The sequence below is a fragment of the Glutamicibacter sp. genome, from assembly GCF_032154645.1.
Taxonomy (GTDB): domain Bacteria; phylum Actinomycetota; class Actinomycetes; order Actinomycetales; family Micrococcaceae; genus Glutamicibacter.
The window spans coordinates 57672-109539 of record NZ_JALDXV010000011.1 but is presented as its reverse complement, the minus strand read 5'-3'; the positions used below and the strand labels follow the sequence as shown (position 1 = coordinate 109539).

General features: G+C 61.6%; 40 protein-coding genes (1 of these 40 running past the window's edge). 15 read left to right on the top strand and 25 right to left on the bottom strand.

From position 1 onward, the window contains the following. Positions 1-110: 110 nt before the first annotated feature. Positions 111-662: a maltokinase N-terminal cap-like domain-containing protein gene (locus tag RUH64_RS10955; protein ID WP_313813346.1), complete on the bottom strand. Its 552-nt coding sequence runs from the start codon at positions 660-662 to the stop codon at positions 111-113. A gap of 68 nt (positions 663-730) precedes the next feature. Here RUH64_RS10955 and RUH64_RS10950 point away from each other — a divergent pair, with 68 nt between their 5' ends. Next, complete coding sequence (locus RUH64_RS10950) at positions 731-1348, top strand: GNAT family protein (RefSeq protein ID WP_313813345.1); 618 nt, start codon at positions 731-733, stop codon at positions 1346-1348. Between the two features lie 100 nt (positions 1349-1448). On the opposite strand, the gene RUH64_RS10945 is transcribed toward RUH64_RS10950, so the two are convergent. Together RUH64_RS10945 and RUH64_RS10940 are read right to left on the bottom strand one after the other, a co-directional pair. Then, positions 1449-3359, bottom strand: a complete 1911-nt coding sequence (locus tag RUH64_RS10945; RefSeq protein WP_313813344.1) for a penicillin-binding transpeptidase domain-containing protein — start codon at positions 3357-3359, stop codon at positions 1449-1451. 56 nt (positions 3360-3415) lie between these two features. After that, complete coding sequence (locus tag RUH64_RS10940) at positions 3416-3946, bottom strand: GNAT family N-acetyltransferase (RefSeq protein WP_313813342.1); 531 nt, start codon at positions 3944-3946, stop codon at positions 3416-3418. Positions 3947-4199: 253 nt separating this feature from the next. On the opposite strand from RUH64_RS10940, the gene RUH64_RS10935 reads away from it, so the two are divergent. From RUH64_RS10935 to RUH64_RS10900, 8 genes are all read left to right on the top strand, one after another. Then, entirely contained in the window at positions 4200-5351 is a 1152-nt protein-coding gene (locus RUH64_RS10935) for an ROK family transcriptional regulator (RefSeq protein ID WP_313813340.1), read from the top strand. A gap of 77 nt (positions 5352-5428) precedes the next feature. Then, the gene (locus tag RUH64_RS10930) at positions 5429-6799 is read left to right on the top strand and encodes an extracellular solute-binding protein (RefSeq protein WP_313813339.1); all 1371 of its coding nucleotides are present in this window, start codon (positions 5429-5431) and stop codon (positions 6797-6799) included. A gap of 105 nt (positions 6800-6904) precedes the next feature. Further along, positions 6905-7855 carry a sugar ABC transporter permease gene (locus RUH64_RS10925; protein ID WP_313813338.1) on the top strand — a complete coding sequence of 317 codons (951 nt, stop codon included), beginning with the start codon at positions 6905-6907 and terminating at the stop codon, positions 7853-7855. Continuing rightward, complete coding sequence (locus tag RUH64_RS10920) at positions 7855-8691, top strand: carbohydrate ABC transporter permease (RefSeq protein WP_313813337.1); 837 nt, start codon at positions 7855-7857, stop codon at positions 8689-8691. The genes RUH64_RS10925 and RUH64_RS10920 overlap by 1 nt, the downstream gene beginning before the upstream one ends. Before the next feature lie 3 nt (positions 8692-8694). Beyond that, the gene (locus tag RUH64_RS10915) at positions 8695-10110 is read left to right on the top strand and encodes a glycoside hydrolase family 3 N-terminal domain-containing protein (protein ID WP_313813336.1); all 1416 of its coding nucleotides are present in this window, start codon (positions 8695-8697) and stop codon (positions 10108-10110) included. A 115-nt stretch (positions 10111-10225) separates the two neighbouring features. After that, positions 10226-11032 (top strand): glucosamine-6-phosphate deaminase, encoded by an 807-nt coding sequence (locus RUH64_RS10910; protein WP_313813335.1) that lies wholly within the window; start codon positions 10226-10228, stop codon positions 11030-11032. Between the two features lie 9 nt (positions 11033-11041). Next, complete coding sequence (locus tag RUH64_RS10905; protein ID WP_313813334.1) at positions 11042-11491, top strand: SRPBCC family protein; 450 nt, start codon at positions 11042-11044, stop codon at positions 11489-11491. Between the two features lie 110 nt (positions 11492-11601). Next, positions 11602-12213: a hypothetical protein gene (locus tag RUH64_RS10900; protein WP_313813333.1), complete on the top strand. Its 612-nt coding sequence runs from the start codon at positions 11602-11604 to the stop codon at positions 12211-12213. Here the strand turns inward: RUH64_RS10900 and RUH64_RS10895 are convergent. From RUH64_RS10895 to RUH64_RS10865, 7 genes are all read right to left on the bottom strand, one after another. Beyond that, entirely contained in the window at positions 12210-13016 is an 807-nt protein-coding gene (locus RUH64_RS10895; RefSeq protein ID WP_313813332.1) for an inositol monophosphatase family protein, read from the bottom strand. The two genes, RUH64_RS10900 and RUH64_RS10895, sit on opposite strands and share 4 nt — an antisense overlap. Positions 13017-13018: 2 nt before the next feature. Continuing rightward, the gene (gene ligA / locus RUH64_RS10890; RefSeq protein WP_313813331.1) at positions 13019-15292 is read right to left on the bottom strand and encodes an NAD-dependent DNA ligase LigA; all 2274 of its coding nucleotides are present in this window, start codon (positions 15290-15292) and stop codon (positions 13019-13021) included. A gap of 40 nt (positions 15293-15332) precedes the next feature. Then, positions 15333-16265: a protein phosphatase 2C domain-containing protein gene (locus tag RUH64_RS10885; RefSeq protein ID WP_313813329.1), complete on the bottom strand. Its 933-nt coding sequence runs from the start codon at positions 16263-16265 to the stop codon at positions 15333-15335. Further along, positions 16265-17476, bottom strand: a complete 1212-nt coding sequence (locus RUH64_RS10880; RefSeq protein ID WP_313813328.1) for an adenylate/guanylate cyclase domain-containing protein — start codon at positions 17474-17476, stop codon at positions 16265-16267. The genes RUH64_RS10885 and RUH64_RS10880 overlap by 1 nt, the downstream gene beginning before the upstream one ends. Beyond that, the gene (locus RUH64_RS10875) at positions 17473-18021 is read right to left on the bottom strand and encodes a hypothetical protein (protein WP_313813327.1); all 549 of its coding nucleotides are present in this window, start codon (positions 18019-18021) and stop codon (positions 17473-17475) included. Before RUH64_RS10875 ends, RUH64_RS10880 begins: the two co-directional genes overlap by 4 nt. Positions 18022-18109: 88 nt before the next feature. Then, complete coding sequence (locus RUH64_RS10870; protein ID WP_313813326.1) at positions 18110-18976, bottom strand: biotin--[acetyl-CoA-carboxylase] ligase; 867 nt, start codon at positions 18974-18976, stop codon at positions 18110-18112. Between the two features lie 40 nt (positions 18977-19016). Next, positions 19017-19874, bottom strand: coding sequence for an NAD(P)-dependent oxidoreductase (locus RUH64_RS10865; protein ID WP_313813323.1), 858 nt, complete (start codon positions 19872-19874; stop codon positions 19017-19019). Positions 19875-20069: 195 nt separating this feature from the next. On the opposite strand from RUH64_RS10865, the gene RUH64_RS10860 reads away from it, so the two are divergent. Both RUH64_RS10860 and RUH64_RS10855 read left to right on the top strand, forming a co-directional pair. Next, positions 20070-21680 carry an acyl-CoA carboxylase subunit beta gene (locus RUH64_RS10860; protein WP_313813321.1) on the top strand — a complete coding sequence of 537 codons (1611 nt, stop codon included), beginning with the start codon at positions 20070-20072 and terminating at the stop codon, positions 21678-21680. 44 nt (positions 21681-21724) lie between these two features. Further along, positions 21725-21946, top strand: coding sequence for an acyl-CoA carboxylase subunit epsilon (locus RUH64_RS10855; protein WP_313813319.1), 222 nt, complete (start codon positions 21725-21727; stop codon positions 21944-21946). A 213-nt stretch (positions 21947-22159) separates the two neighbouring features. On the opposite strand, the gene RUH64_RS10850 is transcribed toward RUH64_RS10855, so the two are convergent. The 14 genes from RUH64_RS10850 to RUH64_RS10785 all read right to left on the bottom strand — a co-directional run bounded on the left by RUH64_RS10850 (position 22160) and on the right by RUH64_RS10785 (position 45731). Continuing rightward, positions 22160-23947, bottom strand: coding sequence for an ABC transporter permease subunit (locus tag RUH64_RS10850; RefSeq protein ID WP_313813317.1), 1788 nt, complete (start codon positions 23945-23947; stop codon positions 22160-22162). A 17-nt stretch (positions 23948-23964) separates the two neighbouring features. Next, entirely contained in the window at positions 23965-25488 is a 1524-nt protein-coding gene (locus RUH64_RS10845; protein ID WP_313813315.1) for an ABC transporter substrate-binding protein, read from the bottom strand. A 2-nt stretch (positions 25489-25490) separates the two neighbouring features. Beyond that, entirely contained in the window at positions 25491-26204 is a 714-nt protein-coding gene (locus RUH64_RS10840) for an ATP-binding cassette domain-containing protein (protein WP_313813313.1), read from the bottom strand. A 26-nt stretch (positions 26205-26230) separates the two neighbouring features. Then, positions 26231-26896: an ATP-binding cassette domain-containing protein gene (locus tag RUH64_RS10835; protein WP_313813311.1), complete on the bottom strand. Its 666-nt coding sequence runs from the start codon at positions 26894-26896 to the stop codon at positions 26231-26233. Positions 26897-27642: 746 nt separating this feature from the next. Then, positions 27643-28344 (bottom strand): hypothetical protein, encoded by a 702-nt coding sequence (locus RUH64_RS10830; protein WP_313813349.1) that lies wholly within the window; start codon positions 28342-28344, stop codon positions 27643-27645. Positions 28345-28381: 37 nt separating this feature from the next. Continuing rightward, positions 28382-29926 carry a serine/threonine-protein kinase gene (locus RUH64_RS10825; protein WP_313813309.1) on the bottom strand — a complete coding sequence of 515 codons (1545 nt, stop codon included), beginning with the start codon at positions 29924-29926 and terminating at the stop codon, positions 28382-28384. Next, positions 29923-31608: an FHA domain-containing protein gene (locus RUH64_RS10820; protein WP_313813307.1), complete on the bottom strand. Its 1686-nt coding sequence runs from the start codon at positions 31606-31608 to the stop codon at positions 29923-29925. The genes RUH64_RS10825 and RUH64_RS10820 overlap by 4 nt, the downstream gene beginning before the upstream one ends. Further along, on the bottom strand, positions 31605-32420 hold the full coding sequence (locus tag RUH64_RS10815) for a protein phosphatase 2C domain-containing protein (protein WP_313813305.1): 816 nt from the start codon (positions 32418-32420) through the stop codon (positions 31605-31607). Before RUH64_RS10815 ends, RUH64_RS10820 begins: the two co-directional genes overlap by 4 nt. Then, positions 32417-34045: an RDD family protein gene (locus tag RUH64_RS10810; RefSeq protein ID WP_313813304.1), complete on the bottom strand. Its 1629-nt coding sequence runs from the start codon at positions 34043-34045 to the stop codon at positions 32417-32419. The genes RUH64_RS10815 and RUH64_RS10810 overlap by 4 nt, the downstream gene beginning before the upstream one ends. A 2-nt stretch (positions 34046-34047) precedes the next feature. Further along, entirely contained in the window at positions 34048-36414 is a 2367-nt protein-coding gene (locus tag RUH64_RS10805) for a transglutaminaseTgpA domain-containing protein (protein ID WP_313813303.1), read from the bottom strand. After that, positions 36411-37745, bottom strand: coding sequence for a DUF58 domain-containing protein (locus RUH64_RS10800; RefSeq protein WP_313813301.1), 1335 nt, complete (start codon positions 37743-37745; stop codon positions 36411-36413). The genes RUH64_RS10805 and RUH64_RS10800 overlap by 4 nt, the downstream gene beginning before the upstream one ends. Beyond that, the gene (locus tag RUH64_RS10795; RefSeq protein ID WP_313813299.1) at positions 37742-38731 is read right to left on the bottom strand and encodes a MoxR family ATPase; all 990 of its coding nucleotides are present in this window, start codon (positions 38729-38731) and stop codon (positions 37742-37744) included. Before RUH64_RS10795 ends, RUH64_RS10800 begins: the two co-directional genes overlap by 4 nt. Positions 38732-38767: 36 nt before the next feature. Continuing rightward, a complete protein-coding gene (locus RUH64_RS10790; protein ID WP_313813297.1) occupies positions 38768-45109 on the bottom strand; it encodes an Ig-like domain-containing protein in 6342 nt (2113 codons plus the stop codon). A gap of 172 nt (positions 45110-45281) precedes the next feature. Next, the gene (locus tag RUH64_RS10785; protein WP_313813296.1) at positions 45282-45731 is read right to left on the bottom strand and encodes a Rid family hydrolase; all 450 of its coding nucleotides are present in this window, start codon (positions 45729-45731) and stop codon (positions 45282-45284) included. A 179-nt stretch (positions 45732-45910) separates the two neighbouring features. Here RUH64_RS10785 and RUH64_RS10780 point away from each other — a divergent pair, with 179 nt between their 5' ends. Further along, complete coding sequence (locus RUH64_RS10780) at positions 45911-47578, top strand: DUF885 domain-containing protein (RefSeq protein ID WP_313813294.1); 1668 nt, start codon at positions 45911-45913, stop codon at positions 47576-47578. Between the two features lie 78 nt (positions 47579-47656). On the opposite strand, the gene RUH64_RS10775 is transcribed toward RUH64_RS10780, so the two are convergent. Continuing rightward, positions 47657-48046 (bottom strand): VOC family protein, encoded by a 390-nt coding sequence (locus RUH64_RS10775; protein WP_313813293.1) that lies wholly within the window; start codon positions 48044-48046, stop codon positions 47657-47659. A 583-nt stretch (positions 48047-48629) separates the two neighbouring features. On the opposite strand from RUH64_RS10775, the gene RUH64_RS10770 reads away from it, so the two are divergent. The 3 genes from RUH64_RS10770 to RUH64_RS10760 form a co-directional block, all read left to right on the top strand. Then, the gene (locus RUH64_RS10770) at positions 48630-50003 is read left to right on the top strand and encodes a dicarboxylate/amino acid:cation symporter (RefSeq protein ID WP_313813292.1); all 1374 of its coding nucleotides are present in this window, start codon (positions 48630-48632) and stop codon (positions 50001-50003) included. Positions 50004-50162: 159 nt separating this feature from the next. Beyond that, complete coding sequence (locus tag RUH64_RS10765; RefSeq protein ID WP_313813291.1) at positions 50163-50834, top strand: TetR family transcriptional regulator; 672 nt, start codon at positions 50163-50165, stop codon at positions 50832-50834. A 2-nt stretch (positions 50835-50836) separates the two neighbouring features. Continuing rightward, on the top strand, positions 50837-51868 hold the start of the coding sequence (locus tag RUH64_RS10760) for an MMPL family transporter (protein WP_313813290.1). It continues 2475 nt past the right edge of the window; the window shows 1032 of its 3507 coding nt (coding positions 1-1032); it begins with the start codon at positions 50837-50839; its stop codon lies off the right edge, out of view.

The following is a 51868-nucleotide window of genomic DNA, read 5'->3' as shown; positions in this document are numbered from 1 at the left end:
GGTCCTCACGGCTGATGGCAGACATATATCTCCCTAGAATGGGCGGTTGGGTTTCATAGACAAGTCTATCCCGTACCGGCGCCGAATCAGGTCCTTATGTGGCCGATCAGCTACGCTGTGCGCAATACCAGTCCGCGCAGTTCCTGCCCCAGTGCGTTCTCCCAGAATCCGATGACGCCTTCCGAGCCGCGGGCGCCCACTACCGGTTTACGCACCACGTCGAGCTTCTTGCCCGTCAGGTTTCCTTTTCGGCGTACCCGCGGCTCCTCGGTGAATGACTCATGGCGGTGCTGGGCGTTCACGGTTCCCGCTGCCAGCGCCGCTAGCTGTTGGTTGAACACCGGGTCGCCGACGGCATCGTAAATATAGCGGGTTCCGAGGATGCCGTGTTCGCTGGTCCCCATCAGGTATTTCTGCGCTCCCGGCAGAGGAGCGTCGCGATAGGTCAGCGGGACATGGTAGATCACGTCGGTGAGGTCTGTGTTGTCGGCGTAGAAGCGGAACTCTATCCCCACCTTGCCCGCCGGATCTTCCAGGCGGAAGCCGCCGACGTGTTGCAGGTTGGGCTCGCGCTTGCTGGTGAAGAAGGCCTGTTTGATCAACCAGGCTGAGACCAGTTCGTCTTTGCCCGGCTTCATCGAGGTGTTGTAGATGATTCCCATGCGCGTCGCTTTCGGATGAGGCGAGTTCTTGCAGTGACTGAAACAAATAATCGGTTAGGAGACAGACTATGACTATCGTAGTTGGCATGGAGACTAACCGCGAGTGGAAGAGTATCAACGAGGCGCAGGGTTATGGTTCATCGCTGCTTGAAGATGATGCAATCGTGCTTCGAGAATCGGAGGCCGAGGACTTCGCCAAGCTTTCGGAATGGTGGAACGACCCGCAGTGGGCCGTATTGCAGCAACGCGTCATCAAGCCGCGGCCCGGCACATCCCTGGCGCAGATGTTCAGCTCATGGAGCGAGAATCAGCCCAACTCCGGTGACGCTGGCTTCAGCATCTTTGAGAAGGCCACTGGTTCCTTCATTGGACACATCACCCTTTACGGAGGAGTACTCCCCCACCGTTCCTCGACCATGGCGGTGATCATCGGCCCGACTTCTGTCGGCCAGGGGTTGGGCACCCGGGCGGTCAAGCTGATGACGGGCTATGGGTTCAGGGAACTGGGACTGCATCGTATTTCACTGCGGGTGGCGTCATTCAATACTCGTGCGCTCAAAGCCTATGAAAAAGCGGGTTTCACGCTTGAGGGAAGAGAAAGGGATTCGTACTTCCACGACGGCGCATTCCACGATGAGTTGATCCTTGGACTGTTGGATCGCGAGTACTTCGCCAACGGACGGTAGAGCGGCAACCACCCCAGTTCAACTGGCAATGGGTAACTGAAAAGGTCGGTTTCAGATGAGCATCTGAAACCGACCTTTAGTGTCTAAACCCAGCTTGGATCTAGTTCGCTGCCTTCAGCATCGACTTGACCAGCGGACCTGCGGTCTGTGCACCGCCATTGCCGTCTTCGACGAAGGCAGCAATCGCGATGTCGTCCTGAGCCGCGATGGCCCATGCGTGGGCATTGCGTTCGCTGTCGTATTCAGCGGTTCCGCTCTTGCCGATGATCGCACCGTCACCGGTACCCTTCAGATCCTTCAGGGTGCCGTGATCGATGACCTGAGACATCATCTTGGCCAGCTCATCGGCTTCGTCCTGCGTCAGCTTCGAGGCCGGAGCGGCAGCCGCCTTGGGCTCCGGGCTCACCACAAGTTTCGGGGATACCGTCTGCTTTGCCTGCACCGATGCAACGACTGTGGCCATACCCAGCGGGGACGCCTCGACGACGCCCTGGCCGATCATGTTTGCCGCCTGCTCCGTACCTGTGGAGTCGGTGGGCACCGAGCCGAGAACCGCACCCACGCCGGTGCCGTCTTCACCGGTCAACCCCAGCGCGGCGGCTGCTTCTGCCAGCTTCTTGCCGCCAATGTCGGCTCCTTCATTCAGGAAGACGGTATTGCAGGATTGTGCAATGGCCTCGGACAGCGGAATGGTTCCCAGGGCACTGGACGGATACCCGTCATAGTTGCTGAAGGTTCGACCATCGATGGTGGCGGTCGGCGTGCACTGCACCTTCGTATTTGCATCATCGCCGTCGCGGATCATTGCCAAGGCGCTGATGACCTTGAAGGAAGAACCAGGTGCGTACTTTCCCTGCAGCGAGGTATTCAGCCCCGAGGTCACCGGTCCCGAAGACGCAGCCAACACCGCGCCGTCCGACGGTCTAATCACGACAATCGCAGAGTTGGATTTGGAGTCTTCAAGAAGCTCATCGGCCTTCTCCTGCAGCTTCTGGTCCAAGGTGAGCTGTACATCCTTGCCCGCGACAGGCTTATTGGCAAAGAGCTCTTCTTGAGCTTCCTTCGCAGCGTTGTATCGGGAAATGCTCACCCCGTCGGTTCCAGAAAGCGTGTCGTTGTAGGTGGCCTGCAGCCCGGAGAGACCTACCTGGTCCCCCGAGCGGATCTTGCCGTCCGATTTTTCAATGACTTCTGCCGTGGCCTCGCCGACCGAACCAAGCAGGGGGCGGGCGAAAATGCGGCTTGGAGCCAGCGGGATCTTGTCTTCCTGCGCCACAGCTCCCGGAATCTTCGCAATCTGCGCGTCCGTGACGGTGCGCGTCGAGTCATCACGCAACACAATTGCCTCAACCCACGCCTTATCGCTGGCTGCTTCGACCTTTGCCGCATAGGCGTCCGGATCGATCTCCACGAGTTTGGCAAGTGCCTTAGCAGACGAAGTCCATTCGTCCTTGGACGCCTGGGTCTTGTCGATTCCTACGTTGATGACCGGGCGGTCGGTAACGATATTCTTTCCATCCCCGTCGGTGATGTTGCCGCGCTGCGCGGGCACGAAGCTGGCGGCGAGGTAGTCGCCCTCCGCCAGCTCTGGGGCCAGCACCGATGGGGTGAAGCGCAGCTGCCAGGTTTTGCCGTCTTCGTCGTATTCCCACACCGCCTTGGTTTGATACGAGAAGTCGTTGTCCGATGCGTCGACGTCCCACACCGTATTGATTGTTGCCGTGGCGGTTTTAACGCCATCCTGCTCGGCCTCGTCAATGGCCACTTCACTCAGCGTGCTCTTGTGGTCCATGTCCCCGAGCTTGCCGAAAGCTGTTTTCATTTCTTCTGCCGCTACCGATGCATCGGTGTCGGTGAAGCTGACGGCCGAAAAGTCACCCGAATTCAGGGCCGAGACCAAGGCGTCGGCAGAACCGGAGGGGTCCACTGGTGCGGCGCTGCAGGCACTGAGGCCGCCTGCGACGAGGCTCGCAATGGAGACAGCTACAACTTTTCGGTGAAATGCACTCATATACGCCATTCTATGGGCCAGTTCTAAGAACCAGCCATGACGCGACAAGGTGTTTATTAAAGCTTCAGCGTGTAGACGATGAGCAGGATGTCGGTGTCTGGCACATACCAATCCCGCTCTTCGGCACGAACAAATCCCAGTGATTCATACAGCGCACGCGCCGCCTTCCAGTCCTGGCCGGTGGTGAGGGATACCGTGTGCACCCCGGGTTCGAGCCGTGCCCGTTCTATCGCCGCAAGAACCATCGCACGGCCGGCACCTGAGCGTTGCACGCTCGGGTCGACGCTGAGCATGCGAATTTCAAGCTCACCGTCCAGGGCGATATCCGCATAGACATTCCCATAGGTTAACAACGTCATGGAGGCGATCGTTGCTTCTTCATTGCGGGCCACGTAAACCTCTGCCGCTGCGGCGCGCTGCGCTACCTTGCGCACGAACCGGAGATACTCATGCTCCGGATCATCAAAGTGTCCGGCGTGCAGGTAGGCGTCGACGGTAATATCCCCGACCCGCTGATAATCAGCCTCGGTGGCTAGTTCAATTTTCAGCGCACCGTCGGTCACGCGGAAATCTTCATGAAGTGACATAGTTTCTTAATTTTGCCACCAACAGTCCGGCCCTGCGACCACCCTGCCATGCCTGGCGGCGCAGGCTCCCAAATTGTTACAACCCGCGAGCACTACACCTTCAAGTGACCCACCTCATCAACAATCATCCTAGTCAATGACGATTTATCGATTCTTGATCTAATAACACGAGCATTCATGTTAGGCGGGTCACGCGCTCTAAGGTCCAAAAAGTCGCTTGCCAAATGTTTGTTAGTAAAGTTAACTAACAGTCATGACTTCCACCTCGGGCACCCGCAGAACCATGACCCGGCGAACCGCTTCCCTGCCTTCCCACGGCCGTGAACACAACCTCGCCCTCGTGCTTCAGCACCTCTATGCCCAGGGGCCCATGAGCCGGGCAGACCTCTCCCGCGCCAGCGGCCTGACCCGAGTGACCATCTCAGATCTGGTCACCGAATTGATGTCCCGCGGCCACGTCATCGAGCTGGGCACGTCCAACGCCAGCCGCCCGGGCAAGCCAAGCATCCTGGTAGACATCAATCGCAAGGGCCTGCAGATCATCGGAGTCGACCTCGCCGACTCGGCGGTCATGCGCGCGGCCGTCATGGACCTGGACGGCAAAGTGCTCACCCGCGTGGAATTGGAAACCAACGACGAAAAGGGCGATGCGGCCACGGCCCAGGTCATCGACCTCACCGGTCAGGCCATCGCCGCCGCGACCGAACCAATCATCGGCATCGGCGTGGGAACGCCGGGCATCGTCAACAGCGAAGGCCTGATCCTCACCGCACCGAACTTCGGCTGGACCGATGTGGATCTGCGTGGTGAAATTTCTGAGCGCTATCAGTTGCCTACCCATGTACTGAACGACGCCGACGGCGCGGTGATGGGCGAACACACCTTCGGCAACGGCAGCGCGCACATGATGCTGGTCAAGCTCGGCCGCGGCGTCGGCTGCGGCACCCTGGTCAACGGCACCCAGGTCCGCGGGGCCAATGCGGCCTCCGGAGAACTCGGCCACGTCATCGTCGGCACCGATCAGGGACCGCTGTGCATCTGCGGCAAGCACGGATGCCTCGAGTCCTGGGTGTCCGTCCCGTCCATCCGCCGGGCCCTGACCGAGCAGCCCGACGGAGTATCCGCCGAGGAGCACCGCGCGACCATCATGCATCAGGCGGCCGAACGCCTGGGGATCGTGCTGGCTCCCATCGTTTCCGTGCTAGACATCCAAGATCTGGTGATCGCCGGCCCTGCTCAATATGTCGATGCGCAGCTGCTCGCCGCACTGCAGGACACCATTACCGCACGCACCAATGCGTCCCAGCGCCCCAACTTCACGGTCCAACTCTCCGAGAACCCGGATGACATCGTGCTGCGCGGTGCAGCCGTGAATGTGCTGTTCAACGAGCTGGGGGTGGCCTAAACAATCAACCTCGCACCACCCGATTCACAGTACTCAGTAGATTCACTCGCATATCTTTCCCGAAAGGAACCTTCGACGTGAAGAAGAAGACAATGCTGTCTCTGGCAGCCAGCACCATGGTTGCCTCTGTAGCTTTGACCGCCTGCGGCGGCGGGGCCAGCGCCCCAAGCGAAACTTCACCTGCCGCCATCGACAAGGCGGCCAACGCCGACAAGTCAATCACCCTCTGGCTTGCAGGCGGCGACACCCCCGACGAATTGCGCGCCTACCTGAAGGATAATTTCAAGGCGAAAACCGGCGCCACCCTCAAGATCGAGGAACAGGGCTGGGGCGACCTCATCACCAAGATGACCACCGCACTGCCGGATCCGAACAACACCCCAGACGTCGTGGAAATGGGCAATACCCAGTCCCCCACCTTCACCAACATCGGTGCATTCCTCGACGTCAGCGACATGTACGAGGAGCTGGGCGGCGACAGCCTGATCCCTTCCTTCGTCGAGGCAGGCAGCGTCGACGACACCAAGTACACCCTCCCGTACTATGCAGGCTCGCGCTACATGTTCTTCCGCAAGGACCTGTGGAAAGAGGCGGGAGTAGACACCCCGAAGACCCTTGACGAGTTCAACTCCGCGGTCACCGCCATCACCGAGAAGAACCCTCGCGACATCAAGAACTTCTCCGGATTCTTCCTCGGCGGCCAGGACTGGCGCAACGGCGTCTCCTGGATCTACGCCAACGGCGGAGATCTTGCCAAGAAGGAGGGCGACCAGTGGGTCTCCACCCTTGCCGATGAGAACACCCTCAAGGGCCTTGCGCAGCTGCAGGAAATCTACAAGAACGCTTCCAAGGCGCCGTCCGACGCCAAGGACGTCACCCCGTGGCTGTACATCAACGATGCCGACCTGATCCTTGATGAAGAGGGCAAGCCCACCGGCAAGACCACCCTGTCCGCCGCCACCATCATGGCTCCGAACTGGGCACAGTTCTCCATAGGCGACCTGAAGAAGGTCGACGGCAAGGAAGCCCGCGTCTGGAACGACGAGAAGTTCGGCATCTTCGCCCTGCCGGGCAACGACGGTCAGCCTGCCCCTGTGTTGGCCGGCGGGTCGAACATCGGCATCTCGGCCAAGAGCCAGAACCCCGAACTGTCCAAGGAATTGCTGCGCATCATCTTCTCGGAGGAATACCAGAACATGCTGGGCAAGGCAGGGCTGGCACCGGGCAACCTTGACTACTCCTCATCGCTGGGCACCGACCAGTTCGCCACCACCGCCATTGCCGCCATGAAGAACTCCAAGCTGACCCCGGCCGCACCAGGCTGGGCGGCGGTGGAGACCAACCAGGTCCTTGAGGAATTCTTCGGCAAGATCGAATCATCCACCGATCTGAAGGCCCTGGCGGAGGAATACGACGCCAAGATCACCCCCATGTTGAACCTCAACTAATGATCGGCAGCTAGTACCAACGGTGGTCGAAGTGCACAGCGCTTCGGCCACCATTGATGCCACCACTTTGACTGACCTTTACGCCTCCCAGCAAGGAACCCCGTCATGACCTCCCAGCTCACCGCGCCGAAGAAGGCGAAGGACCCGGCGCCGCCAGCAGCCGCAGCGGCGGCGAAACGCTCCCGGTCGCGTGCCTGGCTGCTGATCCTGCCAACCATCGTGCTGCTTGTCCTCGCCCTGGGCTACCCGGTGGGCTGGCAGTTGGTCACCAGCTTCCAGGAATTCGGGCTGAAGCAGCAGTTCGGCCAGGCACCACAGTTCGTGGGCTTCGCAAACTACACGCAGCTGTTGACCGACTCGAATTTCTGGGTCGTGCTGGCCCGCTCCCTGCTCTTCTGCCTGCTGGCCGCCGGCTTCACCGTGATTTCCGGATTCATTCTGGCGCTGCTGATGAAGCGGGTGCACAAGTCGATCAGGCTGATCCTGCAGATTTCGCTGCTGCTGGCCTGGGCCATGCCAGTTGTTGCCTCGATGACCGTCTGGGTGTGGCTGGTCGACTGGCGGCGCGGCCTGCTGAACTGGGTGCTGGTTAAGCTCGGCGTCGACGCGGCGGATCACAACTGGCTGGCAAATCCCACCACCTTTTTCATCACCGCCCTGATCATCGTTGTCTGGGCCTCGGTGCCATTTGTGGCGCTGAGCATCTACGCCGGGCTCACACAGATCTCTGAGGAGATGCTGGAGGCCGCGGCCATGGACGGCGCCTCCGGATGGCAGCGCACCCGCCTGATCATCCTGCCGATCATCGCACCGGTGCTCTCCATCGTGATGCTGCTGCAGCTGATCTGGGACCTGAGGGTGTTCACCCAGATCAAACTCCTGCAGGATGCCGGCGGCGTCGCCAATGAAACCCACCTGCTGGGCACCTACATCTATCAGGCCGGCGTGGGCTCGGGATCCTTCGGCATTGCCAGCGCCGTGTCGGTGTTGATGCTGCTGATCACCATCGCCATCAGCTGGTACTACGTCCGCTCCCTGATGAAGGAAGAGAACTGATGCGCACCAAGCTCTCCACCTACTCCGCCGGAATACTGGCGCTGATCGCGGCCGTGATCTGGGCCTTCCCCGTGTACTGGATGCTGAACTCATCCCTGCTGCCCAACACCACCCTGCAGTCCACTACCCCGCACTTCCTGCCCATCGGCGGATCCTTCGACAACTTCAAGGCGGTGCTGGCCGACGGCGGTTTCCTGCGCGCCCTGGGCGTCTCGCTGACGGTGACCCTGGCCACCGTGCTGGTATGCCTAGTGGTGGCATTCCTCGGGGCGCTGGCCATCAGCCGCTTCCGCTTCCGCGGACGCAAGTCCTTCATCCTGGCGCTGCTGCTGATCCAGATGCTCCCCGCCGAGGGAATGTTCATCGCCCAGTACAAGATGTTCTCCTCACTGAACATGCTCAACTCGGTGATCGGCCTGACGGTGCTCTACGCAGCGGCCGTGGTGCCCTTCACCATCTGGATGCTGCGCGGCTTCGTCGCGGGCGTCCCGGTGGAACTGGAAGAGGCGGCGATGGTGGACGGGCTCTCGCGCACCCAGGCGTTCCTGCGCATCACCTTCCCGCTGCTGGCCCCGGGTCTGGTGGCCTCCGGCGTGTATGCCTTCCTGCAGGCGTGGAATGAATTCACCGTGGCGCTGGTGGTGATGACCGAGGACCAGTCCAAGACCCTGCCGCTGTGGCTGCGCTCCTTCATCCAGGCCTCAGCCACCCGAGAGACCGACTGGGGCATGGTCATGGCTGCCTCCACCCTGGTCGCAGTACCTGTCATCATTTTCTTCCTGCTGGTCCAGTCCCGGATGTCCTCCGGCCTGGTCGGCGGCGCCGTGAAGGGATAATTTATGGATACTCACTACGACGACGCCACCGTGCGCCCCCTGGCCCGCCGGGTACTCATGCCCGGATTCATCGGCACCACCCTGCCGGACTGGGTAGCCGAAGAACTGCGCGCGGGGCTCGGCTCACTGTGCATCTACGGCGGCAACATTCAGGATAATCAGCAGCTGGCCGCCCTCATGGCCCACGTGCGTGAAGCCTCGCCCCAAGCCATCCTGGCGCTGGACGAAGAGGGCGGGGACGTCACCCGCCTGCACTACCGCGACGGTTCAAACCAGCCGGGCAACGCGGTGCTCGGCCGGCTGGACGACCCGCAGCTGACCCGGGCCAGCGCCCGCGCCATCGCCCGCGAAATGCGTTCCTTTGGCTTCAATCTGAACCTTGCGCCGGATGCCGACGTGAACACCAATGCGAAGAACCCGGTGATCGGCGTGCGCTCCTTCGGGATCAGCCCGCACAAGGTGGCCATGCATACCGCCGCCTTCACCGTGGGCCTGCAGGGTGAAATGGTGGCCGCCTGCGCCAAGCACTTCCCAGGCCATGGCGATACCTCCACCGACTCGCACCTTGCCCTGCCGGTGGTGGCGGTCGACCCCTTTACCCTGGCCGAGCGGGAGCTGGCCCCCTTCACCGCGGCAATACAAACAGGCATCGCCGCGATCATGACTAGCCACATCATGGTTCCCGCCCTGGACCCGCAGAACCCTGCCACCTTCTCCAGTGCGATCCTCGGCGATCTGCTGCGTGGGGAACTCGGCTTCGAGGGGGTCATCGTCACCGACGCCCTGGACATGGCCGGTGCCAGCGCCGAGACAGGCATTCCGGTGGCCGCCGTCCGCGCCCTGCGCGCCGGGGCGGACCTGCTGTGCCTGGGAACGGATATGACCCGCGAAGACTACGACCTGGTCATCGCCGCGATCACGCATGCTCTCAACGATGGGACGCTGGACATCGAAAGGCTGCGCGATGCCGCCGCACGGACCACCGCACTGGCTGAACACTACCGCCTTGACGACGAGGTCTGCGACCCGGTGGAGCTTGCGGTGGGCGATTGGAGCCGCGCCTTCGAAACATCAGATGCGGTGGATGCCTGGAGTGCGAGCGCCGCACCGGTCCAGCTGGTCCAGCTGGACACCGACAGCAATATGGCCGTGGGCCGCGTGCCCTGGGGACTTGCAAGTATTGCTCCCACCGTCAAGGAAGAGCAGATCGCCCCAGATGCAAAGGTGCTGCTGGCTGCGCGCGCGATGACCGAAGAACACACGGTGCACGCGCTGGCGGCGCGTCTGCGCGGCAACGGACAGCAGGTATTGGTGTGCAACTTCGGCTGGCCGGCCCCCGGGGCGGACATCACCACCTATGGAGCTTCCCCGGTCTTGGCACGCACCATCTTGGAAATGTTGCAGGTTCCTTCGGCATAAAGATGCCCACGCCCGGTCCCCCATGGAATGATGAAGGCACTAGCGCTAACGATGAGGTTGCCGTCGATTTCCAGCCGGGCATTCCGGCACAAACTCCCTTGAAGATTGGATTCTCATGCGCGTACTCATTGGCTCTAGCCCCGAAGAAGTTGCACGGATCGCCGCCGATAACGTCATTGAAGGCCTCGCCGAACATGGCAATGGCAGAGGACAGGTCCTGGGGCTTGCCACCGGGTCCTCTCCCCTGGGCCTCTACCGTGAACTGGCGGTCGCCGCCGCCGAGTCGCGGGTTGACTTCTCCGCCGCCGCAGGCTTTGCGTTGGATGAATACATCGGCATCCCAGACACCCACGAGCAGTCCTACCGACAGACCCTGATCAATGAGGTCTGCAACGTTATTGGCCTGCCCGTCTCCGGCCTGAACGTCCCGCAGGGCACCGGCGGCACGGTGGCGCAGGTCCAGGCCTCCGCCGACGCCTATGACGCAGCGATCAAGGCCGCCGGCGGTATTCAGGTGCAGATCCTGGGCATTGGAGCCAACGGGCATTTAGGCTTCAACGAACCGGGCAGCGCGTTGACCAGCCGCACCCGCATCAAGCGGTTGGCGGCCAAAACCCGCGAAGACAATGCCCGCTTTTTCGATGGGATCGAGCATGTACCGACCCACTGTGTAACCCAGGGCTTGGGAACCATCCTAGAGGCAGGCCGGCTGGTGTTGGTGGCTACCGGCGCAGGCAAGGCCGACGCCATCGCCGCGGCCGTTGAAGGTGCGCTCTGCGCTTCCTGCCCGGGTTCGGTGCTGCAGCTGCACCGCGACGCGGTGGTGGTGCTTGACGAGGCCGCAGCGTCCAAGTTGACCCAACGCGAGTACTACGATGACGCGGCCGCGGGAATTACCGATGAAAATCTCGTGGTCGGCTAGCCTTGCCTCATGGCAGTGTATTTCGAATGCGTGACCCGTACGAAAATGAGCGTCGAGCAGCTCTTTGACAAGTCTTTGAGCATCGACGCCCACACTGCTTCCATGGCGCAGTCGGGTGAGCGGGCAGTTGGCGGGGTCACCGCCGGGAGGATCGGCTGGGGTGAGCAGGTGACCTGGCGGGCAACGCACTTCGGCATTCCCTTCAAGATGACGTCCAAGATTACCGCCCTAGACGCACCGCATACGTTTACCGATGAGCAGCAGCGCGGACCATTCAAGCGATTTCACCATGTGCATGAATTCTTCGCCGTGCGGGGCGAGACCATCATGGTGGACAAGATCCACTTCCAGGCCCCGCTGGGCCCACTGGGCTGGATTGCAGAACGATTGGTGCTCGGCTGGTATATGCCAAAGCTCATCCGACTGCGCAACCAGTACCTGATATCGGAGGGTCACTAGATCTCCGGCCCGTGCGCGACACTGCGGTGCGGCATGACATGGCCCCTTGCCTGTAGCGTGGAAACGGTAGTCCACTGACCGTTTACCCACGAAAGGCTCATGCCTCGACTATGCTGCGCAACGAAACCCGGCCAACTAACAATCCAGCGTTTCGGGCGGCGGTGGTCGCCTCTCATGTCCTGACTCCCGTGGTGTTGGCAACATTGTTCATCATTAGCTCTCCCGTGCGCAATGCCTCGGTGAGCTGGGCGCAAGCGCTAGTCGCGGCGTTATTCACCACCATCATTCCGTGGTGTGTGCTGCTCTATGCAAAGCTGCGCGGCGTGGTCAGCGACCTGCACGTGACTCAGCGTCAGCAACGCCATTGGCTCTACGCTGTCACGGCTGGGTCCATCATTGCCGGTCTGCTGGTACTGCGACTCATGGACTCTGGAAGGGCAATCTACGGTGAAGTGGGTTCAATCCTCCTTGGGCTGGCAGTTGTTGCGCTGGTCAATATCTGGTGGAAAGTTTCGGTCCACCTTGCCGTCGGCACCTTCGTGGCCCTGCAGTTCGGAAGCGGAAATCCAGGGCTGCACCCACTGATCATCTGCTTTATTGCCCTGCTGTCATGGGCGCGTATTAAAAGCAATGAACACACCGCTTCGCAGGTCTGCGGCGGCGTGTTCATCGGTGTGCTGGTTTACTATGCTTCGCTGGCCATGGCCAGCCTGCTGGCCTAGACTCCCGATTCCGGCATCGGCAGCTTCGCCGGATCAACCAATCCGGCGTACTGCCAGCCCGGGTAGCCGACCGGTCGGCCCACTGGGGTTCCTGCTTCTTCGGCGATCAAGGCGCCGGCGGCCCAGTCGTATTCCTGGGTGCCGAATTCAACATAGGCGTCCAGCGCCCCCTCTGCCACCAGGCACAGGTCAAGGGCGGCGGAGCCGAGCCGGCGGACGTTCACGTATTCGCCGAGCAGCTGTCCCAGCACCGAGGCTTGGAATTCGCGGCGCTGCGGATCGTAGCCGAAGCCAGTAGCCAAGATCTTCGCTTCGGTGTCCTTCGGGCCATGCAGCTGGGTCAGGTGATCGGTGCGCAGGTCCCGCCGCCAAGCGCCCAGGCCTCGGCCAGCATAGTATTCAACGCCCAGCGCTGGTGCCAGAACGGCGCCGGCTACCCACACCTCGCTCCCGTCGTCCTGCTGCTGGCAGACGCCGGCTGAGGAGCAGTAGTAGGCGATATTGCGCACGAAGTTCGTGGTGCCGTCCAGCGGATCGATGCTCCAGCGGTAGCCGCTGGGGTGCTGCGGCTTGGCGCTGGGATATTCTTCGCCGGTGAGCTCGTCGTTGGGGCGCATGGTTTGAATGGTGCGGCGGATCGCTTCCTCCGCCGCCCTGTCGAAGTCGGTGACCCAGTCACCGGCAGCCGACTTTTCATCGGTGTTGAACTTCGATTCATCGCGCCGTGCCAACACGGCAGCACCGGCGGCGGCGGCCTTGCGTGCTAGGAGCACCAGTGGGTCGTGGGTTACCGAACGGTCCATGATCATTCTCCTTCTGCTGCCAGGGCAACTTCGCGGGCCGCCTCCGGGCCCTGTTCTAGAAGCACGTCGAAACCTGCCTCGTTCAATACCGGCACGCCCAGCGAATGCGCCTTGTCCAGCTTCGATCCGGCTGCTTCACCGGCGACCAGGAAGTCGGTCTTTTTGGACACGCTACCGGTGGCCTTGCCGCCGCGGACGATGATCGCTTCCTTGGCGGTGTCGCGCGAGTAGTTCTCCAGGGTGCCGGTGACCACAATGGCCAGGCCTTCGAGGTTCTTTGGGGTGTTGACGTCCTGCTCGTCGATCATCTTCACCCCAGCTTCCTGCCAGCTGGCGACAATCTGGCGGTGCCAGTCGACCTTGAACCAGTCGACCAGCGCCTCGGCGATAATCGACCCGACGGAGTCGATGTGGCTGAGCTCTTCGACGGCATTTCCCGCGTCGATGACTTCCAGCAGCGCCTGCATGGACCCGTAGCGGGTGGCGATGGCGCGCGAGGCGTTGGGGCCGACGTGGCGGATAGACAGCGCAACCAGCACACGCCACAGCGGGTTTTCCTTGGCCTTTTCAAGCTCTGCGAAGAGCTTCTCGGTGCTCTTGGTGGGCACCGAAGGCTTCTTAGCCGTCGCCTTGGTGAAGAAGTACGGGACCAGCTCGAACTTCCCGGTGCCCTCCCCCTTGGAGCGTTTCTCGCGCCACACCTTGACATCCGCCAGCTCGTCGAGCTTGTGCTTCAGGTCGAAGAGCTCGGCCTCATTGTGCAGCGGTCCGGGTCCCGCGGGGAGGATCAGTCCGCCCTGGGTTGCAGGGTCCTCGCCCGGACCGCTGGTCAGCGCCGCGGCCGCTTCATAGCCCAGGGCCTCGATGTCCAGTGCACTGCGTCCGCCGAGGTAGGCGACGCGTTCGGTCAGCTGCACCGGGCAGGATTCGGCGTTCAGGCAGCGGATGTCTACGTCGCCTTCCTTGGCCGGCGCCAGCGGCTGGCCGCAGGAGGGGCAGTTCGTGGGCATGACGAATTCGCGCAGCTCGTCATTGCCTTCGCGCAGGGCAAGCACCGGGCCGACGATTTCTGGGATGACGTCGCCCGCCTTGCGCAGGATGACGGTGTCGCCGATCAGCACATTCTTGGCCTTGACCACTTCCTGGTTGTGCAGGGTGGCGCGTGCAACGGTGGAGCCAGCGACGAACACCGGTTCCATCACGCCGAAGGGGGTGACGCGTCCGGTGCGGCCCACCTGCACCTGGATGTCCAGCAGCTTGGTGTGGACTTCCTCCGGCGGGTACTTGTAGGCGACGGCCCAGCGTGGAACGCGGGAGGTGTATCCCAGCTGTTCCTGGGTGGCCAGGTCGTCGACCTTGATGACGATGCCGTCGATGTCGTGGATGAGTTCGTGGCGGTTTTCGCCGTTCTGCGCAATGAAGTCAAGGACCTCGGCACGGGAGGTGACGACCTTGCCATAAGGCGAGACCGGCAGGCCCCAGGCACGCATGATTTCATAGGCCTGAGACTGTTCCGTCAGATCGAAGTCGCGGCTTCGGCCCAGGCCGTGGACGAACATGCGCAGCGGCCGTTTGGCGGTCTGTGCCGGGTCCTTCTGGCGCAGCGATCCGGCGGCGGCGTTGCGCGGGTTGGCCAGTGGGGCCTTGCCCTGTTCGATCAGCTTTTCGTTGTAGGCATTGAAATCCTCGGTGGCGATGAATACCTCGCCGCGGACCTCGAATTCTGCTGGCCAGCCGGAACCCGTCAGCTGCTGCGGGATGTCGGCGATGGTCAACGCGTTATGGGTGACGTCTTCACCGGTGGTGCCGTCTCCTCGGGTGGCCGCGCGCACCAGCTTGCCGTCGCGGTAGGTGAGGTTCAGGGCCAGGCCGTCGATTTTCACCTCGCACAGCCAGCGCACCGGTGTGTTCGGCTGCAGGCGGGTGGCATTGGTTTGTACACGGTCGAGCCAGGCGTCGAGCTCCTCAAGCGAGAAAACGTCCTCCAGCGAGTACATGCGGCTGGCGTGGGTGACAGGGGCAAAGGCTGCGGAGACCTCGCCGCCGACCTCTTGGGTGGGTGAATCCTGCCCGGCCAGGATCGGGTAGGCGGCTTCAAGCTGCTCCAGTTCCTGGAACAGTGCATCGTATTCGGCGTCGGAGACCAGCGGTGCATCCTGCTGGTAATAGGCTTCGCGCTGCGCACGAATCTGCTCTACCAGCACCTCGTAGCGTTCGCGGGCCTGAGCGGGCGGGACGTTCGTCGTTTCAACTGGGGTTACCGGATTTTCACTCACGTAACTAATTGTGCCCCACGCGCCCTACAGATTCGGCGCTTTATTCCGTGGTGTCAGGTTCGAGTACGTCGATGACTATCACCGCAATATTGTCGCGGCCGCCGGCTTCCAGTGCAGCGGCGGTCAGCACCTGCGCCGCCTTGTCCCGATCCTTGTAATTGTTCAGGATGTTTTCAAGGACGTCTTCGGTCAATTCGCCGCTCAGTCCGTCAGAGCACAGCAGGTAGCGGTCGGAAATGCGCGGCTGCAAGACGGTGATATCCGGTTGGCTTTCGGCGCCCGCTCCGAGCGCCCGGGTGATCAGGTTGCGGTGCGGGTGGTTGCGCGCTTCCTGCTCGGTGATCTGCCCTGCATCCACCATTTCCTGCACCGCGGAATGGTCGCGGGTCAGCTGCTGGAGCACCCCGTCGCGCAGGCGGTAGCCGCGGGAGTCCCCCACATTGACCAGGGCCAGGCTCGGCACCTCTTCGATGACCGGAAGCTGCGCGGTGGACGCCGCCTTGAGGTCGCGATGCGCCTGAAGCATCTCGGGGGTGATTTTTGCAATGACGTCGGTATTGCGTTCGAGCCTGAAGTTCTGGGTCCACGGCGGGATCGCCACCGGGGCGGTCACCGCGTCACGGCCCTTGCTGGTGGCCCTGATCATCACCAGTGCGCACAGGGTGGTGCCGCCGCGGGATTCCAGGGCTTCGCGGATGCGGTCGTCGGCCAGCTGTACCTGGCGCTGCACATCCGGCACGGCAGGCAGTTTGCGCACCGAGGTCTTGTTCGCGAAGGTGCACATCTCTTCCATGGTTTCCACCGCGAGCTGGCTGGCCACCTCGCCGGCTTCGTGACCTCCCATGCCGTCGGCCACGGCGTAGATGATCTTGCTCAGCAGGATCCGGTCCTGGTTGTCGGCGCGTTTGCGCCCGACGTCCGTATACCCGGCCGCCGCCAATTCGAACGGGACCGGTTGCAACGACGTATTCATCAATCAATCACCAATCCCGCACCTACACCAGCAGAGAGTTCATAGGGCTGAATGTCTCCGAAACCTCGCACTGCGGTGATCTCTTGGGCGGTCAGCACGAACCGAGTATCGTTCTTCAGCGTATTGGCGGTCACCGCATCGGTCAACACGGTGCCCGGTTGCGCCAGCGAGGTCAGCCGGGCCGCCATATTCACCGTCGGACCATAAATATCGCCAAGTCTAGAGAGCAAACGACCCCAGACTACGGCACCACGGGTCTGTGGCAGCAACTCATCTGCCTCGAACTCGCGGGAGAGCGAGAGGGCGATCTGGGCACCGGCCTGAGGGGTCTCCGCCACGTACAGAACCTCGTCGCCGATGGTCTTCACCAGACGCCCACCGCCCACCGAAATGATCTCCGCACTCTTTGACTCAAAGCGCTGCACCATCTGGGCCAGGGTGCGTTCGTTCATCCGTCGGGACAGCGAGGTGTAGGACACCAGGTCGGCAAAGCCGACGGCACGGGCCAGCGGCAGCGGGGTGTCATCGTCCCCGCCGCTGCCGTGGGTGTAGGCGGCGACGCCTGCCTCCGCGCGCAGCGCCATGCGGTGCACCGCCGAGTTCAACTGGCGTCGCCAGGAGTAGAGCAGCAAGTCCTCGATCTGCGGGATCAGGTCTGGAAGCATGTCGAAGAGCTGGCGGCGCGCCTGACGGTCGGACATGTTCTGGTTGGCGATCATGTCTTCCACCAGCGCTTCGATCTGCCAGACCACCATGCGGTCGGTCATCTGGCCCACGGAGCGCATCAGCGAGATGGCGGTTTCCTCGGTGAGCTTTCCGTCGCGCACCATGCCGACCATGGTGGCCAGCGCTTCTTCGTCGCGCTTGGTGAAGAACACCTCGTCGTCGCTCAGCTCGGGGAAGCCCATGGCGCGCCACAGCTTGCGGGCCGAGTGCAGGGACACCCCCGCCTGCGCGGCGACTTCGCGGCGGCGGAACTCGCGCTGCCCGCCGATCAGCCGGCGTTCCAGTGCGGCGACGGTGTCGCGCACTTCTTCGGGGGTGTGGGCAGGGACCTGCAGCGGCCCCTCCATGGCCTGGGCTAGCTCACGGATGGGGTCGGCTTCCTCTGCGGCACTGGGTGCCGGGGCGTGTTCACGGGCCTGGTGGGCAGCGGCGGCGGCGGACTGCGGGGAGTCGGCTCGCGTCGAATTGTTATTCTCGGTGCTCATTGCCCCATGCCTTCACTGTTGGATGCCTCGGCTTGCGCCGGAATACGCGCATTGCGCAGGTTCGTCATTGCCTCAATGGCCAGCGTTCTAAAGTAGGGAACCGAGGGGATATGTGAGAGGCGCACATAACCGTGGCTCAGGACGATATCCAGCGTCCCTGCCCGCGTCATCGAATTCTGCTTCTTGGTGTAGGCGATCAAATCCCTAATGGAAAACAACCCCACCGACTGCAGTTTGCCGGGGTTCAACGAGGAACGGAAGAGGATGCGTTCGGTGGTCAACACGATGCGGCTGCGCATCCAACGGACCCAGGGGGTAACGCACCAGATCGCCACGAGCACCGCGTAGAGGATCACGCTCACCAGCTGCCAGAGCTCGGCATTTTCCGAAAGCCATGATGACAGGTCGTTGCGGGAGAGATAGCCAAGGACGAAGGAGCACATCACGGTGAGCAGCAGCAGGGCGATGAACGGCTGAAAAAGCACCCGGGAGTGCTCGCGCGTCGAAACAATGACACGCTCTTTTTCATGCAGAGGCACCTTCATCTTCTACTTCCTCGCCCCTCCTGCCGTGCTATGCCATGAATATCCAGTCCCTCCTAATACTAGTCCCGGCCCCTGAGCCGCACTTTGATTAGGCGTACTTTCCGTCGGCGCGCCGCACGTGGTGTACATCGCCGGCAAGCACACGATGCTCGGTGCCGGCGGCGTCGCGGACCAGCAGTGCGCCGTCTGATTCCAAGGTCTTTGCTACACCTTCAAGCTGGCTCCCATCTGGGAATTCGACGCGAACATCGACGTTGAGCGTTGCCAGCTGTGTGCTGACAAGTTGGCTCAGGGATTGCGAACCGTAGTTGACCAGCGCCGCGGCGGCATCGCCGGATACTTCGCGGAAAGCGATATCCAGTGCGGTGAAATGACGCAGGTAGCTTCCGAGCAGGGCGGCGCGGGACACGGCTGCTCCGTTGGCAAGTTTCAGCGACGTTGCAGTGTCCACTGGAATTTCGCTGCGGTCCTGATCCACGTTCATCCCGGTGCCGACCACCACGCCGAAACCCTGCGGTGTGCCGACCAACTGGGCCAGAATGCCGCAGATCTTCTTATCCCCCGCGAGCACATCGTTGGGCCATTTGATGCGTGCGGCCACGGTGGTGTGTTCGCCTACCGCCTGGCACCAGGCAAGGGCCGCGAGCATGGTGTACCAGGACAACGACTCGGTGGGCATGGACTTCCCCGGAAGCGCCAGCACGCTGACCGTCAGTGCGGAGCACTGCGGGGTCAGCCAGGTGCGTCCCAGACGCCCCTTGCCGTGCTGCTGGAATTCGGTGAAATAGACGCTGCGGTCCCCCGCTTCTCCGCTTTGCGCAAGGTTTGCCAGCTCGGTATTGGTGGATTCGGAAGTTTCCTTGATGTGGATTGTTCCAAGTCCCAACTCGGCTGCCAGGGCAGTGAATTCTTCAGGCTTCAGAGCCGCCCGGGCATCGGTGTTTTGCGCATTCATATTTCAAGCCTATGACACCCCGATGCCCGGAACCCGCCCTTTAAAGGAAGATGTCTTCCACCAGTGGAATCTGCGGGTTGATCGCATACTTGCCGAGGTCTTTCACGCCTGCAAGTTCAAGGACCTGCCCGTCGGTGAAGAAATTGCCGCTGACGTTCTGCGGGTTGCTGGAGAGGATCGCCATGGCCGCGTCGGCCACTACCTGAGCACTGCGCGCTCCCTGGATCATTTTCATACCGCCGGGCAGATTGCGAATGGCGGCGGTATCGATCAGGGTTTCGGGCCACAGCGAGTTCACGCCGACACCCTCATCCTTGAGCTCTTCGGCCAAACCGAGGGTGGTCAGCGACATCCCGTACTTGGCCATGGTGTAGCCCAGGTGCATCCCGGCCCACTTGGGGTCCAGATTCAGCGGCGGCGACAGGGTCAGGATGTGGGCGTGCTCGGAATTGCGAAGGTGCGGCAGTGCCGTCTTGGAGAGCAGGAAGGTGCCGCGTACGTTGATGTCCTGCATCAGGTCGTAGCGCTTCATGTCCAGTGCATCGGTCTTAGCTAGGTTGATCGCCGAGGCGTTGTTCACCACGATGTCGATGCCGCCGAAGGTCTGCACCGCGTGGTCAACGGCGCGCTGCACGTCTTCATCAACGCGTACATCGCCGACAACCGCCGACGCTTGGCCGCCGGCTGCAATGATCTGATCCACGGCGGTGTGAATGGTTCCTTCAAGGGTTGGGTGCGGGGTATCAGTCTTGGACAAAAGCACCACATTGGCCCCGGCTTTGCCTGCAGCGGTGGCGATGGCAAGGCCGATACCGCGGCTGCCGCCGCTCATCAAGATGGTGCGTCCTGCCAGACGCGCGGCATCTGGGGCGATTTGATTGCGCAATACTTCAGTCATGTGACTTAGGTTACTAGAAGCGGGGCAACTAAGCTACTCACAAGTAACTTATTCTGGCGTCGGCCACCCGTTGAAAACACGCATTTTGTATGATTCCTACAAACAGACTGGCTGTTTTCCCAGTTAGACTGACTTAGATGGCATTTTTCTTGTGTCATTCCTACACATAGACAACTATCCAAGGGAGTCGAAGGCATGACGCAGGGCCGCACCGAGGCAGAGCAGCAGATCGACCTGTCCACCACAGCGGGCAAGCTGGCTGAGTTCCGCCGCCGTCAGAAACTCTCCGAGGCACCCAGCGGCCAAGAAGCCATTGAGAAGCAGCATGCCCGCGGCAAGCACACCGCCCGCGAACGCATTGAGATGCTCATGGACGAAGGCTCGTTCGTCGAGTTCGACGCGCTGGCCGTGCACCGCTCCTCGGCCTTCGGCATGGAGAAGAAGAAGCCGCTGGGCGATGGCCTGGTCTCCGGCTACGGCACCGTCGACGGCCGACTCGTTGCCGTGTACTCCCAGGATTTCACCGTCTACGGAGGTTCTCTCTCTCAGGTCAATGGCGAGAAGATTGTCAAGGTCCAGGAATTCGCACTGCGCAACGGCTGCCCAGTGGTCGGCATCCTGGACGGCGGCGGCGCCCGCATCCAGGAAGGCGTTGCATCGCTGGCAATGTTCGCGGACATCTTCCGCAACAATGTCCACGCCTCGGGCGTAGTTCCGCAGATCTCCCTGATCATGGGGCCCAGCGCCGGCGGTGCGGCCTACTCCCCTGCGCTGACCGACTACGTCATCATGGTCGACAAGACCAGCCACATGTTCATCACCGGTCCGGACGTCATCAAGACCGTGACCGGCGAAGAGATCGACATGGAAACCCTAGGCGGTGCGCGCCAGCACAACACCAACACCGGCACCGCCACTTATCTGGCCTCCGATGAAGAAGACGCGGTCGAATTCTGCAAGGAACTGCTCGACTTCCTTCCTTCCTCCAACCTTTCTGACTCGATTCCTGCAGAGTTCGACGAAGAGCTGGAGATTACCGAGGAAGACCTCAAGCTCGACACCCTGATTCCAGACTCCGCCAACCAGCCATATGACATGCGCGCGGTCATCGAATCCATCGTGGACGACGAGCACTTCTTCGAAATGCAGTCGCTATACGCGCCAAACGTTTTGATCGGCTACGCCCGCATCGAGGGCCGCACCGTGGGCATCGTCGCCAACCAGCCGATGCAGTTCGCCGGCACCTTAGACATCGCGGCCTCGGAAAAGGCTGCACGCTTTGTACGCAACTGCGACGCTTTCAACATCCCGATCGTCACCCTGGTGGACGTGCCTGGCTTCCTGCCGGGCAAGGATCAGGAGTTCCAGGGCATCATCCGCCGTGGTGCAAAGCTGCTCTACGCCTACGCCGAAGCCACCGTGCCGAAGCTGACGGTGATCACCCGCAAGGCCTACGGCGGAGCCTACATCGTCATGGGTTCGAAGAAGCTCGGCGCAGACCTGAACCTTGCATGGCCTACCGCGCAGATCGGCGTGATGGGTGCCCAGGGTGCAGTGAACATCCTCTACCGCCGCGACCTCGCCGCAGTGGAGGCCGAGGGCGGCGACGTCGAGGCCCGCCGCAAGCAGATCATCGACGACTACGAGGCTGAACTGCTCAACCCATACCAGGCTGCAGAGCTGGGCTACGTCGACGCGGTCATCGCCCCGAGCGACACCCGGCTGCAGCTGGTCCGCGGCCTGCGCGCCCTGCGTGAAAAGCATGCAACCCTGCCTCCGAAGAAGCACGGCAACATTCCGCTGTAAGCACTCGTTCCGTAGTTCTTCCCAATCACGCACAAGGAGACCGCATGACTCAGCAAGCAGCATCCATCGATGCAGCGCAGATCTGCATCGCCAAGGGCAATCCAACAGCCGAGGAGCTCGCCGCGCTCACGGCACTGATCTCTGCCATGGGCAATGCACGCAGCGACGAGAAGGCAACCGTTGCAGCACCTAAGCGAATGGCACGCGCGCGCCGCCGCCGCGCGCTGACCACCCCGCGCCTGTCGTGGAACCTTGGGCGCCGCTAGGCCGCTTAGACCCTGAGCAATAACAAATGACCGGTGCGCCTGCTTCCTCTAAAAGCAGACGCACCGGTCATTTGTTTGTTGGACGGCTTAGAACTGCGGCGAACTTTGGTCGCGCAACGGCTCGGGAGCATGGAAGACAGGAACCATCTGGGACAATATGTCCCTTGATGCCGCAACTCGGAATACATTGCCGGCTACGGTTTGACACCCAATTTAGATGACTCCGCCAGGGACGCTTACCTCAGTATCTTCCTTTACCATCATGGAAGCTCGCACGGTTTGCCTTCGGAGACCTGCCAAGGCCACAGCAAATACCGAAGTGAGTATGAGCGCTAGTGCCGGCGCGACTGTAGTCCAAGGGGCACGTTCAACGTAACCGATTCCTTCAGAGAGCAGCAATCCCCACTCAGGCATCGGAGGTTGCGCCCCGAGGCCCAAAAATCCAAGCGCGGCAAGTGCCAGCGCAACACCCGGTAATCGAAGCATCCCATGTCTCAGCAGCGCGGGGATTGCCGCTGGGAGCACGTGCCGTGACCAGATCTCAAACTTTGACGCCCCAGCGAGTGGCAACCAGCGAATATGCGGCATGGCTCGAACTTCGTCAATGAGTGTAACAGCGTGGGCTGTCAGCGGGGGCCATGTCACCCAAAGTACAGCGAGTGCGGCTCCTCCCGCCGATGGCCCCATCAAAGCTGCGATGATCACCCCGGCAAGGATTGGGGGTGTGGCATTGGCAATTTCAGCCGGCCCTCGTGATAATTCACCAAACACCGCTAGGATCAATCCCACCAAAATTGCGCAAAGAACGATGAGGAATGCCGGAGTGAGCGTACCAATAGTTCCGTGTGCGACCCTTGCCAGTAAGTCTCGGCCGCTTGAATCAGCTCCGAACGGCAGGTCAAAGCTGGGCGGTGACAGTCGTGGATAAGCTATCGTATATGGATCTCGCGGTAAACCAAAAGCAAGAATCGCCAGCAGCCCGGCGCAGGTAATCGCGACGGTCCATCGCGCTACGCGTGCGTCGTTACGCGCTTCAGGAGGAGACGGCAACGTTCCTGGTTGTAGTGCGCCGCCGCGCAACAGGTGACGAGCGATGCTTGTTGCCACACCAATGAAGACTGCGGCCAACGCCATCAACAACACGCCCGCTTGGAGTGCGGGAATGTCCTGGGCATTTGCGGCTCCTAGAAGATACCGACCAAGGCCAGGAATCGCAAAAACTTGCTCAACAGCCACCGCACCACCGAGCAACCCAATGACTACGAGACCCAGCTGATCAATGGATGCGGCAGCCGCCCGGCGGAATATGCCTCCGAGGATAGTCCGGCTCGGGGCATCAGCTAGACGCCACACGTTAACCCAGGGTTCTTCCGCCACGCCAGAAATTGCGTCAGCGAGGAGTCTTCCAAGCAGGCCTCCTGCCGGAATCCCCAGTGCGAGCGCCGGTAGGATCGCGGTATTTATGCCAGTCCATCCGTAGGGTGGTAGCCACTGCAACTGCACTGCTATCACTACCAGCAAGGCACTAGCCAGTAAGAACTCCGGTAAAGCTGTCAGCGCGACGCCTACGGGACCTGAGCCGCGTTGCGGTTGATCACGCAATACTCGCACAACTGCTGGAAGGATCAACGCACTGGCAATTACTAGCGCCACAAGAATTGCAAACCCAGTAAGAGTGATCGAAACACCCAGTGCCTTCCATACACCGGGACCAATTTCTCCACCACTCACCCATGAGTTTCCCAAGTGACCATGCAACACGCCCTGCCACCAACGCAAACTTGTCGCAAATGGGCCTCCGTCAAGGCCAAGTTCTGCTCGGATTGATGCTAATACCTGTTCAGTAGGTTCAAGTTCTGCATAGCGAGCCCTCAACACGGCTACTGCTGGGTCGTTCCGAGAGAGCCAAGGCAGGGCGCCGGCCACGACGAGCAGCACCACCGCAGACAGTATGCGAGAGGCAAGGCCGAGGGCATGGTTGTGTCGCACCGCGGACCTCATTTCTTTTTAGTAGGCGGCTAGTGGGCGTCGATGTGGGTGTCCCTGGTAATTAGCAAGCGCTCTCTGGAATCTCTCGCGGCGTGGTGCAGTGCGGATGATTCGCCTTGGATGACGCGTTCATGCAGCAAGGGGATCGCCGCATCGGCGCCAAGGATTCGGGCTTCGACACGCATGATGGCTTTCTGGCGGTCCTCGCCTGCTTCGGTTTCCGAAGCTGTGGCGATTGCCTGGTCTACTTCCGGTGTGCACAATTGCGCGATAGAGAATCCTCCGCCACAGGTGAAATCAGAGGCTAGATATGCAACCGGATCGCCTGAGTCGAGGACCGTGGCGCGAGAGAGAATGAATGCGTCGAATTTTCCGTCAAGAGCGTCGGCCTCAATGTATTGGTATTCGCGTACATCCTGCTGAACCTCGAATCCTGCCGTTTCGAGTTGCTGTTCGAGGATAACGGCAACTTCTGGTAGCTCGGCACGGTCTGTGAAGGTTCCAAGAGTAATCTTCACACCATCAACTTTGGCAGGTTCATTACGGCTCGCGAGTAATTTGGTGTACTCAGGATCGTCGCGAAGTCCGGCAGCATAGGGCAAGGCCGGTCCAAGCAATCCCTGAGCAATGTCTGCACGTCCTTCATATACTGATTCAACGATGGCCGCGCGGTCAATTGCTTCTCGTGCCGCTGCGCGCACCGCCGGATCAGCGAAAGGCCCAGATTCAGTATTAAGATACAAAGTGTTTGTTCGTGGCATCGGAACTTCAGTGAGTAGGTTCTGATCTATCGAGGCCGCCTGACCAGCAGGAATTGCTTCGACTACATCTGCTTCGTTTGTACGTAGGGCCGCGGCGCGAGCGGTTCCATCAGGTACGAACCGTACATCGATACCTGTGGAGAGTGCAGGTTCGCCCCAATACTCGTCATAGCGATCGAGCGTTGCTCCACTGATGCCATCAACGTTGACGATTTTGAATGGACCGGTGCCTGTACCGACTGGAGTGACTCCATTGCTGGAATAGGCACTGTCATCGAAGATAGCGAGCTGTGGACTCGACAATCGGTGTGGTAGCAAAGGGTCTGACTCACCCGTGGTAATAATAATGGTGTTGTTGTTTTCGACTACAACTGTGAGGTTGACGCCGTCGAGGATGCGCGGCACGGGGCTTGCATCGCTCGCATGTTGCAGCGAGTTCACGACTGAATCTACGGTCATCGATTCGCCATTATGGAAGGTCACACCTTGGCGAATTTGGAATCGCCAAGACGTTTCATCGATCCTTTCCCACTCAGTTGCCAGTCCTGGCAGTGCTTCTCCAGCCTCGTCAAGGGTCACGAGCGTCTCCGCTGCAGACCAACGTGACAGTTTGAAAGCGTCATCGCTGAGCGGACTGAGCCCCGAACGAGGTGGCTGCATGTGTGCCACCGAAATTCGGTTATCCGTGCCTGCGTGCGAGCTTTCATCTGCTGAGAAGCAACCAGAAAGTACAAGTGTGCTGGCGAACGCCAGCGTAAGAAGGACGGATGTTTTGGGATGCAAGTGTGACATATTCAGTGGTTTCCATATTCTGCTGTATTAAACGACGAAGTTTGGCTCGGCGGCGACAAAGCAATTTGTCGAGTGCAGCGTTGCGCTAGGTCAGGGTCGTGGGTCACCAAAAGTAGTCCGAGTCCGGCCTTTGCACTGACGGTAAGCAATTCGTTCGCGACGGAATTCGCGGTCGCATGGTCTAGCGCGCTGGTAGGTTCATCAGCAACGACTATGGATGGTCGCACGGCTAGCGCGCGGGCAATAGCGGCACGCTGCGCCTGTCCGCCAGAAAGTTGCGCTGGACGACGATTGAGGAGGCCGAGGTCGAAATGCGCTAACTGTGCGGCCTGTTCGATAAGATCATCTGACGAAGAAACGGCTGATAAGTTGGACAAGGCTTGTAACCGATTGATGGCAAGAGTGATAGAGCGTCGGATGCTCCATGTCGGCACAAACGAAGCGGCCGGATCCTGCGGGACTCCTTGCACCAGTTTGCGCAAATGAGCCGACGGACCACGTGTTGGTGAATTCCAGGTATTACCTAGTACACGCACCTGCCCGGTAGTGGGAGTCCTAAGCCCCAGCATAATCTCGGCGAGAGTCGTTTTCCCGGAACCAGAAGCACCAACAACTGCAATGGTTTCTCCAGCACGCAAGGAAAAGCCTGTTTCGGCGAGTACTTGCCTCTGGCGTTTTCCCTGCACACGGGTTGCCGTAATTGCTGAAACTTCCAAGAGCGGTGGCGTATTCGCATTTAGAGTCATATCTTCTGCTCGTGGCTTTCCAAAGGAATTTGACTAATGCGTCCTGCTTCGATCCGAAGATGCCTCGTGGCTAGTAAGTTCGCAACTCTTGGGTCGTGTGTGACTACAACCAGAGTTTGCTCGTCGGTAATTACGTGTTTAAGCAGCTTTGTAGTTTGTTCCCTTGACGCATGATCCAATGCGCTGGTCGGTTCATCGGCCAAGATGAGCGGGGCTCTAGTGAGCGTGGCCAAAGCTATCGCCGCCCGCTGTACCTGCCCGCCGGAGAGTTCGGCAGGTCGTCGACGCCACAGTAAAGGGTCGTTAAGCCCAACAGATACCAGTGCATCTTGAACTTCAATATTGGACCGGCACGAGACTCTACGTAATTGTTTGTCCAATGGCACCAACGGATGAAACGCGTCTAGACCTCGTTGCGGAACGACCCCTATGCGCGAGAAATTTGCGCCCCGCTCCCCCTGAAACCTTAGACCGTTCGCCCAACGTCCTGTCATCGTCGCAAGCAACAAGGACTTGCCACTACCGGAAGGACCTGTAATCACGATCCTTTCGCCCGGAAAGAGTTCAAGACTGTCGATCTCGAGAAGCAAGCGTCGATTTCCGACGGCATCAACACATGCGTTTCTCAGAACAATGACCGGTCGGATAGATACTAAACTCATAATGAGAATCATTATCAACAAAGATTTCAGGGAAATGCAAATCATTGCTTGGCCGGGAGACTCGTCGTACTTGGTCCCAAATTTCGCGAAGTCGTCCGTGACCGAACCTAGTACTCGATGGCGAATACGGCCCAGCGGAAGCTACTATCCGCTTTGTTCTTGGAGAAAGCGTTATTTCGACAGGGAAATTTCCCCTATCGCTGGACGGCTTCGCCAAGTACAGAGTATAAAGCGAAAAACCGGAGAATTGACTTGTCACAAGTCCCTTCGCCGAGGAAATGATAGCAAGTCAATTCGTGTCATCCGGTCAGCTAGGTTCCGCATGTGGCCCGGTACTTTTCAAGATTGCATGGAGCTGACTACCCCTGCCTCTCTGAGCGAGAGTTTCCACGAAACCAAAACATGGATCGTCAGCTCAATCAATAAATCAATGGAGCAAAATGAGCGAATATCCCGAAACGTGAGGTCACCTTATTTCAGTAGACAAGAGCGCCCGCTGCCATGCGCCATACCACCTAGGCAAATCTGACTGTTGCGGTAGCTTCTTCAATAATCGTCTTCCGAGCGGTCGGGGTAAATACATCCGAAAATCGAACCGCTGTTTCCCTTGGAGCGGGTCATTCTTTATTCGGAACTTGGGAGGCCAAGCAGAAGTATCTGTGTTGTGCTCTCATAAAAATTGCGCCCACTGGCGCGGGACTACATACTAAAAGTATCCATACCGGTCCCACCAAACGTTCGGCAATTTAGAACTGCGATAGATCCTGATCAAGCATCGGCAGATCAGCGCGCGTGACGAGGTGCGAGCTCACCGCGTGCTCCACCAGGCGTGCCTTGCGGTTGCTGGCGAGCTTGCCCGGTCCGCCGCGCAGACCGGCGATGCCGTTCTTATCCAGCTTGTCGCAGACGTTGTCGAGCTTGCGATTGAACTTGGTGATGCCCCAGCCCAATCGTTCTGCAGCGGCGGCGCTGGAAGGAATGGCGCTCAGCCCGGTGCCGTCGCGGCGCAGCATCGGTTCGGCCAAGGCCACCACCAGGGCACGCTGGCTTTCGGTGAGCAGCACCGGTCCAATGGTGGTCGCACCGTCCGGATCGGCAACGAACTGCTCCTGGCGGAAGGCGGGCTGGGAGATGTGAATGGCAAACTCGTAGGTGGTCGGGCCAGCAGTGAAGACCACCGAGGTGCGGCTGAACACCAGCGGGATCCTGCCTCCGGGAGACAGCCACGCCTGCAATCCACCGGTTTTATCGGCGATGGTAGCCGTCAGTCGAGCACCGACATTCGACAGCCACCACAGCCCCTCATGCCGAGACACCGTGAGGAACTGGCGGTGCAGGTAGGGATTGTCGTCAATGTCCAGGTCCCCTTCGCGGCCTACCGTGAAGACCTGAGCTTCGGACACCGGGAAGTACTCACCGCAATATTCAATTTTGACGATATCCGGCATATGCTCACTCATTTTTTCCTCACCAATTCCACTCATTTCAGCTCTTTGCACAGTGACTTGCCGGTTCCGAAACCTGACCGTTGGCGCGAACTACCTTGACCTCAATGCACGTTTCGCCATCTGCCTTGGGAACACTGACCTCGGTCTTATCAGTCCTGTTGATGTCTCCGGTCTTCGTGGCTGTCACCGTTGACCACTGGTAGAAATCCCCCTTGGCCGGCTCGGGATTCTTCCAGCTGAAGCTGATCTTATCCCCGTCATCTGCGGTGCTGAACCCACCCACCGGTTTGACGCTGGCCCCGACCACCGCATCCGCCGGAGCACCCGACGTAATCAGCGGCCCGTTCGGCGTCGCCTCTTTTTCCGGCGCCCCAAGGAGGTTCACCGACACGGCCACGGCAACGATGACGCAGACCGCTGCGATGGCAAGTATCAAGATCTTGGGCAGGCGCTTGCGTACCACCGGCACCACCGGATCGCGCTGTTGCGCATCCGGATCGGGAACCTGCTGGTCGTCGCGCAGCGGGGCGCTGCGGAATCTAGGCTGCGTGGCCTCCGGCACCACTGCCTCGGCCTGATCGTCAAAGATTGCCCGCTGGCCGGGGACCCGAGAGATCAGCGGATCGTGCCCCAAGGGAAGCTGCGCGTCGTCGATGGAAACCACCCGGCGGACACGGGTGGCCTCCCCCTCGGATTCTTCCCCGTCCTCGACGCTGACCTCTTCAAGAATTTCGAAGGGTGTTACCGAGAGCCCAAGATCTGCTTGGATGCGCTGCAGCGACTTGGCTAGCTGCGCTGCAGAGGCAAACCGGCTCTCGGGAACCTTGGCCATGGACACAGCGAGCGCCTGATTCAGCGCTTCGGGGACATCGTGGCGTTCCAGGTGCGGCAGTTGAGCATCCAAGATCCTTTGGATCAGGGTGGCTTGAGAGTTGTCCTGCCCCGGCTGCACGAACGGCGAATGACCTGCCAGCACCGTGTACAGGGTGGCGCCCAGCGAGTACACATCCATGGACACGCTTGCCTGGTGCCCGGAGGTGAATGCCTCGGGTGCCGACCAGGGGACCGACAATCCAGCCACGTCGGCGCCCTGGACCCCGGAGATGCCGAAATCGGTCAGCGCTGGTCGGTTGTAGTCGGTGGTCAGCACGTTCGCTGGTTTGATGTCGCGGTGGATGATGCCCGCCTGGTGGGCGGTTTCCACGGCAGAGCACAGCTGCACACCCAGTGCCAGAGCCTCGGCAACGCTGAGCACGCTCTTGCGGTAGCGGGCATCCAAACCAGGCCTGGAGCAGTACTCCATGGCCAGGTAGGAGCGGGCGTCATCGGTGATTTCAGCCTGGTAGATGGTAACGATGTACGGGTGGGTGGACAGCGTCGCCATGAGGTTCGCTTCGGCTTCGAAGCGCTCGCGGGCATCCTTCATCCCCATATCCGCCAGCAGTACCTTCACCGCTACCTTGCGGCGGGGTCGCTGCTGCTCGTAGAGAAAGACATCGGAGAATCCACCGGTGCCCAGCGGCTTGACGTAGCTGAAACCCTCGATGACCGGCGCTGGGGCCGGCGGGCGGTGAGTGCTCACGGAAGATCCTTAAAGCCCAGGGTGACGCCGTCGCCGAGGTCGGCCACGTCGCCGCTGAGCAGCAGCACCGATTCTTTGGTTCCAAGACGGTGCGGCGACTGGCCCTCGCGCAGCAGCACTGTGCCGTTGGTGGCGCCGAGGTCGACCAGCTCAACATGCCAGCCGTCGATCTTCACCTGAACATGTGATCGTGAAATATCGTGGTTGGGGCTGAGTACCTTCATCAGCTTGGGCTCGGTGGATCCGCCTGGTCCGCTCCAGGTTGGCTGGCGACCGATCACCACGGAACGGGTGAGCAGGTGGGTTGAACCTGGGCCCGATGACTGTTCTGTGACAAACATTCGGCCCATGGACGGCTGACGGACTTTGGTGGCTTGGCCGCTGAGCTTGACGTGGCAGGTGCGGCAGCTGGTGGCCTCCGGCGGGTTGGGGTGTCCCCCGGTGCAGACTCTCGCCAGGATCAGCTGATGCGAGGAAATGGTGCTCAGCTCGGGTGCCGCCGCTTGCGGTGGGGTCGCAGGGGTGCGCAGTACTGTGCTGTAGACGGTGTCTTCGTTGTCCACGGCATCCGGCGCGGGGGCTGCTGGGCTGGCGGGAGCCGAACGCGGTTTGATGATGGTGTCCGCGTCGTCCGGTTCCTCGGTTTGATACTGGGTGCTTGGATCATCGCGCTTGCCCAGTAGGACGCTGGCCAGCGAGATGTTCTCAGAGCTGACCGAGTTTTCATAGCTCTCAGGATCTTTGGTGTCTGCGTCGTCGGCGCCCTCGGGCTTGGCAATTTTCTTGCTCTGCGTCTGCTTCACCGATGCCGAGTCCGGTTCCCCGGCGGCAGGCACTGCCTGGGCCTCTTCAGGAATTTTGATCACTTCGGTGGCTGGTTCAGCTACCGGCTTCTGAGCCTGCGCGTCGGCCGCCACCGGTGCGGCAGCTTCTGCTTTCTTCACCGGTGCGGGGGCTGCGGCCGGGGCGGCGGACTTAGCTGGTTCCGGCTTCTTATCCGGCGCGGACGCAGCAGGCGCGGTCTCAGGCTTCTTCGCTTCGGCCTTCTTCGCTTCGGGGGCGGCTGTTGCGGCTTCAGGCTTGTTCACCGGTGCGGCGTTGGCCGCCGGACGTGCCGAGCTTGCCGACAGCTGAGTCGCCTCGGGAGCCGTGGTGCTTGGCTCGGAGGACGTTTGGGCGCGTCGGCCCTGCTGGGCGGGCTTTGCTTCGTCGGCCTCGGCCGCGCTGGATGAGTCCTCGGTTCCGAAGTGCAATGCGCCGGTGCGCACCATGCCGTGAATGATGTCGAGCGCGTGAGGATCCTGCACCGCGTTTTTCGAGTTCTCTGTGCTCAGGGACCAGGCTGAAGCGGCGGCGCACCGCTGCTCGGTCCACGTAGCGATGTCGGCGGCGCTGACCTTGTGCCTGCCCTCGGCATCGGTGTAGGTAAACTGCACCGCGCCGCGCACCATGACATGGGGAGCCTTCGTGCGGGAAACCATGGCAAAGTCAGGCATGGCGGTAATCTTCATGCCAACGGTCCCCAGCAGCGTCGAGAGCAGCTGTTCAAGACTTTCCTTGCCGTCCATGACATCCCACAGACCCTTGACGGTGTCCAAGGCGGTGTCAGGCGGCAGCACCACGACATGGTTGACGCCGACCAGTGCGTACCAGTCGCCGGGAAGGTAGCGAAGGCTGTTCATTGTCCGTCCTCTATCTTGATCTCAACGCGCTCACGCGGAACTGTAATCTCTACATCGATTGGTTCGTCGATTTCAGCGCTTGCCACATCCGCAACAATCACGCTTACATTATCGCGCCCACCCTGCGCTAATGCACAGAGCACCAACTCATCGGCCGCTTGCTGGGGGTCGAGGAAGCGGCGGAGGATCTCTTGAATCTGTTCGTCGCCCAGTTCGCTGCTCAACCCGTCGGAGCAGACCATCAACCGGTCGGTCGAGTCTATGGGGAGCATCCAGTAGTCGGGCCTGCTGTCTGCCCGCATCCCCAGTGCCCTGGTGACGACGTTGCGCTTCGGGTAGGTCGCCGCCTGCGAGACCGTGAGTTGTCCACTGTCCAGCAGCTCCTGAACTTCCGAATGGTCCACGCTGACCTGTTCCAGGATTCCTCCGGAAAGCCGGTAGGTCCGCGAATCCCCGACGTTGAAGATCAGCCACTGGGCGGCGCCAGCCACCGAGACGATCGCTGCACCGGTCAGCGTGGTTCCCGCCCGGGCGGAGCCGGCGTTGATGATCTCCTGATCGGCCCGCGCCAGCAGCTGATCCATTGACTGCGCAGTGAAGTGCCCCGAGGTGGCGGCATAGCCGTCGGCCACGACCTTCAGGCACAGCGAGCTGGCGACATCTCCTGCCTCGTGACCGCCCATGCCGTCCGCCACGGCAATCAGTGAATCCATGGCCAGCAGGCTGTCTTCATTCAATACTCGGCGCAGCCCCTTGTCGGTGGCCTGGCCGTACTTCAAGGTCGGGATGACTCCCGCGGGTAATACACTCACGAATTGCTGACCTTAAAGTAACGTTCTCCGAAGTGCACGATGCTGCCGAACACTGCAGGCGACGGGGTGCCGGCTTCCAGCTTGCGCTCGGTGCCGTCGGCGTTGAGCACGTAGGTGCCGTTGGCCGAACCCTGATCCGTAACCCAAACACCCTGCGGCCCCGCGGACACCAGAAGGTGGGTCTTGGAGACCGTGCGCTGTGGATCATCGACCACCAGAAGTTCGGCGACGTCGACACCTTGACTTGGCTGCGGGTTGCGGCCGATGAGTGCGCTGTCCTCCACGAGGATGTCTGCACCATCGTCAAAGAGCAGGTGTACTGGCACCGTAATTGCTTCGCGCAGTCGGGTTTCGCCGCCGTCCACGTCCGGGTCATAGGAGGCCTGGACGATTTCAGGGGTGCGCGGCACCGGCGCCACAACGGGAGTTGAAGCCTCCGCCGTAGCTAGCTGTTCTTCTTTTTGGGGTGCCGGTGCAGCTACCGGCTTGACGGCAGCGGGTTTGGCAGCAGCGGGCGCCGCCTTTGCTGCGGGCTGCACCTGAGGTTTCGGTTGAGCTGCAGCTTTCTCGGGTGCTGCTTCCTTGGAGGGCTTGGCCACAGCCGCTGCAGCTGCAGGCGCCGCCGCGGCGGCCGCAGGCTTGCTCACTGGCTTCGGGGTAGCCGGTGTTTTCGCGGCAGGTTTCGCAGGAGCCGGGGAAGCTGGCTTGGCAGCCGGTTTTGTTGCCGGTTTGGCTGCAGGCTGGGCGTCCTTGGCAGCGGCAGCCGGCGCCGTGGGCTTCTTGGCACCTGGAACCGAGCTGATCACTTCCGATTCTTCGGACGGTGCAGGAGCTTTCGACGCACCGGCCGACTTGGCCGCCGGGGTAGCCTGGGCCGGAGCCGACTTGGCCGCCGGAGTCTTGGACGCAGGGGCCTTGGCCGCAGGCTTCTTCCCCGCGGCGCCAGCAGGCTTGGCAGGCTTGGCAGCCTTGGCAGGCTGAGCGGCAGGGGCAGGCTTGGCGGCCTGCGGGGTGCCCAGCGGCAGGACCATGGAGTGCGCGGCATCGGCATCGTGCTCCACGGCCACGTCGCCGTCCTTGAACTCGCGTCGGCCGTTGGTGGCAGGAGGCGCAAAGCTGCTTGGTCCGTCGCTGCCGCCGGAGACCAGCGGATTGCGTCCGGCCTTGACGTCGAACACCAGGGTGCCGGCCACCTTGTCGTGCCAGCCCTGGCGCTTGCCGTTCTTGTCGAACTCATTCGAGGCGGCGACCAGGGCGGGGCCGATGACCGGGATGATGCCGCCCACGCCGATCAGCAGGCGGCGGATGATCACGCCCTTCCACCCGGGGGCATTGCCCTCCATATTGGTGGTGCGGATTTTCATCACCAAGTTGCCCACGGTCTTGCCCTGGGTGGCTTCCCACCACCAGAGGAACACCGTATAGCCCAGGCTGATCACCAGCAGCACCAAGTTGGTGGTCATCATCTGCCCGATGATCTCCGGTGCCACCGCCGCCTGGGCAGCCTTGCCCATCAGCCGAGGCAGGAAGGCCAGCCACAGGATGAACAACGGAAGCGCGTCGATCAACCACGAGAGTACTCGTTGGACGGTGGTGGCATCCACGAGTTTGAGTTGAGTTGCCATCCCTAGTCTCCTGCCCGTTTGGTGTTCTTGGTCAGTTTGATGTTTGACATGAATTTCGGATTGCGGTTGATGGTACCCAACAGTTCATGCACTAGCGAACGCGGTGAATACTTGGCGCGCAGCTTCTGCCAAGTGCTCATCTTTTCACCCATTGCAGCGGACTGGCGGGTCACTTCTTCCCAGTAGTCCTTCACCGCGGCCTCGTCCGGGTACTGCGCGGAGAAGTTCGCCTCGTCGGCGGTGCGGGCCATGACATAGGCCTGCTCCCCCAACTGGGTGAACCCGGCGGCGAGCAGCGCGGCATTCTCCCTGCGGGTGGCGCCGACCTGGGTCACCACCCGGTGGTCCGTGGCGGCGCTGAGCAGCTCCTGCCACCCGCCGTCGATCCGGTCCGAGGTGCTGCCGGTAGTGGCGCGCTTTGTGCGGCGTCGATGCTTCAGCAGCGCGATGAGCATGAAGGGAAGCAGCAGCACGAAAATCGACCCGAGGGTGATGGCCACGATCAGGATGATCTTGCCGAACTGGGCAATGATGTTCTGCGGCTGTTCCTGCAGTGCCTGCGGTTCGGGGGCCGTCTGCGGAGGCAGGTCGGGCACCTTCTGCGCCGGCGGAGGCGGCTGCAGCACCTGCGGCTGCGGCACTGCCTTGGGTTCCTTCTCCGGCGGGGTGGGCTCGTCGTTCTTGGTAGGCGTCGGGTTGAACGGCACCCAGCCAAGACCCTCGTAGTTGATTTCCACCCAGGCGTGCACATCGCCGCCGGTGATCGCCACCGGCTGGGCGGGGTTGTACTTCTGCGGATAGAAGCCCATGACCACGCGGGCGGGGATCCCCTGCTCGCGGGCCATCAGCGCCATGGCGGCGGCGAACTGTTCGTCGTCGCCGATCATTTCCTTGGCGCTGAGCAGCGCGGTTATGCGTCCGGCGCCGTGGCCGGAGAGGGACTGCGGTTCGCCCTCAGAGCCATGGGAGAGGAAGCCGCCGGTAGACAGCGCGTTCTCCAGGCTGCGGATGCGGTTCAGGTCCCCCTCCGCGGCGCCGATGAAGTCGACAGCCTTGGTGCCAGCCACCGGCGGAACATTCGCCAGCTTCGGCATGCGCAGATCGCCCAGCTTGGCGTCGGAGAGCTGTTCGTCGCTCGGGCTGAGCGGGAACTGGACGTTCATCGTGTAGCTGTCGCCATTGCGCAGGCCCACGGAGCTGAGCATGGTTTCCGCCCCTGGGCTGTAGAACAACGAGCGGGACAGCTCGTCACTGCGCGCGCCGCCCAGGTCGATGGAATTGAGCTTTCCGCCGCCGGGGACCCAGGCGCCCTGGTAGTCGTCGATGGTGATCTCTAGCTTGCCGCTGGGGCGCTGGGAATCCGACTGCCCCGAACGGATCTCGGTGGAGTCGCCCACCGGCGAGTAGCTGCCGCTGGATTCCGGGTCCACGTTGAAGACCATGCCGTTGTAGGAGTCCAGTGCCGCGAGCCTGATGCGCTGGCCCTCGGGCAGGCCGCGCACGGTGAGCAGCGTGGTCTCCGACTTGTCCTTGACGTACCTGCGGAAGTCGGTCAGCGGGCTTGGGAAATCGTACAGGTCCACCGGCGGTTCAAGCACGTCGCGCAGCACCTGCCGCGGAGCGTCGGGGCTGAGCAGCGGGGCCGCCACGGCGGTCAGCCCGCCGGCGCCAAGCAGCACCGCGGTGCCCAGGGCCACGCGGCGCAGCAGCAGCTCGCGGTTGCCCTTGGCTTCCTCGCCGCTGCGTTCAAGCACATCCAGCCCCTGCTCGTCCTGATGGGCTAGGTGGCGGCGCCAGGCAAGCCAGCAGACGATCACGGCGACGAACACCACGCTGCGCGCAATGAGCAGCGGGACGTCGCGGGTGCCGAAGACGATGCCCACCACAAACAGGGCAAGCACCGGAATGACGGTGAAGTAGGGGCTGCGCAGCCGCCAGGCGGCAAGGCCTGCCAGCAGCGATGCCAGCAGGGTGGAGAGGAAGGCGACGATCAGCACGCCGCCGTAGGAACCCACTGGCGGGGCGACGGTGAGCATGTCCTTCCAGGAGAGCACGACGCCGGAGACCAGGATGCGCAGAGATTCAAGATTGGGAAGCAGCGAGAAGGTCGCCTCCCGCGGGGTGGCCAGGGGCGTGCCGAGCAGCAGGTAGACCAGCACGAAGGCGCCCACGGTCCGCCAGGTGTCCCAGCGGAAGTACACATTGGCCCAGGCCAGGCCCAGGCCGGCGATGACGCCGCCGAGTCCGGTCAGCACAAAGTTGATGCTGCCGCCGTAGGCGTCCCAGAGTCCGAACGCGCCCAGGGCCAGGGCGATGCCCAGCACCGCCGCGTCCACGCCGTAGCGCCACAAGGGTAGTTTCTTGCTCATGCCACCGCCCTGCGCAGCATCAGGCCCAGCTCGTCCAGCTGGCCCAGGGTCAGCACGTTCAGTTCGCCGATCCGCGCCTGGGCAGGCTGCAGGCCTACCCCGCAGCGGATCGCGATGGCACGCACGCCGAAGGGCACGTGCTTGGCTGCTTCGCGCAGCGCCCGCGCGGTGGTGCCGGCGCCGGTGACGAAGAACATCACCGAGACCCCGGGCACCGCGTCGACGGTGCCGCGCACCACGTCGATGAGGGTTTTGCGTATGGCGGCTCCCTGCAGCCGGGTCAGCCCGTCCATCATGTCTCGTCCGGTGCTGGTGCGCACCGGTCCTGCCTGGGTCATGATCTCCAGTTTCCGCTGGTCAAGCGCCGCCTGCAGGCCAATGGAGGCGGCGACGCTGACTGCCAGCTCAAAGTCTTCTTCGCCCTGCGCGCCAGAGTATTCGTCGAGGTTCGTGGACAGCGCCACCGCCAGGTGGGAGCGGCGGGTCTGTTCAAATTGGCGCACCATCAGCTCTCCGGTGCGTGCGGTGGACTTCCAGTGGATGTAGCGCCGGTCGTCGCCCGGCTCATAGTCGCGCAGCGCGTGGAAGGAGACGTCGGAGCTGGACAGCTCCTTGGTGGGCATGCCCTCCAGGTCGCGGATGAATCCTGCGGAGGTCGCGTCGAGGGTGGTGGTCTTGGGGTGCACGAACAGTTCGAAGGTGCCCGTCCACTTCACCTGGCGGCGCAGCAGCGCGAAGGGGTCCTGGCGCACCGAGCGCACCGGGCCCACCTGCAGCACCTGGCGGCGGTGGGTGGGGATGGTGAACAGGTCCTCGTAGTCCTTGCCGGCCCCCAGCTGCGGGATGCGGAACGCTGCGATGCCTGCGCCCACGGGCAGCTCCATGACCACCGCCCCGGAGGTCCGGTTCGCCTTGTTGGTGACCTTCAGGGCTCCCACTGCGCGCTGTCCCACGGCCACGCGGGTGCGGTTCAGGTCAAGATCCACCTGGTAGTCGTGGCTGCCGAGCACAAAGACGACGGCGATGAGCAACAGCAGGGTGGCCATGAAGGCGCCCATCAGTGCCTCCTGCCAGCCGAAGGAGGCGCCAAGGATCCACAGCAGCACTGCTGTGGCGGCAACGACTAAGCCCAGCGTGGACACCACGGCGCTCACCGGTGAGAGGTAGCGCCGGGCCAGGGCGCCGGCTGCGCGCAGCCACGGCTCGCAGACCTCGCGCAGCAGCGCGTAGGCCTCGCTGGCCAGGGACGCGGAGGCCTTGGCGGCGGTGGCTATGGATGCCGCTGGTTTTTTCGCTGCGCGCTTGGTTGACCGCCTGCCGCGTGGGCTCATACCCCGCTCGTCTCTGTGGTGCTGCCGCGGCGGGTCGGTGCGCCGGTGGCGCGCAGCACCGAGTCGATGACCTGTGCCGCGGTGGCCCCGCTGAATTCTGCCTCGGGGTCCAGCACCAGGCGGTGGGTGAAGACGTGCTCGGCCAGTTCCTTGACGTCATCGGGCAGTACATAGTTGCGGCCCTGGGAGGCGGCCCAGACCTTGGCCGCGCGCACCATGGCCAGGGCGCCGCGCACCGAGACGCCCAGGCGGGTCTCCGGTGCCTCGCGGGTTGCCTCGCACAGCGCCGCCACATAGTCCAGCACCGCGTCGTCCACGTGGACGCTGGCCGCCAGGTCTGCCATTTCCGCGATGGCCTCGGTGGTGATCACCGGGGAGAGCACGGTGGAGCGGTCGCGCAGGGCGCTGCCGCCCAGCAGCTGCACGGTGGCTTCGCGGTCCGGGTAGCCGATGGAGGTCTTGATCAGGAAACGGTCAAGCTGCGCCTCCGGCAGGCGGTAGGTGCCCGCCTGCTCGATGGGGTTCTGGGTGGCGATGACCATGAACGGGCGCGGCTGGGTATAGGTGGCGCCGTCCACGGTGACCTGGCCTTCTTCCATGACTTCCAGCAGCGCGGACTGGGTCTTGGGCGAGGCGCGGTTGATTTCATCAGCCAGCACCAGGTTGGCGAAGATCGGCCCGTGGTGGAACTCGAACTCCTGGGTGCGCTGGTCGTAGATGGTGATGCCCGTGACATCGGAGGGCAGCAGGTCGGGGGTGAACTGGATGCGCGAGTGGCTGCCCTTCACGGTGGCCGCCAGGGAGCGGGCGAGCATGGTCTTGCCGGTGCCGGGGGCGTCCTCCAGGAGCACGTGCCCCTCGGCCAGCAGCGCGGTGAGCACCAGTTCGATGGTCTGCGACTTGCCCAGCACCGACTTGCCGACGTTGGCGACCAGCTTGGCGAAGGTTTCCTGGTACCACTGCGCCTGCTCGGTACTCATGCTCATGTAATTCTGCTCCTCATTGTTCATTGTCTTGTTCTCCTACCAGCTCACGCGGTTTGATTCGGTGCCGTCCACGATGACCCATACCGGCATGGCATAGCCAGACTGGTTTTCACAGGTAGGTACCGAATGCCCATTGCCGTTGCCGTCAGTGGAAATCTTGCGACTGTAGACATCGGAGAAGGATCCGGCGTTCTGGTTGCGGCAGCGAATCTCGTAGCTCCTACCCGGCTCGAAGTTCTTGATCGTCACGTCGAACTGGTAGCAGTTCGTCGTGCCGCAGTACTTGGTGCTGTAGGGTCCACGCTTGAGGATCACCTCGCGGGCCGGTTTCGGCTTGGAGGTTTCGGTCTTGCTCCAACTCTTCTTCTGCCCCTCGCTGTCCGTCGCGGTGATGGTCAGCGTGCGCGAGGCCGAGTAGCCGATATTGTTCTGCGTTTGGCTTCCGTCGTTCTTGGTGCCCGAACCGTTGATATCCACCTTGCGGGTGATCTTGCGTCCATTGTCGGCGCCCGCATTCTTGTTCCAGGTGAAGGACACCGACTGGTCTCCCTTGCTGGAAGAAATATTCGCGTTGTCGCGCAGCGGGCCGTAGGGGCTGGTCGAATTGCTGACGGCGCTCGGCTCGGCGGGACCCGCGGCGTTCAACGCGCGCACGCGGAAGCTGTGCGCCGTGCCGTTGGCGCCGGCCTCAATCGCGGAGCCTGGCCCGCCGACGGAATTCCAGCCGCCGCCGTCCATTGAATACTGGTAACCGGTGATCGTTGAACCGTTGGCACCGGGCGCGGTGAAGTTCAACTGGATCATCCTGTTGGCTCCGGTGGCCTTCGCAGTGACAGCACCGACGGTCTTCGGTCGTCCGTAGGGGGTGACCGCCACCGAGTTGGCGCTGTACTCCGAGGCGCCCACACGGTTCACCGCGGCGACGCGGAAGGTGTAGGAGCCGGAGGTGCTCAGGCCGGTGACCGATTGGCTGGTCTTGTTCGCCGCGATGCCGCCGATGCTGCGCACCTCGGACCCGCCCTGGTAGACCTTGAGCACGTAGCTGGAGATCGCTGCGCCGTTGGCGCCGGGGGCCTTCCAGGCCACGTTGACCACGCCGCCGTCCACCGCCGAATCCTTGCGGATCGCGGTCGGGGCCGAAGGCTTGAACGGCTTGCCTGCGGGGGTGACCGCCGCCGAATAGGCGCTGAACACCGATGGCTTGGACGCCTTGTTCACTGCGCGCACGCGGGCCTGGTAGGCGGTGCCGTTCTTCAGGCCCTCCCAGGTGTAGGAGGTGCCGGTGATGCCGGTGACCTGGCTGACGCCGTTGGCCGGGGCCGGCGAAATTTCAAGCGTGTAGCTCTGGATCGCCGAGCCGCGGCTGACCGGGGCGGTCCAGTTGAACGTGGCCTTGGTGTCCCCGTCCTTGCCCACCGGTGCCGCCGGCTGCTCCGGCTCCACATCCGGGCGCGCCTCCGCGGAGGCCGGAGAGGCGGCGGATTCGCCGATCTCGTTGAATGCGGTCACCGTGAAGGTGTAGGTGGTGTCGTTCTTCAGCGAGGTGATGGTGCAGGTGGTGGTCTTGCATTCCTGGGCCACGCCGTTGCCCGAACGCACCATGTACTTGGTGATTTCCGAACCGTTGTTCGCCGGGGCGTCCCAGGCGAGCACCGCCTGGCTGTCGCCGGTTGACTGGATGCGCGGCAGTCCCGGGGCATCCGGGGCGCCCTTCACATTCAGCGTGACGGTGCCCGCCACGTTGCGGGCAGGATCCTTGGTCACGTCGCCGATCAGGTATTCGACGCTCATGGTGCCGACGAATCCTTCCTTGGGGGTGATCGCCACCTTGCCGTCGCGCACCTGCGCAGTGCCCGAGTTCTGATCCAGCGGGCGCACGCTGATGATGTTCAGCGGCCCCTGGTCGGCGTACGGGTTGTAGTCGTTCGCCAGCACGTCCACGACTTCGGTCTTGTTGTTGGCCGCCTGCGGCACGTTGTCCGCCACGGCGATGGGCAGCTCGCGGGTGGAACCGGTGACGGTGACATACATCTGCGCGTTCACCGCCGGGTTCACCCCGTCACTCACCGAGACACCCACGGTGCCGGAGGTGCCCTTGGGGGTTTCCGGCGGCGCGGTGAGTTCTAGCAGGTAACCGTCGACGAGCTTCGCGTCCACGCCCTGAACCTGGCTGGCTTCAAGGTTGAACTTGAGCTTTGCCACGTCCTCCTTGTTCTGGTCGTTGGCAGCCTGGCGCAGATCAAGGCGTGCTGGATCTCCGCCCTGGGCTACGTTCAGGGTGTTGGATTCGAGGGTCGGCGGGAAGTTCTCCGGGTCCGGGCGCTCCTCGGGAGTCTCGGTTTCCTCGGGCTGCTCTTCCTCAGGCTGTTCCGGCTCCTGCTCCTCCTCCGGCTTCTGGGACTCTTCCTTCTCTTCGGGCTTGTCGCTGGCCTCGTCCTGCTTCTTTTCCTTCTTCGGGGCCGCGTCTTCCTCGTCCTTCTTTTCCTTCTTCTTGCGCTGCTCCGGCGCGCCGTCGTCGTTCGCATTACGCGGCTGATTCTGCGGCTGCTGGTTGGTGGAAGGAGCCACGTTGATCGGGACGGTAAGCGTGGAGGTCAGGCCTTCCGGGTCATCCGGTCCGTCTCCGTCGGTGACCTCGAAGGTCACCGCTCCCATGCCGTCGAAGTCCGCCGGGGCGGTGAAGCGCAGCTCGGTGGCCGACTGTACCAGATTGCCGTCGGATACCGGCATGGAGCTGACCGAGTCTTCGGTGCTCAGGCGCGGGCTGTGGCCTTCGCGCACGAGCACCAGGTCCTTGAGGTCAAGATCCAGCGTTTCCCCGGCCTTGGCCTGCAGGTTCAGGTTGCTGCGCAGGATCGGGCGGGCGCCAGCCAGGCCCGGGACGTGGATGAACGCGGTGGAGTCCAGCCCGTCCTGGTCGGTGACGGTGTAGGCGATGACCTGCGGCTCATCGGTGGGGGTCACGATGATCCCGGATTCGGTGACGCGCGCGGTGTCCGGCGCGTCGGGCAGCGTCAGGGTCAGTTCGGAGCTGGCCCCGTCGGGGTCTTCGTCGTTGTACAGCACATCCACCGACACCTCGTCGTTGGACAGCACGTCCTCCAGGGTCACGCGGTCATCGCGGGCGATGGGCGCCAGCAGCGGCGCGTTGGGGTTGGAGACCACGGTGACGGTGCCGTTGCCGGTGCCGCCGCGGCCGTCGGAGATCGAGTAGCGCACCGAGGTGCTGCCCTGATCCGGCGGGCTGGTCAGCAGCACGCGCCCGTCCACCACCGAGACCTCGCCGCCGTCGCGGCTTTCAACGTCTGCCATCAACGCCACCGGGTCCCCGTCCGGGTCGGTGTCGTTGTTCAGCACGTCGATGGCCACCGGACGCTGGGGGCGCACGGTGATCATGTCGTTGACCGCCACGGGCGGGTTGTTGGACTGGGCCAGGGGCGCGATGCCGATCTTGGCGATGCCGGTGGCCCGGGCGCCCAGCCGGTCCTCCACCACGTAGGTGAACTGGTCGGTGCCGCTGGCCTGGTGGCTGGCGGTGTATTCGATGGTGTCGCCCTTGATGTTGGCGACGCCCTGGCGCGGGGCATCGCCCAGCTGGACCAGGGTCACCGAGTCGCCCTCCGGGTCAATGCCCTCCAGCGGCACCTGGACGGTGGCGGTGGAGCCGGCGAAGATGCGGCCGGTGACGGGTTCCGGATTCGGCGGGGAGTTCTTCTCCTGATCCGCCTCGTCCTTGACCGCCGGCTGCACGTTGAAGGTGACCTGCGCGCTGGCTTCCTGGCCGTCGGGTCCCAGGACCGTGTACACGGCGGAGACCTGGCGCGGCTTGCCCTTAAAGTCGCCCGCGCGGAAGCGGATCTCGTCGTCCGCCACGGAAATCAGCGAGCCTTCGCCCAGCTTGTCGGTTTCCTCCAGCTTGGGGCTCAGCTTCATGGCCGCCCCGTTGGGGTGCACGTCGTTCTCCAGCACCTTCACGGTGGTGACGTCGCCCTCGCGGACGTTGACGGTGTCGGGGTTTGCCTGCGGCGGGTCCATGCGCGGCGGCGCCGGGATGGGGATCACTCGGATCTCGCCGGTGGAAGATTCCTGGCCATTGGAGATGGTGTAGTTGATGGTGCTGGGGCTGGTCACGCCGCGCACGTCGCTGATGCGCACGAAGGAGTTGCGTTCGACGCTGACCGAGAACTGCTTGTCCGTGCCGTCGGTGGCGCCGGTGACCACCAGCACGCCGCCGGTGGCGTCCGTGTCATTGCCCAGCACGTCCACCAGCACGTTGCCGCCGGCCGGCAGCTGGGCGATATCGCGTACCGCTACCGGCTTGACGTCTTCCTTGGCAGGCTGGCGCACGTCCACGCGCACCAGTCCCGGGGCGCTGGCAGGGCCGTTGGTCGCCAGGTATTCGGTGTAGAAGGTGCCGGGGCGTTCGCCGGTGACGGTGACGCGGCCCGACTGGTTGTTGGCCTTGAGTTCCAGGCCCGTCACGTCATCGATTCCTGCAAGGCGCAGGCCGTCTCCGGATGGGTCAGCGTCGTTGTCCAGTGGTTCAAAGCTCATGGCCTCGCCCACCTGCGCCACCACGTGGTCGGTGGCGGTGACGGGTTTGACGGTGGAGTTCGAGCCGACCTCCACGAGGATGCGGCCTTTGGTGCTTTCGCGGCCGTCGGAGACCTGAATGGTCACTTCCTTCTGGCCCAGTTGCTTGCCGTCGTCCTGGAAGATCAGGGTGCCGTCGGGGCGCACGCGGATGGTGTCGTCCCCCTTGGAGGTGCCGCCCAGCAGCTGCAGGTCGTCGCCCTCCGGGTCGACCCAATCGGGCAGCAGGTTCTTGCTGACCGATTCGCCCTTCTGCACGCGCAGGGTGGTCACTCGCTTCTGTTCGGGGGCCTTGTTGCTTTCCTCGTCGACCACCTTCAGGTTCACCGTTGCGGTGTCCATGCCGCCGCGGCCGTCCTCGGTGATGTAGCTGAAGCTGGAGCTTCCCTTGGCGTCCTCGGGGACGGAGATCTGGAATCCGGTGCCGTCGTAAACGGGGCTGATCTCGCCCAGGCTCGGGCCGTCGCCCTCGATCTTGGCGGTGAGCAGGTCGCCGTCCGGGTCCACGTCGTTGAACAGCACCGGGATGACTGTGGTGCGTCCGGGGCGCACGTTGAAGGAGTCGTCCTTGGCGATCGGCTCCTGGTTTTCCTCGGTGCGATCGGGCAGTTCGATGGTGTCGGTGATTTCCTTGGTTTCTTCTTCCTCGGACTCCCCCTCACCGGCCGGTGGTTCCAGGTCTGCCCAGTTGGAGACGATTTCCATGCCCTCATTGGTCAGCCACACCTGGCCTGACTGCACGTCATTGAGCACCACCACGTCGCGGTTGACGCGGAAGACGAGCTCCGCCTGGGCCGCCATTTCCGGAACGCTGACCGATTGGTTCTGCAGCAGGTCGTCGCAGGAACGCAGGTACTCGCCGCTGGTCTGCCAGGCAGCATAGGTGCAGGTACCCACGCGGACCGGCTGGATCGGGGTGCCAGCGGTTTTCACCTGATCGTAGGCGACGTCCTTGCCCTTCAGCGCCGCCTTCACCAGGGTCTGCTCGGTGGCGATGGCGACATCCTCGGCTTCCGGACCGGGTGCCTGAATCCTCGCGTTGGGGCTCGACTCGACCTTGTTCGACGAGCCGTCGGAGGTGACCACGGTGCCCGTGGAAGGTTCAAAGACCACGGCGGTGTGGCCCACAGCGCTCAGCTGCGGGTCTTTCATCTTCTCCAGCCCGTCGACCTGCCGAGGCTCTGCCGCCACCGGATATCCGTCGTCGTCGAGGGTGAAGCTTTGAATGGTGTTGCCGGCGTAGTCCACGGCCCAGATGGTGTCATCGGCGCCGACTACCGCATCCACCTTGCCGGAGGCTTCCATCAGCGGTTCATTGCCGTCGGAGTCGAATTCTGAAATGTTCTCCAGTTTGGTTGCCTGAACCTTGCCGTTTTTGGCGTCGGTAACGGCAACGACGTTGGAGCCGAAGGAGAAGGTGGAATTGGCAGGGAGCTTGTTGTCACCGGCGAACTGCACCATGGCAGGGTCGATGGTGGTGACATTTTCCTGTTCGAGGTTGCGGACGAGAACGTTCTCTCCGCTTTGCTCCAAGTCGTAGTTCGCCATTGGTGTGACAACACCACCGTCTAGGGTTTGGGATTGGTAGTTAACGTGGCCGATTTTTCCTTCGGACTTGTTAACCACCCATACGCCGCCGTCGTTGAGGTCGACGTCGGCTGTTTCAAAACCTGGATAGAAGATCGCGCCAGTTACGGCGAGCGCTGCAACTACCGGGATAGCGGTTGCTTTGAAGCCCGTACTTTTCAGCAGTCCTGACAAGCCGGTACGCCCAGAGTTCCCCATGTGCAGTGTTCCTTGTGGTGTTGTTACTTTGCGAGCATGGATCGCCGTGCAAGCCAGTAATGACGCAGGAAATCCTTTACTATTCTACTTAAAGGACAAAATCATCTCCATGGAGAGTACTCCCCATCGAGCACCCCGGCTCTCATTAGTAGTTTTTAAAATCGGTTGAGCGTCATACTTCCACCAGGGCGTCGAGCGGAAAGTAGTGGACCCAGGGGGCGGTCCCGCCGTTGTGGGAAAGGTCCAACACCGCATCGATTTGCACCCCTGCATCCAGTGGAAGTGCTGCGACGGCGAGGGTGGTTCGCACCGGATAGGGCGCAGCGAAGCATGAACCGTAGACCCGGTTGATTGTTTCGAAATCTTCGTAGCTTCTCAGATAGATCGTCGTCTTCACCACGTGGGTGAAGTTCAAGTTCAGCTCCTCCTGCAGTGCTCCGAGATTTCCCATCATGGCTTCGCATTGCTGCTCCACGTCGTCGCTGACCAACTGCCCGTGCTTTCGGTCCTGACCGATGATGCCGGCGGTGAATCCGAGTTCCCCATGGCGGACAAAATGTGGAAAAGGTGCACTGGACGCAAAAAGCGTTTGGCTGAAGTGATAGTTCGTGGTGTTCTTCATGGTTTCTTACCTATACAAAAAGGACGGGCTTAAGGTGACACTTTAAGAAGGGAAAGCGATCTAGATCGCAGATCGTGACGGCACTGATCTCACCATCCGAACTCATGCGGTGACTTTGTCGGAATTAATAGACAAATACACTCTTCAACAAATCTTTCAGATCTATTAGTGTTAGCTACATGACATCTTCAACCGCACAGCGTGAGCCCTCGCGCATCGACGAGATTGCCGAAGCCTTCTTCTCGAAAACACTTGAGATTACTCCAGAATTCGGCGTTTCACTTGGAATTCCAGGTTATGAATCGGCCTATTCCGACTACTCCCCCGCGGGCACCGCGGTCCAGATTCAGGTGCTTCGCGAAACACTCGAACAGCTGGCGCAGGCTTCGCCAGTGGATGCAATCGACGAGGTGACCCTAGACGCCATGACCGAACGCCTCGGTCTCGACCTAGAAATCTTGCAGACCGGCCGCACCGAACTGAACAATATTGCCAGCCCTGCACAGGAGATCCGCGCGGTACTTGACCTGATGCCGCAGGAATCTGCTGAGGATTACGGTTTTATCTCCGCGCGTCTGGCGAATATTCCAGCGGCCATCGAGGGTTACATCGCTTCCCTGCGCGACTCCGCTTCCAACTCTCTGGTCGCGGCCCGCCGTCAGGTGGAGATCGTTGCTACCCAGTCCAAGGACTACGGCAAGGATGCCGGATTCTTCGACCAGCTGGCCCAAGCAGGTGCAGTCGTTGATGCATCCCTGGAGCCATCGTTGACCGCGGGAGCCGAGGTGGCAAAGAAGGCGTACCGAAAGCTTGCCGACTTCCTCCAGAACGAGTTACTGCCTCAGGCGCCGGAGGTCGATGCGGTAGGCCGCGAATACTACGCGCTGATGTCACGCCGGTTCCTTGGCGCTGCGGTTGATTTGGAAGAAACCTATGCTTGGGGCGTCGCCGAACTCGATGCGATCATCGCCGAGCAGGAGCGCACCGCGCAGCAGATCAAGCCGGGCGCGAGCATCGAAGAAGCGAAGCAGATCCTCAACGAGGACGCAGCGCGCAAGCTCGATGGAACCGATGCCCTCAAGGCATGGATGCAGGAGAAGGCCGACAAGGCCATCGCCGACCTGAGCGATGCCCACTTCGACATCCCGGCACCGATGGATCGCATCGAATGCATGATCGCACCGACCCAAGACGGCGGAATCTACTACACCGGCCCGTCCGAGGACTTCACCCGACCGGGCCGCATGTGGTGGTCGGTACCGCCGGGAGAGGAGCAGTTCACCACCTGGTCGGAACTGACCACCGTGTACCACGAAGGCGTTCCGGGACACCACCTGCAGGTGGCCACCGCGCAGCTTCAGGCAGACACGCTGAACAGCTGGCGCCGCATGGCCTGCTGGGTCTCGGGGCATGGCGAGGGCTGGGCCCTGTATTCCGAGCGGCTCATGCATTCACTGGGATACCTCGCAGATCCAGGCGACTACATGGGAATGCTCGACGCTCAGCGCATGCGTGCGGCGCGCGTCGTCTTCGACATCGGCGTCCATCTTTCCCTGCCGGTGCCCGAGCAGTGGGGCACCGGTACCTGGAACTCGGAGAACGGTTACGAGTTCCTGAAGAAGAATTTGGATATCTCCGAAGGCCAGCTGGACTTCGAGTACACCCGCTACCTTGGCTGGCCGGGTCAGGCACCTTCCTACAAGGTGGGTCAGCGCCTCTGGGAGCAGATTCGCGACACGTTGGAAGCCGAACAGGGTGATCAGTTCTCACTCAAGGACTTCCACACCAAGGCACTGCAACTGGGTTCAGTTGGTTTGGACACCCTGAAGCGAGCCTTGGTCAAGTAGCGCTCGTCGTCCAAATGCACCGGGGCGGGGTCGGAACACATCAGTGTTCCGACCCCGCCCCGGTTGCGTCAAAAAGTACTAACCCTTGTAGCTCGTAATTTGAATCAGGTTGCCGCACGTATCGTCAAAGGTTGCGATGTCCACAGTTCCCGCGTCCATCGGCTCCTGCGTAAATTTCACGCCCAGTCCCGACAAACGTTCAAATTCGGCCTGGACATCCTCCACCGCAAAGGAAGTCACCGGAATTCCGTCGGCAACCAATGCCGCCCGGTAGGGTCCGACCGCTGGGTGCGCCGATGGCTCCAGTAGGAGTTCGGTCCCGTTTTCATCCTCAGAAGACACCAGGGTCAGCCAGCGGTACTCCCCCACCGGAATGCTGTGCTTGACCTTGAACCCGAGAATTTCTGTGTAGAACTTCTCCGCCTTGTCTTGGTCATCCACGAAAACGCTGGTTACGTATATGCGCATTGGCCCATCCCTTTGTTCAGATGCTTTAGTGCCGCCGCGGCACCCTAATCCAAGAAAACTCTTTCATGCTCAAGACTATTGTCAAGCTCCCCCACTTAGGCGAAGCTTCCGTCTCAGCACGTGAGGAAACATCACGCTCCACACACGAACGGTGCGGCTACACAGGGCAGCCCCGTATTGCCGCTGGAGTTTCACTGCAGTCAGCAGACTGCCTGAGCTGACACGAGCCCGTCACGGAAAGAAAGGTTTCGAATCGGATATTGGCATACCAAACTTGCGCCACACCTATTTTGATCTCTGCGTCATTGCATGAAACCTGCGACTTCAGCGAGCGCCTAACAGGCCAGCAACGCGTGGATCACAACTGACCCCAATAGTCCAGAAGGAGCCAGCCCACCCCCTATTGGACCCTTCGTAACAACTCGGTCATAATGCGAAACCTTTAGAAACAATCCTTGATTTCCCGGCGAAAATTCCTTGTTGAAGGTTAAATCAAGTGTCACAATCCACAATTACGGCCGATATGTAACGTTGCGTAACATCAACTACATCACCTGAACATTGGTGCCCTACCGTAGAACGCATGTCTAACACCGCACCTTCATCCAAACTCCCTCGTTGGGTTACAAGCTTTGGTCCACAAATCATCGCTTCGCTGATTCTCGGCGTCATTCTTGGCCTCATCGCCAAGTACACCGGCAGCACCGCTGATGAACCGAACGCTTTGGGTGAAACCCTGTCGATCATCGGATCCAGCTATGTTTCGCTTCTGCGCGCAGCTGTTATTCCGCTGATCTTCTTCGCGGTAGTAGCGTCGATTGCCAACCTTTCCAAGGTCACCAACGCCGCCCGCTTGGCATGGCAGACCCTGTTGTGGTTCGCCATCACCGCCCTGATCTCGGTCACCATCGGCATTCTGCTCGGCCTGCTGTTCCAGCCGGGCGCCAATACCGGTCAAGAGCTTCCGCAGGACTACTCGGGACGCACCGGCGACTGGCTTGCATTCATCACCGGCTTGATCCCGGAAAACTTCTTGGGCTTGGCAGCCAACACCAAGATCGTCGAAGGCGCCGCAAGCACCTCGATGAGCTTCAACGTTCTGCAGATCCTCGTTATCGCCATCGCCGTTGGCGTTGCCGCGCTGAAGGTCGGCAAGGCTGCCGAACCGTTCCTTGTATTCTCGACTTCGGTTCTGGCCATCATCCAGAAGGTACTGTGGTGGATCATCCGCATCGCTCCGATCGGTACGGTTGGCCTGATCGGCAACGCCGTGGCAACCTACGGCTGGGACACCATCGGCGCCCTGGGCAAGTTCACCCTTGCTATCTACGTCGGTCTGGCACTGGTGCTATTCGCCCTGTACCCAACCCTGATTCGCCTGCACGGCCTGTCGATCAAGCAGTACTTCTCCGGCGTGTGGCCAGCAGTTGAGCTTGCCTTCGTTTCCCGCTCGTCGATCGGCACCCTGCCGCTGACCCAGCGCGTCACCGAACGCAACTTGGGCGTACCATCCGGCTACGCATCCTTCGCTGTTCCGCTGGGTGCCACTACCAAGATGGACGGCTGCGCCGCGATCTACCCGGCCATCTCCGCAATCTTTGTGGCACAGTTCTTCAACATCGACCTGTCCTTCACCGATTACCTGTTGATCGCCATGGTTTCGGTGCTCGGTTCCGCAGCGACCGCGGGCACCACGGGCGCCATCGTCATGCTGACCCTGACCCTGTCCACCCTGGGTCTACCACTGGCCGGCGTTGGTCTGCTGCTGGCAGTTGACCCGATCCTGGACATGGGCCGCACCGCGGTCAACGTTGCAGGCCAGGCCTTGATCCCAACCATCGTCGCAAAGCGCGAAGGCATCCTGGATCTGGACCTGTACAACGCACCACGCAACGGCAATCCCTTCGCTCAGGAGGAGACCGAGGAATCCAAGGATCTGGAAACCTCCAACGCCTAAGCATTGACGCTTCACAGCAGCCGGTGAACAGATTTTCTGTTCACCGGCTGCTTTGTTTAACCGTCGCGGCACGGACCAGATGTCCTCTCCTTTGGGCATCAAAACTGTGAAAAACCATAGATTTTGCACAGAGTGCAACTTTGCACGTAGTGTAAGTATGTGACAACTGAAAGTACGACAACTCGCCGCGAGAAAAACAAACAAGCTACCAGGGACGCAATCCTCAACGCTGTTTCGCAGCTGCTCCACGACTCAGACGGGGCGGCCCTGACAGCCACCCAGATTGCCGACGCCGCTGGTATTTCTCGACGCACGCTGTTCAACTATTTCCCCACCGTGGACGCCATCATTTCCTACCCGCTGCATCGGGTGCTGGAGACGATGGTCGACTCCATCAGCGAGCTAACCGATACGATGCCCCTGATGGATGCCATCGTGGTCGCGTTGGAATCCGACGAGGTCGCCGAACTGCTGGGAAGGGTGGCGGTCTTTGGCGCACTGCTGACCAAGGATTCACCCAGCGGATGCTATCCATCGAACATGGACGAGTGGCAAAAAGCCACCGCTGATGTCGTCAACAAACTTGCCCGACGCTCCCCCAACGCGGACAGCTTCGCCATCCGGGTCTTCACCCATGCGTTGCTCGGCGCAGGCCAAGCGGCATTCGACGAATGGATTGAACGCCTGCCCTCCTTGGGCGCCGTGTCCTATGACATTACGGATGCCCAAATTGCGGAGTTTCACACCCTGATCAACCAAGCCATGAGAACCCTTGATCAAGGGCTTTCTGCCTTGCCCATTTCCCCCTCGCAAAAATCCAAGGAAGACTGACCATGGCTTCAATGCTTTACCGCCTGGCGCGGTGGGCCCACCGGCACCACTACCGCATTATCGCGATGTGGCTGGCGGCGTTCATCTTTATCGGCATCTCGGCCAGCTTGTTCATGGGGCAGCTGTCCAACACCTTCACCATCCCCGGCACCGAAACCCAGCGCACCCTGGACCGTCTCAAGGAGGAGATTCCGGATCTTGCCGGTGGCTCGGGGTCGATCGTTTTCCATGAGAATTCGAACAAGCCGCTGAATGAGGCGCAGAAGCAGTCGATCAACGACTCTCTGGAACAGCTGAAGCTCAACCCAGCAGTGGTCAGCGCGATGAGCCCCTTCGATCTGCAGAAGCAGCTCGACGAGGCCCAGCCCGAACTGGACAAGGCCGAGCAGAAGCTCGTTGATGGTCAGGAAGAGATCAACGACGGCAAGAAGCAGATTGCCGATGGCAAGAAGCAGCTGGAAGACGGTAAGAAGGGCATTGCCGACGGCTGGGAAGAGTACAACAAGGGTCAGGACAAGATCACTGCCGGCGAACCGCAGATCGCTGTGGCCGAGCAGCAGCTTGCCAACGGCCGAAGCGAACTCGAAAGCTCCAAAGCCCAGCTGACCAGCGGGCAAGCCCAGTTGGACAAGGGCCAACAGAAGTATGACTCGGGTCTGAAGAAGTACAAGGCGGGATTGTCCCAGTATGAATCAGGACTGAGCCAGTTCAAGGCCGGCGAGAAAAAGCTGGACAATGCCCAGGCAAAGTTGGATGCCGGCGAAAAGCAATATGACGCGGGCATGGATAAGATCCTGCAGGGCAAGTCCCGTTCAACGGTTGAAAAGCAACTTGCCAACGGTGAGAAGGAAGCCACGGCCGGTCTGAATACCGCACAGGATGGATTGGCCGCGGCCAACGCTGGCATCAAGCAGGCGGATGCTGCGATTGCTGGGCTGAACACCAAAATTTCTCAGACCCAGCAGGCACTTGATCAGGCAACTGCCGAGGGCAACGAAGCAGATATTGCCAAGTACACCGCGGCCCTGGCTCAG

Coding starts and splice junctions, on each gene's coding strand:
- RUH64_RS10955 (WP_313813346.1), bottom strand. CDS start 662: ATGGGAATCATCTACAACACCTCGATGAAGCCGGGCAAAGACGAACTG.
- RUH64_RS10950 (WP_313813345.1), top strand. CDS start 731: ATGACTATCGTAGTTGGCATGGAGACTAACCGCGAGTGGAAGAGTATC.
- RUH64_RS10945 (WP_313813344.1), bottom strand. CDS start 3,359: ATGAGTGCATTTCACCGAAAAGTTGTAGCTGTCTCCATTGCGAGCCTC.
- RUH64_RS10940 (WP_313813342.1), bottom strand. CDS start 3,946: ATGTCACTTCATGAAGATTTCCGCGTGACCGACGGTGCGCTGAAAATT.
- RUH64_RS10935 (WP_313813340.1), top strand. CDS start 4,200: ATGACTTCCACCTCGGGCACCCGCAGAACCATGACCCGGCGAACCGCT.
- RUH64_RS10925 (WP_313813338.1), top strand. CDS start 6,905: ATGACCTCCCAGCTCACCGCGCCGAAGAAGGCGAAGGACCCGGCGCCG.
- RUH64_RS10920 (WP_313813337.1), top strand. CDS start 7,855: ATGCGCACCAAGCTCTCCACCTACTCCGCCGGAATACTGGCGCTGATC.
- RUH64_RS10915 (WP_313813336.1), top strand. CDS start 8,695: ATGGATACTCACTACGACGACGCCACCGTGCGCCCCCTGGCCCGCCGG.
- RUH64_RS10910 (WP_313813335.1), top strand. CDS start 10,226: ATGCGCGTACTCATTGGCTCTAGCCCCGAAGAAGTTGCACGGATCGCC.
- RUH64_RS10905 (WP_313813334.1), top strand. CDS start 11,042: ATGGCAGTGTATTTCGAATGCGTGACCCGTACGAAAATGAGCGTCGAG.
- RUH64_RS10900 (WP_313813333.1), top strand. CDS start 11,602: ATGCTGCGCAACGAAACCCGGCCAACTAACAATCCAGCGTTTCGGGCG.
- RUH64_RS10895 (WP_313813332.1), bottom strand. CDS start 13,016: ATGGACCGTTCGGTAACCCACGACCCACTGGTGCTCCTAGCACGCAAG.
- RUH64_RS10885 (WP_313813329.1), bottom strand. CDS start 16,265: ATGAATACGTCGTTGCAACCGGTCCCGTTCGAATTGGCGGCGGCCGGG.
- RUH64_RS10880 (WP_313813328.1), bottom strand. CDS start 17,476: ATGAGCACCGAGAATAACAATTCGACGCGAGCCGACTCCCCGCAGTCC.
- RUH64_RS10875 (WP_313813327.1), bottom strand. CDS start 18,021: ATGAAGGTGCCTCTGCATGAAAAAGAGCGTGTCATTGTTTCGACGCGC.
- RUH64_RS10870 (WP_313813326.1), bottom strand. CDS start 18,976: ATGAATGCGCAAAACACCGATGCCCGGGCGGCTCTGAAGCCTGAAGAA.
- RUH64_RS10865 (WP_313813323.1), bottom strand. CDS start 19,874: ATGACTGAAGTATTGCGCAATCAAATCGCCCCAGATGCCGCGCGTCTG.
- RUH64_RS10860 (WP_313813321.1), top strand. CDS start 20,070: ATGACGCAGGGCCGCACCGAGGCAGAGCAGCAGATCGACCTGTCCACC.
- RUH64_RS10855 (WP_313813319.1), top strand. CDS start 21,725: ATGACTCAGCAAGCAGCATCCATCGATGCAGCGCAGATCTGCATCGCC.
- RUH64_RS10850 (WP_313813317.1), bottom strand. CDS start 23,947: ATGAGGTCCGCGGTGCGACACAACCATGCCCTCGGCCTTGCCTCTCGC.
- RUH64_RS10845 (WP_313813315.1), bottom strand. CDS start 25,488: ATGTCACACTTGCATCCCAAAACATCCGTCCTTCTTACGCTGGCGTTC.
- RUH64_RS10835 (WP_313813311.1), bottom strand. CDS start 26,896: ATGAGTTTAGTATCTATCCGACCGGTCATTGTTCTGAGAAACGCATGT.
- RUH64_RS10830 (WP_313813349.1), bottom strand. CDS start 28,344: ATGCCGGATATCGTCAAAATTGAATATTGCGGTGAGTACTTCCCGGTG.
- RUH64_RS10820 (WP_313813307.1), bottom strand. CDS start 31,608: ATGAACAGCCTTCGCTACCTTCCCGGCGACTGGTACGCACTGGTCGGC.
- RUH64_RS10810 (WP_313813304.1), bottom strand. CDS start 34,045: ATGGCAACTCAACTCAAACTCGTGGATGCCACCACCGTCCAACGAGTA.
- RUH64_RS10805 (WP_313813303.1), bottom strand. CDS start 36,414: ATGAGCAAGAAACTACCCTTGTGGCGCTACGGCGTGGACGCGGCGGTG.
- RUH64_RS10800 (WP_313813301.1), bottom strand. CDS start 37,745: ATGAGCCCACGCGGCAGGCGGTCAACCAAGCGCGCAGCGAAAAAACCA.
- RUH64_RS10795 (WP_313813299.1), bottom strand. CDS start 38,731: ATGAGCATGAGTACCGAGCAGGCGCAGTGGTACCAGGAAACCTTCGCC.
- RUH64_RS10790 (WP_313813297.1), bottom strand. CDS start 45,109: ATGGGGAACTCTGGGCGTACCGGCTTGTCAGGACTGCTGAAAAGTACG.
- RUH64_RS10785 (WP_313813296.1), bottom strand. CDS start 45,731: ATGAAGAACACCACGAACTATCACTTCAGCCAAACGCTTTTTGCGTCC.
- RUH64_RS10780 (WP_313813294.1), top strand. CDS start 45,911: ATGACATCTTCAACCGCACAGCGTGAGCCCTCGCGCATCGACGAGATT.
- RUH64_RS10775 (WP_313813293.1), bottom strand. CDS start 48,046: ATGCGCATATACGTAACCAGCGTTTTCGTGGATGACCAAGACAAGGCG.
- RUH64_RS10770 (WP_313813292.1), top strand. CDS start 48,630: ATGTCTAACACCGCACCTTCATCCAAACTCCCTCGTTGGGTTACAAGC.